Source organism: Parabacteroides massiliensis (assembly GCF_900155425.1).
Lineage (GTDB): Bacteria > Bacteroidota > Bacteroidia > Bacteroidales > Tannerellaceae > Parabacteroides > Parabacteroides massiliensis.
In genome coordinates this window covers 403701-461216 of the sequence record NZ_LT700192.1, presented here as the reverse complement: position 1 = coordinate 461216, position 57516 = coordinate 403701, and the positions used below count along the sequence as shown (strand labels likewise).

55 protein-coding genes and 5 pseudogenes (2 of these 60 running past the window's edge) are annotated in these 57516 nt (G+C 42.1%); 26 read left to right on the top strand and 34 right to left on the bottom strand.

Annotated elements, in window-relative coordinates:
* The 6 genes in view from BQ9893_RS20800 to BQ9893_RS22305 are tightly spaced (at most 42 nt apart) and all read left to right on the top strand, a layout consistent with a single transcriptional unit that may run on beyond the window.
* On the top strand, positions 1 to 545 hold the 3' portion of the coding sequence (locus BQ9893_RS20800) for a sulfatase family protein (RefSeq protein WP_075967795.1). It extends 979 nt beyond the left edge of the window; only the last 545 of its 1524 coding nucleotides appear in the window; its start codon lies off the left edge, out of view; its stop codon occupies positions 543 to 545.
* A gap of 4 nt (positions 546 to 549) precedes the next feature.
* Positions 550 to 2034 (top strand): sulfatase, encoded by a 1485-nt coding sequence (locus BQ9893_RS20795; protein ID WP_075967794.1) that lies wholly within the window; start codon positions 550 to 552, stop codon positions 2032 to 2034.
* A gap of 42 nt (positions 2035 to 2076) precedes the next feature.
* Positions 2077 to 3474, top strand: coding sequence for an alpha-L-fucosidase (locus tag BQ9893_RS20790; RefSeq protein ID WP_075967825.1), 1398 nt, complete (start codon positions 2077 to 2079; stop codon positions 3472 to 3474).
* A gap of 30 nt (positions 3475 to 3504) precedes the next feature.
* On the top strand, positions 3505 to 5091 hold the full coding sequence (locus BQ9893_RS20785; RefSeq protein WP_081415516.1) for a sulfatase: 1587 nt from the start codon (positions 3505 to 3507) through the stop codon (positions 5089 to 5091).
* A gap of 10 nt (positions 5092 to 5101) precedes the next feature.
* Entirely contained in the window at positions 5102 to 5383 is a 282-nt protein-coding gene (locus BQ9893_RS22310) for a hypothetical protein (protein ID WP_244155242.1), read from the top strand.
* Positions 5384 to 5410: 27 nt separating this feature from the next.
* Entirely contained in the window at positions 5411 to 5965 is a 555-nt protein-coding gene (locus tag BQ9893_RS22305; protein ID WP_244155241.1) for a sialate O-acetylesterase, read from the top strand.
* Between the two features lie 178 nt (positions 5966 to 6143).
* Here the strand turns inward: BQ9893_RS22305 and BQ9893_RS20775 are convergent, their stop codons facing one another.
* The 3 genes and pseudogenes from BQ9893_RS20775 to BQ9893_RS20765 form a co-directional block, all read right to left on the bottom strand.
* Positions 6144 to 6443 (bottom strand): hypothetical protein, encoded by a 300-nt coding sequence (locus tag BQ9893_RS20775; RefSeq protein WP_075967793.1) that lies wholly within the window; start codon positions 6441 to 6443, stop codon positions 6144 to 6146.
* 45 nt (positions 6444 to 6488) lie between these two features.
* Complete coding sequence (locus tag BQ9893_RS20770) at positions 6489 to 6632, bottom strand: transposase family protein (protein WP_394333257.1); 144 nt, start codon at positions 6630 to 6632, stop codon at positions 6489 to 6491.
* Between the two features lie 145 nt (positions 6633 to 6777).
* Positions 6778 to 7278: pseudogene (locus BQ9893_RS20765) on the bottom strand (IS982 family transposase); the annotation flags it as partial.
* A gap of 566 nt (positions 7279 to 7844) precedes the next feature.
* Between BQ9893_RS20765 and BQ9893_RS20755 the strand changes: the two are divergent.
* Positions 7845 to 9230 carry a sulfatase-like hydrolase/transferase gene (locus BQ9893_RS20755; RefSeq protein ID WP_075967791.1) on the top strand — a complete coding sequence of 462 codons (1386 nt, stop codon included), beginning with the start codon at positions 7845 to 7847 and terminating at the stop codon, positions 9228 to 9230.
* A 779-nt stretch (positions 9231 to 10009) separates the two neighbouring features.
* A pseudogene (locus BQ9893_RS20750) lies at positions 10010 to 11226 on the top strand (transposase).
* A gap of 49 nt (positions 11227 to 11275) precedes the next feature.
* On the opposite strand, the gene BQ9893_RS20745 reads toward BQ9893_RS20750, so the two are convergent.
* From BQ9893_RS20745 to BQ9893_RS20735, 4 genes are read right to left on the bottom strand one after another with little or no spacing between them, the layout of a single operon-like run.
* Entirely contained in the window at positions 11276 to 13186 is a 1911-nt protein-coding gene (locus BQ9893_RS20745; RefSeq protein WP_075967790.1) for a RagB/SusD family nutrient uptake outer membrane protein, read from the bottom strand.
* Positions 13187 to 13198: 12 nt separating this feature from the next.
* The gene (locus BQ9893_RS20740) at positions 13199 to 16732 is read right to left on the bottom strand and encodes a SusC/RagA family TonB-linked outer membrane protein (RefSeq protein WP_075967789.1); all 3534 of its coding nucleotides are present in this window, start codon (positions 16730 to 16732) and stop codon (positions 13199 to 13201) included.
* Between the two features lie 12 nt (positions 16733 to 16744).
* Positions 16745 to 17077 (bottom strand): transposase, encoded by a 333-nt coding sequence (locus tag BQ9893_RS22590; RefSeq protein WP_394333256.1) that lies wholly within the window; start codon positions 17075 to 17077, stop codon positions 16745 to 16747.
* Positions 17004 to 17624 (bottom strand): IS4 family transposase, encoded by a 621-nt coding sequence (locus BQ9893_RS20735; protein ID WP_139322634.1) that lies wholly within the window; start codon positions 17622 to 17624, stop codon positions 17004 to 17006. Before BQ9893_RS20735 ends, BQ9893_RS22590 begins: the two co-directional genes overlap by 74 nt.
* A gap of 167 nt (positions 17625 to 17791) precedes the next feature.
* Here BQ9893_RS20735 and BQ9893_RS21830 point away from each other — a divergent pair, with 167 nt between their 5' ends.
* The 5 genes from BQ9893_RS21830 to BQ9893_RS20710 all read left to right on the top strand — a co-directional run bounded on the left by BQ9893_RS21830 (position 17792) and on the right by BQ9893_RS20710 (position 22426).
* Complete coding sequence (locus BQ9893_RS21830; protein ID WP_167369903.1) at positions 17792 to 17956, top strand: hypothetical protein; 165 nt, start codon at positions 17792 to 17794, stop codon at positions 17954 to 17956.
* 33 nt (positions 17957 to 17989) lie between these two features.
* A complete protein-coding gene (locus tag BQ9893_RS20730) occupies positions 17990 to 18193 on the top strand; it encodes a helix-turn-helix domain-containing protein (protein ID WP_075967788.1) in 204 nt (67 codons plus the stop codon).
* Between the two features lie 121 nt (positions 18194 to 18314).
* A complete protein-coding gene (locus BQ9893_RS20725; RefSeq protein ID WP_075967787.1) occupies positions 18315 to 19595 on the top strand; it encodes an ATP-binding protein in 1281 nt (426 codons plus the stop codon).
* Between the two features lie 126 nt (positions 19596 to 19721).
* Entirely contained in the window at positions 19722 to 20930 is a 1209-nt protein-coding gene (locus BQ9893_RS20720) for a hypothetical protein (protein ID WP_075967823.1), read from the top strand.
* Between the two features lie 878 nt (positions 20931 to 21808).
* Positions 21809 to 22426: a JAB domain-containing protein gene (locus BQ9893_RS20710; protein WP_244155239.1), complete on the top strand. Its 618-nt coding sequence runs from the start codon at positions 21809 to 21811 to the stop codon at positions 22424 to 22426.
* Positions 22427 to 22653: 227 nt separating this feature from the next.
* On the opposite strand, the gene BQ9893_RS20700 is transcribed toward BQ9893_RS20710, so the two are convergent.
* The 5 genes from BQ9893_RS20700 to BQ9893_RS20680 are packed head-to-tail and all read right to left on the bottom strand — an operon-like array spanning position 22654 to position 26441.
* A complete protein-coding gene (locus BQ9893_RS20700) occupies positions 22654 to 23250 on the bottom strand; it encodes a recombinase family protein (RefSeq protein WP_075967783.1) in 597 nt (198 codons plus the stop codon).
* Between the two features lie 11 nt (positions 23251 to 23261).
* The gene (locus BQ9893_RS20695; protein ID WP_075967782.1) at positions 23262 to 23588 is read right to left on the bottom strand and encodes a hypothetical protein; all 327 of its coding nucleotides are present in this window, start codon (positions 23586 to 23588) and stop codon (positions 23262 to 23264) included.
* Positions 23589 to 23618: 30 nt separating this feature from the next.
* Positions 23619 to 24245, bottom strand: coding sequence for a retron system putative HNH endonuclease (locus tag BQ9893_RS20690; RefSeq protein ID WP_075967781.1), 627 nt, complete (start codon positions 24243 to 24245; stop codon positions 23619 to 23621).
* On the bottom strand, positions 24229 to 25470 hold the full coding sequence (locus BQ9893_RS20685; RefSeq protein WP_075967780.1) for an AAA family ATPase: 1242 nt from the start codon (positions 25468 to 25470) through the stop codon (positions 24229 to 24231). Before BQ9893_RS20685 ends, BQ9893_RS20690 begins: the two co-directional genes overlap by 17 nt.
* Positions 25471 to 25529: 59 nt before the next feature.
* The gene (locus BQ9893_RS20680; protein ID WP_075967822.1) at positions 25530 to 26441 is read right to left on the bottom strand and encodes a virulence RhuM family protein; all 912 of its coding nucleotides are present in this window, start codon (positions 26439 to 26441) and stop codon (positions 25530 to 25532) included.
* A gap of 192 nt (positions 26442 to 26633) precedes the next feature.
* Here BQ9893_RS20680 and BQ9893_RS21825 point away from each other — a divergent pair, with 192 nt between their 5' ends.
* Genes BQ9893_RS21825 through BQ9893_RS20670 form a run of 3 tightly spaced genes read left to right on the top strand, consistent with a single transcriptional unit; the run spans position 26634 to position 27442 of the window.
* Complete coding sequence (locus BQ9893_RS21825; RefSeq protein ID WP_167369890.1) at positions 26634 to 26831, top strand: hypothetical protein; 198 nt, start codon at positions 26634 to 26636, stop codon at positions 26829 to 26831.
* A gap of 48 nt (positions 26832 to 26879) precedes the next feature.
* Positions 26880 to 27128 (top strand): AbrB/MazE/SpoVT family DNA-binding domain-containing protein, encoded by a 249-nt coding sequence (locus BQ9893_RS20675; RefSeq protein ID WP_075967779.1) that lies wholly within the window; start codon positions 26880 to 26882, stop codon positions 27126 to 27128.
* Positions 27122 to 27442, top strand: a complete 321-nt coding sequence (locus BQ9893_RS20670) for a type II toxin-antitoxin system PemK/MazF family toxin (protein ID WP_075967778.1) — start codon at positions 27122 to 27124, stop codon at positions 27440 to 27442. Before BQ9893_RS20675 ends, BQ9893_RS20670 begins: the two co-directional genes overlap by 7 nt.
* Here the strand turns inward: BQ9893_RS20670 and BQ9893_RS22585 are convergent.
* Positions 27334 to 27564 carry a transposase family protein gene (locus BQ9893_RS22585; protein ID WP_081415515.1) on the bottom strand — a complete coding sequence of 77 codons (231 nt, stop codon included), beginning with the start codon at positions 27562 to 27564 and terminating at the stop codon, positions 27334 to 27336. The genes BQ9893_RS20670 and BQ9893_RS22585 overlap by 109 nt on opposite strands.
* Before the next feature lie 244 nt (positions 27565 to 27808).
* Positions 27809 to 28930, bottom strand: coding sequence for an ATP-binding protein (locus BQ9893_RS20660; protein ID WP_075967776.1), 1122 nt, complete (start codon positions 28928 to 28930; stop codon positions 27809 to 27811).
* A gap of 191 nt (positions 28931 to 29121) precedes the next feature.
* Between BQ9893_RS20660 and BQ9893_RS20655 the strand changes: the two genes are divergently transcribed.
* Positions 29122 to 29460, top strand: a complete 339-nt coding sequence (locus BQ9893_RS20655; protein ID WP_075967775.1) for a helix-turn-helix domain-containing protein — start codon at positions 29122 to 29124, stop codon at positions 29458 to 29460.
* Positions 29457 to 30830, top strand: a complete 1374-nt coding sequence (locus BQ9893_RS20650) for a type II toxin-antitoxin system HipA family toxin (protein WP_244155237.1) — start codon at positions 29457 to 29459, stop codon at positions 30828 to 30830. Before BQ9893_RS20655 ends, BQ9893_RS20650 begins: the two co-directional genes overlap by 4 nt.
* A gap of 126 nt (positions 30831 to 30956) precedes the next feature.
* Here the strand turns inward: BQ9893_RS20650 and BQ9893_RS20645 are convergent, their stop codons facing one another.
* The 3 genes and pseudogenes from BQ9893_RS20645 to BQ9893_RS20635 all read right to left on the bottom strand — a co-directional run bounded on the left by BQ9893_RS20645 (position 30957) and on the right by BQ9893_RS20635 (position 33716).
* Positions 30957 to 31643 (bottom strand): nucleotidyl transferase AbiEii/AbiGii toxin family protein, encoded by a 687-nt coding sequence (locus BQ9893_RS20645; RefSeq protein ID WP_075967774.1) that lies wholly within the window; start codon positions 31641 to 31643, stop codon positions 30957 to 30959.
* Positions 31640 to 32155 carry a helix-turn-helix transcriptional regulator gene (locus BQ9893_RS20640; protein ID WP_075967773.1) on the bottom strand — a complete coding sequence of 172 codons (516 nt, stop codon included), beginning with the start codon at positions 32153 to 32155 and terminating at the stop codon, positions 31640 to 31642. Before BQ9893_RS20640 ends, BQ9893_RS20645 begins: the two co-directional genes overlap by 4 nt.
* Before the next feature lie 399 nt (positions 32156 to 32554).
* Positions 32555 to 33716, bottom strand: a pseudogene (locus tag BQ9893_RS20635) (IS4 family transposase).
* Positions 33717 to 34026: 310 nt separating this feature from the next.
* Here BQ9893_RS20635 and BQ9893_RS20630 point away from each other — a divergent pair.
* The 3 genes from BQ9893_RS20630 to BQ9893_RS21495 all read left to right on the top strand — a co-directional run bounded on the left by BQ9893_RS20630 (position 34027) and on the right by BQ9893_RS21495 (position 38135).
* Complete coding sequence (locus BQ9893_RS20630) at positions 34027 to 36723, top strand: hypothetical protein (protein WP_075967772.1); 2697 nt, start codon at positions 34027 to 34029, stop codon at positions 36721 to 36723.
* Between the two features lie 37 nt (positions 36724 to 36760).
* Positions 36761 to 37432 (top strand): hypothetical protein, encoded by a 672-nt coding sequence (locus BQ9893_RS20625; protein WP_075967771.1) that lies wholly within the window; start codon positions 36761 to 36763, stop codon positions 37430 to 37432.
* Between the two features lie 508 nt (positions 37433 to 37940).
* Positions 37941 to 38135, top strand: a complete 195-nt coding sequence (locus tag BQ9893_RS21495; RefSeq protein ID WP_075967770.1) for a hypothetical protein — start codon at positions 37941 to 37943, stop codon at positions 38133 to 38135.
* 106 nt (positions 38136 to 38241) lie between these two features.
* Here the strand turns inward: BQ9893_RS21495 and BQ9893_RS21925 are convergent, their stop codons facing one another.
* Entirely contained in the window at positions 38242 to 38406 is a 165-nt protein-coding gene (locus BQ9893_RS21925; protein WP_208610834.1) for a hypothetical protein, read from the bottom strand.
* A gap of 20 nt (positions 38407 to 38426) precedes the next feature.
* Here BQ9893_RS21925 and tnpB point away from each other — a divergent pair, with 20 nt between their 5' ends.
* The gene (gene tnpB / locus BQ9893_RS20615) at positions 38427 to 38834 is read left to right on the top strand and encodes an IS66 family insertion sequence element accessory protein TnpB (RefSeq protein WP_244155236.1); all 408 of its coding nucleotides are present in this window, start codon (positions 38427 to 38429) and stop codon (positions 38832 to 38834) included.
* A gap of 77 nt (positions 38835 to 38911) precedes the next feature.
* Positions 38912 to 40477, top strand: coding sequence for an IS66 family transposase (gene tnpC, locus BQ9893_RS20610; protein WP_075967768.1), 1566 nt, complete (start codon positions 38912 to 38914; stop codon positions 40475 to 40477).
* A 268-nt stretch (positions 40478 to 40745) separates the two neighbouring features.
* Here the strand turns inward: tnpC and BQ9893_RS21820 are convergent, their stop codons facing one another.
* Together BQ9893_RS21820 and BQ9893_RS20605 are read right to left on the bottom strand one after the other, a co-directional pair.
* Positions 40746 to 40907 (bottom strand): hypothetical protein, encoded by a 162-nt coding sequence (locus BQ9893_RS21820; protein WP_167369902.1) that lies wholly within the window; start codon positions 40905 to 40907, stop codon positions 40746 to 40748.
* A 223-nt stretch (positions 40908 to 41130) separates the two neighbouring features.
* Positions 41131 to 41337 (bottom strand): hypothetical protein, encoded by a 207-nt coding sequence (locus BQ9893_RS20605; protein ID WP_244155235.1) that lies wholly within the window; start codon positions 41335 to 41337, stop codon positions 41131 to 41133.
* A gap of 316 nt (positions 41338 to 41653) precedes the next feature.
* On the opposite strand from BQ9893_RS20605, the gene BQ9893_RS20600 reads away from it, so the two are divergent.
* Positions 41654 to 42052, top strand: a complete 399-nt coding sequence (locus tag BQ9893_RS20600; RefSeq protein ID WP_075967767.1) for a single-stranded DNA-binding protein — start codon at positions 41654 to 41656, stop codon at positions 42050 to 42052.
* A gap of 54 nt (positions 42053 to 42106) precedes the next feature.
* Here the strand turns inward: BQ9893_RS20600 and BQ9893_RS21815 are convergent, their stop codons facing one another.
* A complete protein-coding gene (locus BQ9893_RS21815; protein WP_167369889.1) occupies positions 42107 to 42394 on the bottom strand; it encodes a hypothetical protein in 288 nt (95 codons plus the stop codon).
* Between the two features lie 594 nt (positions 42395 to 42988).
* On the opposite strand from BQ9893_RS21815, the gene BQ9893_RS20585 reads away from it, so the two are divergent.
* Positions 42989 to 43288 (top strand): Cas9 inhibitor AcrIIA9 family protein, encoded by a 300-nt coding sequence (locus BQ9893_RS20585; protein WP_075967765.1) that lies wholly within the window; start codon positions 42989 to 42991, stop codon positions 43286 to 43288.
* 11 nt (positions 43289 to 43299) lie between these two features.
* Here the strand turns inward: BQ9893_RS20585 and BQ9893_RS20580 are convergent, their stop codons facing one another.
* Positions 43300 to 44253 carry a transposase gene (locus BQ9893_RS20580; RefSeq protein ID WP_244155234.1) on the bottom strand — a complete coding sequence of 318 codons (954 nt, stop codon included), beginning with the start codon at positions 44251 to 44253 and terminating at the stop codon, positions 43300 to 43302.
* An 890-nt stretch (positions 44254 to 45143) separates the two neighbouring features.
* Here BQ9893_RS20580 and BQ9893_RS20575 point away from each other — a divergent pair.
* Positions 45144 to 46803 (top strand): annotated as a pseudogene (locus tag BQ9893_RS20575) (IS1182 family transposase).
* A 140-nt stretch (positions 46804 to 46943) separates the two neighbouring features.
* Here the strand turns inward: BQ9893_RS20575 and BQ9893_RS20570 are convergent.
* From BQ9893_RS20570 to traN, 12 genes and pseudogenes are all read right to left on the bottom strand, one after another.
* Entirely contained in the window at positions 46944 to 47402 is a 459-nt protein-coding gene (locus tag BQ9893_RS20570; RefSeq protein WP_139322633.1) for a hypothetical protein, read from the bottom strand.
* Between the two features lie 80 nt (positions 47403 to 47482).
* Positions 47483 to 48508: a toprim domain-containing protein gene (locus BQ9893_RS20565; RefSeq protein WP_075967763.1), complete on the bottom strand. Its 1026-nt coding sequence runs from the start codon at positions 48506 to 48508 to the stop codon at positions 47483 to 47485.
* A 123-nt stretch (positions 48509 to 48631) separates the two neighbouring features.
* On the bottom strand, positions 48632 to 49051 hold the full coding sequence (locus BQ9893_RS20560) for a hypothetical protein (RefSeq protein WP_075967762.1): 420 nt from the start codon (positions 49049 to 49051) through the stop codon (positions 48632 to 48634).
* Positions 49052 to 49073: 22 nt separating this feature from the next.
* The gene (locus BQ9893_RS20555; protein ID WP_075967761.1) at positions 49074 to 51020 is read right to left on the bottom strand and encodes a type IV secretory system conjugative DNA transfer family protein; all 1947 of its coding nucleotides are present in this window, start codon (positions 51018 to 51020) and stop codon (positions 49074 to 49076) included.
* Positions 51021 to 51031: 11 nt separating this feature from the next.
* On the bottom strand, positions 51032 to 51415 hold the full coding sequence (locus BQ9893_RS20550; RefSeq protein WP_075967760.1) for a single-stranded DNA-binding protein: 384 nt from the start codon (positions 51413 to 51415) through the stop codon (positions 51032 to 51034).
* A complete protein-coding gene (locus tag BQ9893_RS20545) occupies positions 51393 to 52436 on the bottom strand; it encodes a zincin-like metallopeptidase domain-containing protein (protein ID WP_244155232.1) in 1044 nt (347 codons plus the stop codon). Before BQ9893_RS20545 ends, BQ9893_RS20550 begins: the two co-directional genes overlap by 23 nt.
* Positions 52426 to 54237, bottom strand: a complete 1812-nt coding sequence (locus BQ9893_RS20540; protein WP_075967759.1) for a reverse transcriptase domain-containing protein — start codon at positions 54235 to 54237, stop codon at positions 52426 to 52428. The genes BQ9893_RS20545 and BQ9893_RS20540 overlap by 11 nt, the downstream gene beginning before the upstream one ends.
* A gap of 217 nt (positions 54238 to 54454) precedes the next feature.
* Positions 54455 to 54598 (bottom strand): hypothetical protein, encoded by a 144-nt coding sequence (locus BQ9893_RS21810; RefSeq protein WP_167369901.1) that lies wholly within the window; start codon positions 54596 to 54598, stop codon positions 54455 to 54457.
* A gap of 204 nt (positions 54599 to 54802) precedes the next feature.
* Positions 54803 to 55075 (bottom strand): annotated as a pseudogene (locus BQ9893_RS20530) (ArdC family protein); the annotation flags it as partial.
* Positions 55076 to 55078: 3 nt separating this feature from the next.
* The gene (locus BQ9893_RS20525) at positions 55079 to 55264 is read right to left on the bottom strand and encodes a hypothetical protein (RefSeq protein ID WP_075967757.1); all 186 of its coding nucleotides are present in this window, start codon (positions 55262 to 55264) and stop codon (positions 55079 to 55081) included.
* 18 nt (positions 55265 to 55282) lie between these two features.
* On the bottom strand, positions 55283 to 56755 hold the full coding sequence (locus BQ9893_RS20520) for a DUF3945 domain-containing protein (protein WP_075967756.1): 1473 nt from the start codon (positions 56753 to 56755) through the stop codon (positions 55283 to 55285).
* Positions 56752 to 57516 carry the 3' portion of a conjugative transposon protein TraN gene (gene traN / locus BQ9893_RS20515; RefSeq protein WP_075967755.1) on the bottom strand. The gene runs 348 nt beyond the window's last position, so only the last 765 of its 1113 coding nucleotides appear in the window; its start codon lies off the right edge, out of view — the gene reads right to left on this strand; it ends in the stop codon at positions 56752 to 56754. The genes BQ9893_RS20520 and traN overlap by 4 nt, the downstream gene beginning before the upstream one ends.

Genomic DNA, 57516 nt, shown 5'->3' with positions numbered 1-57516 from the left:
ATAAGGCAGATTTGTTTGATGGCGGTCATCGCGTACCGTGTATTCTTCGATGGCCGGGCGGTACCAAACCTCATCATGTAGATCAAACGGTTTGCCTCACTGATTTTTATGCGACTTTTGCTGCTCTGAACGGATATACTCTGATGGATTCCGAAGGAGAAGACAGTTATAATTTGATGCCGGCAATCGTTTCAGGTTCAGATGTGTCTCCCATCCGGGAAGCTACGATACATCATTCAATTGCGGGTCAGTTCACCATTCGCTGGGGAGACTGGAAGTTACTGCTATCTCCGAGTTCGGGAGGTTGGAGTGCACCGAAGCCGAATGATTCGACGGCATTGGCAACGTTGCCGCCAGTACAGTTATATAATATGAAGACTGATCCGTCCGAGCGGAAAAATCTTGAAGCGCAGTATCCGGACAAAGTGGCCGAACTGCGTTCCTTATTGGTGAAGTATGTGGAAGAAGGCCGAAGTACTCCCGGTAAACCACAGAAAAATGACGGAAAATATCCATGGAAACAGTTGGATTTCATAAATAAGTAAAGAAATGAAGAAAATCGGTATCGGCTTGCTAGCCTCCGCCATGGGAACACTCTCCCTGGCCGCCAAAGAAAAACCTAACATTATCTTCTTTCTGGTAGATGATATGGGATGGCAGGAAACCTCTGTCGCCTTCCACACGGAAAGAACTTGGTTGAACAACCATTACAATACGCCCAATATGGAGCGTCTGGAGTTGCAGGGAGTAAAGTTTACCCAAGCGTATGCTTGTCCTCTGTCTTCACCTAGCCGCATAAGTTTGATGACCGGGCAGAATGCTGCCCGGCATAAAGTGACGAACTGGACATTGTTTAAGGATAAATCTCCCGACCGGCATACAAAGAATGAAGAGGTGACCGTCTCGGAATGGAACGTAAACGGCATGTCTATGGAACCCGGCGTTCAACATACTTTATATGTGCGTGAAACACTGCCTTCCGTCTTAAAAAAGGCAGGTTATAAAACGATACATGTCGGGAAAGCCCATTGGGGGGCTATCGGGACACCGGGCGAAGAACCGTTGAACCTGGGATTCGATGTCAATATTGCAGGGCATGCAGCCGGAGGTCCGGGTAGTTATCATGGGACACGTAATTTCAGTGCCACTTTTCGAAAAGGAGGTGCCGAATGGGATGTTCCGGGGTTGGAAAAGTATCATGGCAAAGATATTAATCTCACCGAAGCACTGACATTGGAGGCTACCCGTGAAATGGAAAAGGCAGTAGATGAAAAAAAGCCGTTTTATCTTTATATGTCCCACTATGCTATCCATGCCCCGTGGGAAGAAGACAGCCGTTTTCTGGATAAATACAAGCAGATGGGACTGACGGATTTCGAAGCTATTTATGCCTCTATGTTGGAAAGCATGGATAAGTCTTTGGGCGACCTGATGCAACATGTCCGTCGTTTGGGGATTGAAGACAATACGATAATCATATTTATGTCGGACAACGGCCAGCCGCGTCAAGCCCAAAAATATCCCCCTCTCAGGGGACATAAGATAACGCCTTACGAAGGCGGTATCCGTGTGCCGATGTTAGTAAAGGTGCCGGGAATGACGAAGGCGGGGTCGGTTTGTGACGCTCCGGTTATCATAGAAGATATTTATCCCACTATTTTATCTTTGGCTTCGGCTACGGAATTTGCAAAAAATATGGAAACGGTAGACGGTCGTGATTTCTCTCCTTTATTAAGAGGGAAGAAGTCTATGGACAAGAACCGATCTTTCTTTTGGCATTATCCGCATATTTATGATATAAACGACCCGTACAGTGTCATCCGTAAAGGGGATTGGAAACTGATCTGGCATTATGCCGACCAACGAGCAGAGTTATTTAACCTGAAAGAGGATATAGGTGAAACGACCGATCTGATAGAAAAAGAACCGGCGAAAGCGGAGGTTTTGCGGAAAGAGTTGTGCGAATACTTGCAATCGGTGAATGCCTCTATCCCCTTATCGAAGTCAACAAATGAACCCTTAGGGTTGCCTTGATTTTTATTGGATTTGTGTTACTAAAATAGATTGATCAAAGAAATGAAAAAAATCGGATTATTATTCCTGCTGTTTGCCTTGTTAATACCGGTGGACGGGCAGGCAAAGAAAGAGAAAACAGTTCTCCCGTTGCCGACCCCGGCTCAGTTGGTATGGCAAGATGCAGAACTTGTGGCTGTTTTCCATTACGACTTGCATGTGTTCGACGGAGTCAAATATAACCAGGCTTATAACCGTATCACCCCGATGCCAGATATAAATATATTCAACCCGGAACAGTTGGATACGGATCAGTGGATTCGTTCGGTAAAAGCAATGGGGGCCGGAATAGCCATTCTTACGGCAACCCATGAAACCGGTTTTGCCCTTTACCAGTCGGATGTGAACCCGTATTGCATGAAAGCCTTGAAGTGGAAAGACGGCAAGGGGGATATTGTCCGTGATTTCGTCAATTCTTGCCGGAAATATGGCGTTCGGCCGGGTATCTATATCGGTATCCGTTGGAACTCTTTTCTGGGAGTATATGATTTCATGATGCCTAAAGACGGCACTAAATTTCAGGAAAACCGACAGGCCTTCTATAATAAAATGTGTGAAGGTATGACGGAAGAGTTGATGTCCCGTTATGGTGACTTGGCTATCGTTTGGTATGATGGTGGAGGTCATGGTCCGGAGTTGGGAGGAGCAGATATCCTTCCGATTGTAGAGAAATACCAAAAGAATATAATCTTCTATCACAATAGCCAACGTGCCGATATCCGCTGGGGAGGTTCCGAGTCGGGAATGGTTTCTTATCCTTGCTGGGGAACATTTCCATTTCCTTATTCCCATTCCAAAAGCCAGGATATAATCTTCAAGGATAATTTTAAGTTGTTGAAAACAGGTGATCCAGAGGGTAAATACTATATGCCTGCCATGTCGGATGCCCCGTTGAGGGGTTATAACGGCCGTCATGAGTGGTTCTGGGAGCCGGGAGACGATACGCATGTCTTTCCATTGGAACATCTGATGAAAATGTATCATGGTTCGGTGGGCCGTAATTCGACATTGATTTTAGGAGTAACGCCGGATGACAGAGGATTGCTTCCAGATGTGGATGTCGCTCGCCTGAAAGAGTTTGGTGAAGAAATACAACGTCGTTTTGGGAACCCGATAGCCACAACCCAAGGAGAAGGAAAGCGTTTACAGTTGAAATTGCCTGCGACGACAAAGATTAATGCCATTGTCATTGCAGAAGACATCCGCCAAGGCGAACGTGTCCGCAGCTATAAGGTGGAAGGGAAAGTGAACGGGAAATGGAAAACATTGGCTACGGGAAGTTGTATCGGACATAAACGGATCGAAGAGATAGAGCCCGTAGAGGTTTCTGCTCTCAGGTTACAAATCGGAGAGTCGTTGGCTCTTCCTGTCATTGCCGATTTTTCCATTTATTCATACTAACGTCTTATTTTGAAAAATATAATAAATGTCATGAAAAACAATTTATTCGTTTTATGTTGTACAGGTGCCGGGCTTCTGTCGGCATCTGTTATGCAAGCCAAAGAGAAACCTCGTAATGTCTTGTTTATTCTTGTAGACGATTACGGTTGGAATGATACCTCCTGTGGGGGCAGTCGGTTTTACGAAACCCCGAATATCGACCGGATTGCCCGACAGGGAGTGATGTTTACGCAGGGCTATGCCGCTTGCCAGGTATCCAGTCCATCGCGTGCCAGTATTATGACCGGTAAATCGCCTGCCCGCCACGGTATCACCAACTGGATCGGAGAAGCTTCGGGGGAGGCATGGCGTAAAATGGGGCGTCATTCCAAACTACTTCCGGCTGAGTATGCCTGGAAAATGTCCCAGGAAGAACAGACATTGCCGGAAACATTAAAACAACATGGTTATAAAACCTTTATGGCAGGCAAGTGGCATATCGGAGGGGAAGGATCTACTCCGGAAGATCATGGCTTTGAAATCAATATAGGTGGTTTTGAAGCCGGTAGTCCTGTCGGCGGTTACTTCTCTCCTTATAAGAATCCTAAATTGCCGGATGGTCCGAAAGGTGAAAATCTTTCCATGCGGTTGGCACAAGAAACATCTAAATTTATAGGAGAACAAACGAAGAAAAACAAAAAGCAGCCTTTCTTCGCTTATTTGTCTTTTTATGCCGTGCACGGTCCTATCCAGACCACGGAAGAAAACTGGAATTACTTTCGGAATAAAGCCGACTTGATGGGGATAGCTCCGGAAGGTTTTAAGGTAGACCGCACATTGCCGGTTCGGCAGAGGCAGGATAATCCAATCTATGCAGGTCTGATCAGACAGATGGACGATGCGGTCGGTGTGGTATTGGACAAACTGGAAGAATTGGGACTGATGGAAAATACATTGATTATTTTCACCGGTGATAATGGAGGCGTGTCTTCCGGCGATAATTATTCGACATCGTGTTTGCCGTTGCGTGGTGGAAAAGGCCGTCAATGGGAAGGGGGCTTGCGTGTTCCGTTTATTATCCAAGATCCGGACTGTCCGCTTCACGGAACGACGACCGATGTTCCTGCTATCGGTACAGACTTTTATCCGACTATCCTTGAGTATGCCGGAGTGCCGTTATTGCCGGAGCAACATGTCGATGGCCGGAGTCTGATACCAGTATTGGAAGGTTCAGAACTTCCGTCAAGGGCACTGTATTGGCATTATCCTCATTACGGGAACCAAGGTGGTGAGCCCTCTTCCGTAATTCGTGACGGTGATTGGAAACTGATTCATTATTATGAAGACGGGAGAAACGAATTGTATAATCTGAAGATAGATGAAACGGAATCGGAACCGTTGAATGCCCAATATCCGGATAAAGTGGAGTTTTTGAGTCAGAAGTTATCCGTATGGCTGACAGAAGCCGGAGCCAAATATCCGACACCTGACTCTCAATATGATCCGGTCAAAGAAGCCGCTTATAAAAAGAGAGTGCAGACCGATAACTTGTTGAGGTTGGAAAAAGAACGCAAGCAGCAACTTTCTCCGGGCTTTGAACCGAATAAGACGTGGTGGGATAGTAAAGTAATCGATTAAGACGAGAGTTATGAGAAGGTTCGTTTTATTCTTTTTGTCTGTTTGGGCAGTGGTCTTGTCTCTTTCCGCCCAAGAGGTAGATGTTTTTTTAATCGGAGGGCAATCGAATGCAACGGGGCAAGGATACGTCAGGAATATTCCGGCTACTTTTAAGGTGGATACAACGGTTCGGTTCTATTATTCCCGTTTTCTCAATCAGGGGGAAGGCGGTGGACAGTGGACGGCTTTGTGCCAGGCTTCCGAAACAAAAGACAAGTTCGGTGTGGAGCTGAGTCTGGATACAAAGTTGTAATCATTATATCCCGAACATCGTATCGCATTGATAAAACATGCTTTGTCCGGTTCTAATCTGTATAAACAATGGAATCCGGGTAACCGTCCGGGGGATATTCGAGGAGAAGAATATGTAAAGTTTGTCGAGACGGTAAAGAATGCACTTGTTGATCTGAAGAAGCAGGGATATCGTCCCATTATCAGGGCGATGGTCTGGCAACAGGGAGAAGCGGATGCCCGTGATATCGCCGGTATGGATCAATCCCGCCGGTATGGTCCGAATCTGAAGAATTTTATAGAACAAGTGCGGAAAGAGTTTGGCTGTGAGGATATGTTGTTTGTTTATGGGACGGTTATGCCTTTGGCTGCTCCGCGTTTTACCGGTCGTGAGTTAGTGAAAGAGGCCCAGGCTGCAATAGACGAAGGTCCCAGCTCTGAACTGTCGGTAAAGAATGCCTTGCTAATTCCTGCTGATGACTTACAAATGAGGTGTAACGATTATAAAACACCGATGCCCAAAGATGATGTATATTTAGGAACCTATGGTATTCTGATATTGGGTGAACGGTTTGCAGATGCTATTTATCAAAAGTTAAAATAAGAAGCAAAAAAATACAGGGGAGAATAGAATAATCTACCTTGTATTTTTTGCATTGGTTAATATTTGATTTTGTAATGCTTGAGAATTAAAGTATGCCTATTGGTGCGGAGCTAATGGTTGTCCAATAATTTTTATCCGATAATTCTTTTAAAAGTATCTCCATTGAATAGGAGTTTATTTAGAGAGTATCCTTTTTTATTGTATTATTTTCCACAGTTAATCCACCGGCTCCGTCATCGTGATAGACAGCACAGGTACTATAAGTGTCGGGGATATTGGTAAACAGGTTGTTTCGTATTATTGTTCCGCATTCGGAAGGATTGCGGCCATAATAAAAAGCACCTTGATCTTCTACTTCTAGACAAACATCGTGAATGTATTTATTTTCAATCAAATGGTTATTTTCATGCATCAGGATTGCCATACTCGGTGAATCACACATTTCACAATGTACGATTTGGTTTCCCGTTACCTTCATGTAAATACTCTTTGAACGGACTGATTCCGTTTCCGATAATTACACCTAAATCTGGCGCATACCCTCATAATCTGTGCCACCTGTCAAGTAAGTACACAGACCTATCATTAATATGTCTGACAACAGATGTAGATAACGACCGGTTACACGAGGGTCGGTAACTTCTGAAAAATAAACGGATGGATTCATAACGTAAAGAATTTATGGAATATGGTAAATTTGGTGCGGTTGCCCTGTAAAGTGAGGGGGACATTACCGTAATTCGTGCAAATGCTGTATATTTGCAACGAAAAAGGCTGTTTTCTCCTTACTCGTTAGGCCTATTGCTTAGAAAGAAATCCATGAATGCTTTGTATTCCAGAGGTTTCCTGTCGTCTACGTCTCCGGGTGTAATCATGAAATTCAGAAGTTCTCCTTTTTCATTGCAAATCAGGTGTAGCTTGAATCCAAAGAACCATCCCATAGAACATTTTCCTCTTTGAGCTATACCCTTGAATACTTTGTGAATATGTATGCGCTGATTTCGACACACTCTCAAAGGAGTACTGTCTACGAAACTTATTCCGGTACATTTACCCAACAGTACCTTCTTGATGAACAGGGCCAATGGAACGGCAACCTCTCTTTCAAGTTCCACGAAACGGTTGCAGGAGACAACATTGGGGAAAAGATGGCGGAGGTGTTTGCAAACTTTATCCAAATTGAAATGCTTTAAACAGCGATAGCCTGAATCATGAAAGAGTATCAATATCAGCATAATTTCCGCCTTTGACATGGTCGACTCACGGTGATAACGCCGTTTTTTGTCTGATTTTAATGTATATCTTTCCGTCATAGCATCAAAAAACTTGCAGAAATCATCTGCCATACAAAATGAGGTCGTAATTTGAACTGTGTCAGTTTCTAATCTATCAGATAAACCATAATTTTACTTTCGGATAAATATCTGAATATAAATTCGATATGAAATGATATTTTACTGGCCAAAAGAAAAAACAAAACAATGACACAGTTTAATTTCCCCCTACAAAATAATTCCGTAACTTTGTTTTTGGTGATCATAGCGATTATTGTTTGTAATACTTTGTAATTTAACACTATAAAGTTACAACATTTTTTGCTAATCACCAAATTTACAGATATTTATAATTCGTCAAACTCACGTTAAAATAGAAAAAGGCACGGCTCTTTCATTTAAAAATGCTTTGAAATTTCAATGTTTGTGGCTGATAGGCATTTAGGAGCATCCAAACGTCGCTATTGACACAACATAGACTAAATGCCATCTGTCTCTGTTGATGTAAAATCAACATAATCAGTGGTTGTCTGTTTGTTCCGAGTTTAAATGAAAGAGCCGTGTAGAAAAAGGTGTAATAAGTTTAATAATAGATGATGTCTAAAATGAAGATCGATTGTATGTTTGTTGCCTCTTTGGGGGCAATCACCGGATTGGTTTCTTGCTCGTCCGGCCAGAAGGAAGAGGCGCAAAGACCGAATATCCTGATCCTGCTTGCGGATGATGCCGGATATGCGGATTTCGGATTTATGGGGGCAACGGATATCCAGACCCCTAACATCGACCGCCTGGCTGCCGAAGGGTGTATCTTTACGGATGCTCATGTGGCGGCGACGGTGAGCAGCCCTTCGCGATCCATGATGCTGACGGGCCGCTACGGACAACGTTACGGATATGAATGTAATCTGGATAAGCCGGGAGATGGCCTTCCTGACGATGAAGAATTGCTTCCGGCCTTGTTGAAACGGTATGACTACCGTACGGGTTGCATCGGGAAATGGCATTTGGGTTCCGAACCTTCCCAGCGTCCGAATGCAAAAGGCTTCGATACGTTCTACGGGCTTTTGGCCGGCCATCGTTCTTATTTTTATAATCCTGAAACCAGTGACAAGGATGGCAGCCTGCAACAATACCAGCACAATGGGCGGAAGCTGTCTTTTGACGGTTACTTCACCGATGAACTGACTTCTAAGGCACAGCAATTTGTTACGGAAAGCGAACAGCCTTTTATGCTGTATATGTCTTTTACCGCTCCCCATTCTCCCAATGAAGCGACGGAAGAAGATTTGGCGCGTTTCGAAGGACAGCCCCGCCAGAAGTATGCGGCTATGATGTATGCGCTGGATCGTGGTGTCGGCAAGATTGTGGACGAACTGAAAGCGGCGGGCAAGTTCGACAATACGATTATATTCTTTTTGAGCGACAATGGCGGTTCCACGACCAACCAGTCCTCCAACCTTCCGCTGAAAGGCTTCAAAGGAAATAAGTTCGAAGGCGGACAACGGGTTCCGTTCTTTGTCGTTTGGGGCGATCGTTTCAAACGGGATCAGCGTTTCACCGGACTGGCCTCTTCGTTGGACATTTTTGCCACGGTGGTGGATGCGTTGGACATTCCGGAAGAAGGGTTGCATAAACCGATTGACGGTGTCTCCCTGCTGCCGTATCTTTCAGGGGACAAAAACGGTAATCCGCATGAAGCGTTGTTCTGGCGTAAGATGGATACGCGGGCCGTCCGTTCCGGTTCATACAAGTTGATCGTTACTCTCGGTGTTGATACCGTCCTGTATAATATGGACCAGGACGTGGAAGAGATGCACGACCTTTTATCTTCCGAGCCAGAAAAAGCACGGGAACTCATGAAGCAGTTGAACGAATGGGAGCAGACCTGTTGCAAAGATCCCCTTTGGATAAAAGAGGGCTGGGCCGGAATCACAAACGGCCTGCATGAACGTTTGATGAAAAACGAGATAAGGACGGCACAGGATCTTTGATAAAAAAGTTGTAAAGTCGCGGCTTTTTTTAGTTCGCCCAGCATGGTCATATTCTAACGGGTGCAAGTCCCTAATACGCCCTGACATAAGATGGAAAGCATATGTTCTTAACTGGGGATGTCTCATGGGCGAGACTAAAATCGTTAAGCAGTAACAACGAACCATGAGAAGTCAGCAGACGTCATAGTACCGAATCATGTATTGGTTTGGGAAGGACAGAATTGTGCAGTTAGATAGGAAATGAGGGTCATCCTTTAGAATCTTTAGTAGCCAGTTGCCGAAAAGAATTGTTTGTACGATAGTAGGACGGAATCGAGGGTAGTACAAGAATGGTGTTATTCAAGGGAACAACTTCCCCCGCATATCCTTGATCGGAGAATGGAAATTTGAGATAAAGTATCACAGAAACTTACATCCTGTCTCTTTTCATTTTGGGGATCGGTCTAAAATATAGTTTCAGAGATGCAATCATGTTGTATAACATATTTTTTCTTCGGTATGAAGAAAAAATTCTATTGTCTTTCTATATATAAATTATTAGTTACATTAAATCAATACTTCGGTAAATTTTTACCGAAAAATTAAATGTTAAACAATAGAACCGGCAAAAGCTGGTTCGAAAACACTAAAGAGGTCATTGAAATGTTGTCAAAAACGAATGTTTAAGCATGAAGAAATGTGCTAAAAAAAGAGAGCTAACCTGCTGATAATAAAGATGAAAAAGTATTGCATAATTCGTTGTTTTTTAGTAAATTAGAAGTCTCTGAACTCTTCTGATTATGACTAAAGAAACACTCCTTATGCAATACCAATCTGAGTGCCTGTCGGCTCTCAAATCAGTAGCGAATATACACAAACCTTTTGAAAAAGCGTTCATGGACACCATGAAATTATTCATGGCCATCCCAAATCGTATAAATTTCCTTCAATTGGGCAGATATGGCTGTTTCTCAGAACAGACTTATCGTAACCTTTTTAAGCATGAAACTTTCGACTGGTTTGCGTTCAACGGATCTATCATCAGCAAGCATCTCACAGGCAAAAGAAAAGCCATCGCCATTGATCCTTCCTATATCCCCAAATCAGGCAAGAAGACACCTTGGATAGGTTACTTCTGGTCTGGTTGTGCAGGAGAGTACAAGCGTGGATTGGAAATCATGGGCATCGGTGTCATTGACATCGACAACCATGAATGCATGACTTTAGGTTCCATTCAGACGCCGGATTGTAAAACCTTGGATAATATGGACAAGAACCTCGTTGACTGGTACAGCAGCTATCTTATCAGTAGAAAAGACAAGATACAGAACATATCAAGAACGGTGGTTGCAGACGCATTCTTTTCCAAGGAAACTTTCATAACGCCTATGTGTGAGAACGATTTCCATGTCATCAGCCGCTTTCGGAATGACGTAATCCTATACTATCCGACATTGGAGCAGAAAACAGGAAAACGTGGCCATCCAAAGTGGTTTGACGGAAGAATCGACTTTGCCAATCTGGATCTGACCCGGTGCAAGGAATACGAGGTCAACAAAGGAAAGCTATACGGATTGAGGGTATATGCAAAAGCTCTCAAAAGGTATGTTTCCTTAGCCATCTGGTATCCGATGGACGGGAGGACAGACAAGTGGCAGCTTTACTTCTCTACAGACGATTCGATGGATGGGCGGGAGGTTCTGGATTATTACAAAACCAGGTTCCAATTGGAATTTTGCTTTAGAGATGGCAAGCAGCATGCAGGAATCACCAACTGTCAGTCAACCGACTTCAGAAAGTTGGATTTTCACTTCAATGCATCGCTTGCTGCTGTCAACTTGACCAAAGCGGCATGTAAGAGGCTCGGAATAACCTATTCCATATCCTCCTGCAAGTCTTTCATACACAATGCTTATATGCTTGAACGATTTATTTGCGTGTTTGGGATTAGCCCAGACCCGCAAGTTATTGACAAACTTTTCAAAGAACTCTTTTATTTACTGCCAGAGCCGCTTAGGCGTGGCGAATTTTTAACGAACTATTGCATCTTATTTCATTTTCTTGCATTAATTCCAACCCGGATTTTGATTCAAATTGTCATTCAAAGATAAGTCATTTAACGGAATAGGAAACAAATAATACTGATCTTTCCAACCTTTTCCCAATTTGACCGGATTATCAAAACGCTGCAAATAGCCTTCATTTCCCTCTACCTCGTTTCCATCCCGATCTACCAATTTCAATTTTTGCCAAGCCGGAACAATCTCTCCCTTTGCATTCCGATAATTGGCCTTATTCACATAAACCCCCATTTGTGTACGGTTTATAAACCATGCTCCTCTTTTCCATCTACGAATATCTTGGAAACCAAAACCTTCTCCCATCAATTCAACCATACGTTCACGACGGATTTCCCACAAGACCGGATCAACTTCCGGATCCCGTTTCGGGTCGAAGCCGGCATCAATATCTGCAACCTTCATATCTGCTACTCCTGCCCGCTTACGCAACTTATTAATGGTTGCATCAGCTACGGACTGAGTAAACAGCCCTGCTTCAAACATTGCTTCAGCATAATTAAGCAACACTTCTTCGATGTAAAAAATTGGTTTGTCACAAACATTCACCGCAGCCATATTACTATTTGCATCCCACAAATTATAATGCCTCCACATATAATAGCCCGAACGAGAACCCAGCGGAGCCTGCCCCGGCCCATTCACATTAGGAGACATCCAGTTCATCGTACCCGACCAGTTGAAAACAGGCAAACGCTTGGAACCATTCGCCGGCAACAGTTCTTTCAGCAACTCCGCATATTCATTGACATCTTCATCTCCATCATACACAGTCGAGTTCTTTGCCCCATTAAGCGTAAAATCATGGCTAACACCATCTTTCATAAAATAAGGAGGAACAACCTGGAACAACAGACGACGGTCGCGGTTTCGAAATTCGTCATACATAGACTTATCACCTTCATACAAACCACTGTTGGAGATAGTCTTCCCATCTGTACAAAGGTACATTTCCACCGTTGCTTTGTGCATTTCATATTTACCGCTTGAAGTCCTTTCCGTATGTCCGACCGAATTCAACAGAATATCCTTAACATACTCCTTATATAAAATGATCCCCTCATATTTACTTAAATCTTCACTACACATCAAGGCATCATAGTTTTCATTCACCGCCGGAAAGTTCTTCATCAACTCTTCTGACACCCGTATAGCTTCCGAAAAATATTTTCCTTCATCTCCCAAACCATGATACTTTCTCCAAGTTCCTTCAAACAAACAAAAACGAGACATCAAAGTCCGTACGACATGGACATTAATCGTATTGGCTCCATCTCCATCTACTTTAATATGCTTTTCGGCATATTGAAGACGTTCAAGCATTTTATCCGTCACCTCCTTTCGGGAAGAACGCGGCCCATAGATCAAATCAACATCCGATTCACCTAAGACCTTGTCAATCCAGGGGACATCCCCAAAGCGGGAAACCAGTTCCAGATAATTGTAAGAATGGAAAAAATAACCGACTGAACGCCAATGTCCTTTATCAGCTTCCGACATTTCCGACTTGTCAACATTATCAATCATCAAATTTATCTTCCGCAAATACTGAAAATCCCAACCACCACCACTCGAAGGAGCAGTCGCCGTTTGGTTCCGGTACGGATTGTTCTCCGTCGTCGAATAAGTCGACAAATAACCAGCCATGAAGTCTCCCTCGTAACGCCCATAATTCGTAATTAAAGACTGTACAAAGTTATTTTTATTATCCACGCCGTTTATTTTCTCTGCATTGTCAAATATCGAATATAAAGACCAAGCATACGTTTTGAAATTGTCATACGTTATAAAAGCCGTAGCTTCGGTTTGAGATTCTATCGGATATTTTTCCAAGAAATCATCATTGCAAGCCCCTAACGACAAAGCTGCAATCAGTGTTGTTATATATATCTTTTTCATTATTTCTCCAAATTATAATGTTACATTAAGTCCAAACGAATAAGTTGCATAGAACGGGTATCCCCAACTCAGACGTTCCGGGTCATATCCTTTCGGAAGTTTGTCCCAAGTATAAATATTTTCAGCAGAAATGAAAAGTTTCACATTTGCCAAGCTTATCTTATTTATCCAATTTTTAGGCAGCGTATATCCCAACGTCACATTTTTCAGACGAACGTATGAGGCATTAGCCAAATATTTAGTCTGTATACGGTTGTTGGAACCTGCATTTTTGCCTTCATCATATAAACGCGGAAATTCCGCATTCGGGTTCACCGGATTCCAATTCCCATTTTCAGGATCCACAGGTTTCCAAAAATCGAGTTGGTGCGAATAAACCGTCCCAAAAGTTCCCTGTGAAAGCGGAAAGCGCAAATCACCCCCCAACCAAGCATCTCTTTTACCTGTACCTTGCAAAAAGATGGAAAGGTCAAATCCTTTATAATTGACACCGGCTGTTGCCCCAAACTGATAACGGGGAGTTTCATTTCCGATAATGGTACGATCGCCCGGATCGTTTATATTATTACGTCCGTTATCAATCTGGTTGATACTCTCGTTTTCCGGATCATCTCTCAAGTTTTTGAACATGATGTCGCCCGGTCGGATATTGTTGTTCCCTTTAATAGTCGTCACTCCCTCTTTCAATTTCCATATCCCGTTTTGCCATCCATCTTGAAAATCATCGATTGTATAATAACGTTCCGTAACATATCCCCAGATTTCACCTAAATCCATACCCTCGCGATAGCGCTTTGCATCTTGCGCACTGTTCCGGTCATAAAAAAGTCCAGCCGCATTTTCATATTTTGTAATGACGGAATGAGAATCATAAATATTAAAACCGACATTATAACCCCAGTCTCCAATATGGTCTCTCCAGTTGATTGCTATTTCCCAACCTTTCGTACGCAAATCGGCAGCATTCTGTTTCGGTGCATCTGTTCCGACTACGCTCGGAAATTCGGCTCCCGGCATAAGCATTCCTTTCGTGTCACGCTGATACCAGTCAAATGTACCAACCAAACGGTTATTCAAGGCTTTAAAATCCAATCCGACATCCAATGTTTCAACAACTTCCCAGGTAAAATCATTTCTGACCAATCCCGGAGAATTAAGCGTAATCGGGCGTTTCCCATCAACCACCCAAGATGCTTGTTTCGATGTCATCAAAGGCGTATAAGCATATTCTTCAATGGCCTGATTACCTACCTGTCCCCATGAACCACGTACTTTCAATTCGTTCAACCAGTCTTCGCTCCATTTCATCCATTTTTCCTGTCCCATCTGCCATCCTAATGAAAAAGAAGGGAAAAATCCAAAACGAGAATTTTTCGGAAATTTTGACGACCCGTCATAACGACCATTTACTTCTACCAAGTAACGCCCCAAATAGTCATAATTCACCCGGAAAAAACCACTCCGGATTGCATATTGTTTAAACTGGTCTTTCGTTTGAATTTCACCGGTTGCACCACTCAACGATGGCATATTCGGATTAATCATCTCATCTCTTTGCACCCAGACCAATTCATAATTACGGGATTCCTGAGAATAACCGGCCATTACCTTGAAATTATGTTGCTCTTTCAAATCAAACGAATAAGTTGCATACGTGTTGATCGCATTATAATCGATGGACGTCTTATCCTGACGATAACGTCCCCCAGACGGAGTATTGGACCACAAGACCCCCATCTGGTCATTGGTCATCTGGAAAGGACTGCTATAATTTTTCTTATCCTTGCTCGCCTTGTCAAACGTATATTCAAAAACTCCTTCGAATCCTTTGAGCGGCCTCAGCAACGTACGTGAAAACACACGAGGATTTTCATTTCTATATTTCACCGGGTCTTTTAGCAAGACATAATTTTCCGGCGTATTGACCGGATAAGCCGGACCATCCGGATCATTACTTCTTACCATTTCTCCACGTGGATAGAAACGAGGCAAGTTGGTTTTATAGACACCGGCATCGGCTTCTACATAAGAACGATGGCTGTTGGCATAACGGACATCCAAAGACTGGTTCAACCAAGATGTAATATCCGCACTGACGTATGACGACATATTGATTCTGTCATAACTATCCTTGTCCGTAATCAGTGGACCTTGGTTGTCTGTATATCCTAAAGAAATACGATAGGTAATTTTTTCACCACCCCCGCTAGCCGAGACATTATGCGTCTGCTGAAAACCGAATTTGTCCAAAACAGCTCCTTGCGGATCATTATCCTTCAAATAATAATAGATATTCTCTCCTTCCGGAACATAAATTCCATTAGCAGGAAAAGCAGATGGGTTAGCATTATACTCCTTCACATAACCAATCCAGCTTGCCAAATCTTGTCCTTCCGAGAAATACTTCCCATCATTGTCATACGCTTTATGCGTTTCCAAAATATCGATAATAGAAGCCTGTTCCGGACGATTGATACTTTTAATGAAACCAAAATTATTGTTATAGTTCAATTGTAAACGACTGTTTTTCTTTGCTTTTTTCGTCGTAATCAAAATAACGCCAAAGGCACCTCTTGCCCCATAAATAGCAGCCGAAGCCGCATCTTTCAACACAGAAACAGATTCGATATCTTCCGGATTGACAAGATCTATATCCGCAGGAACATTATCTACCAATACCAACGGACCACCCCCATTAATAGAGGTCGTACCTCTGATATTAAATGTTTTGGATTGTCCAGGGACAGCACCTCCCGAAATGACCAATCCCGGAATCGTTCCTTGCAAAGCCGTCCCGACATTCGTAACCGGTCTATCTCCGAGAGCATCCTCCATTTTGACAGAAGAGACGGCTCCCGTCAGGTTCTCCTTCTTCTGGACACCATATCCAACCACGACGACTTCACTTAAGGTCTGCGTGTCTTCTTTCAACCGGATATCCAACACGGCCGATGTAACTTTGATACTTTGCTTGACATAACCAATATAAGAGATTTCCAATATTTTTTGTGTACCTTTTAATTCGATGCTGAACTTCCCGTCAATATCTGTAATTCCTCCATTTGTCGTCCCTTTCTCCACGACACTGGCACCGATAACCGGATCACCGGTCACAGCATCGATCACCGTACCGCTGACGTGGCTCACCTGCTGGCTTTCCCTCACGCCTACCTCTTTGGAAGCCTTTCCATGATTAGGCTTAGAACCGATATTGTAAATAATGATCCGCTTATTATTTACAATAAAATCAGCTTGCTGATTCCGCAATACACTTTTTAAAATCTCTTCCACTGATTTCCGTTCAAAATCGACCACCACACGCTCTTCCAAATTGATATCATTACTGCGTATCAAAAATGAATAGTTAAACCGCTGCTCGATTAAACCGAACAATTCCCTAAGAGTTGTGCTTTGCACTTGTACGGAAGACAAATAACAATTCTGCAAGTCCGATGCAAATACCGTTCCGGCAGAAAATGAAGCCGCTACCATTGCACAAGCAACAGCCATCCATCTTCCTGTTTTCCTCAGCTTTACCGCTTTCATGTAATTTTAGATTTAATTATTACAGCGATTCTTGTAAAGTTCGGCAACTTGAAGAGGGGAAATGTGTGTTGCATTCGTTAAGAAAACAAACTCACGGTTCTGTTCTTCATCCCAATATCTGACCAAACGAAGCGGCTCAGGATAGTATTGCTTCGGATAAAATCCAGTCACCCCGATAGCCATATCCGATAGTACATTTTTGGGCATCCTTCGCTTCCACTTGATAGGCTTGTATTGAAGATTCTTCTTGGCTCTGACAACAAATAGGCACCTATCTGATAATTCTATACAACATCTTGAAGTTGTTGTAAGCACGGTCAAAGATATAGTAGGAACCAGACTCATAGGGAATTTCATTCATAACCTTTGAATCATGTACGGAAGCTTCGGTGATATGGAAGAATGCCGGTATCTGCGTTTCCACATCGTACAATGTATGTACTTTGATGCCACCTTTCTTCTTACGAAACTTTGCCCACCAAAACACGGAAAGGCATAAATCAATTGTTGTTGAATCAAAGGCATAAACGTTTCCTCCGAGTTTGAATATATCGGTAACACGCTTCTGCCTTGCTTCATTTACCAAGTAGTAGGCATATTCCTCAAAAATGTGATAGTCCCTGTCTTGATTGGCTCTCGCCAAGGATGATCTTGAGACATTCCGACCCATCCCTAAATGATAGCATTTCGAATGGTGAGCATCAAGAGCGACAATCAAGTCTCGCAGACTCTCACGATTGGAGAGCTGGCCAAACATCAAAGAAAGCAGTTGATTCCAGCAAGTGAAATGCTTCACATACTTGTCTCCATCATGCTTACGAACGATGTAGTTGAACTTATTTCTATTTAAGAAGACTATCAGTTGAGAGAAGACGAATTTATCCTTATGCATATGCCAGCCTATTTTAGGCCGCAAAGATGAGAATTGAAATCCGTTTAATCGAAAAATCTCCGTAACTAACTATATTTCAAATATTTCAAAGAGCAATTTTAGATTTTAATGGGACAGCAATGATATCCAGCAATGTATTTTGTAATTTATCATCAAACAGATTATTTATGAAGAAAAGATATATTTTTCATTTAAGTATGGTAGTCTTGCTTGTTGCTACTTTAAGTATTTTAGGATGCAACAAGATTAAAAATAAAAACGGATGGTATTATGTTGCTGACAATCAGACAAAGGAATGGGGGTGTGTCAAAATTCCCCCTTTAATGTTTTAAATTGGCATTTTTGCCGAAAAATCACAATGTACTGTGAATACGAAAGAGATAGGAAAGATTATTAAAGAGCGCAGGAAGAGTTTGAAGGTCAATCTGCTGGAACTCTCCGAACTGGCAGGCGTGGGCATCAATACGCTGGTGGCTATCGAGCGTGGAGAAGGCAATCCTAAATTGGCAACATTGCTTTCCATTCTTGACACGCTTGGGCTTCAAATAACTATCGGATTAAAGAGTTAAAATGCGGAAAAATGTATAAGATTGCTTCTGTTATCTGCTTATTTTTGTATATTTGTGCTTTAAATAAGTGCAGATAAATGTATTGTACGCTGTTTTTATATGTATAAAATGCTGTTTGTAGATGAAAAGATTTGTTTTGCAACAACTTATAGAATGGAAAAACCGTGAGGATAGAAAACCTCTGATTTTAAATGGTGCCCGACAAGTTGGGAAAACATGGCTGCTCCATGAGTTTGCCAAACTTGAATACAAAAAAGAGGCTTATGTGGTATGCCGTAAGAATAACCTTGCACACCAGCTTTTTTCTCAAGATTTCAATGTTGACAGAATTTTACGAGGTCTGCGTGCGATGACTTCCGTTGACATTACTCCGGGTGATACGCTTATTGTCCTTGATGAGATACAAGATATCCCGGAAGCACTGGAATCTTTGAAGTATTTTAAAGAGGAGGTTCCGAAGTATCATATAGCTGTGGCGGGTTCACTTTTGGGGATATCCCTTCATCAGGATGTGTCTTATCCCGTAGGGAAGGTAAATGTCATCAATATATTCCCTATGACTTTTGAAGAGTTTCTTGTCGCCAAGGGAGAAGAAGAAGCTTGTAAATTGCTTATGAGTGGGGATTTTGAAACGATAAGCCTCCTGCATGACAAATATACGGATCTCCTTCGGCAATATTATTATGTAGGTGGTATGCCGGAAGTTGTACTCAAATATGTAGAAACGGATTCCTTGCTGGAAGTCAGAAGGATCCAGTCGGAGATTTTGCAAGGCTATGATCTTGACTTCTCAAAACATGCGCCCAAAGAACAGGTCCCGCGTATCCGAATGGTATGGAACAGCATTCCTTCCCAATTATTTAAAGAAAACAAGAAATTCATTTACGGAGTTTTGCGAAAAGGTGCCAGAGCCAATGATTTTGAGATGGCAATTCAATGGCTTCTAAATGCCGGGTTGTTGTATAAAGTGCCTCGATGCACCAAACCGGAGCTTCCGCTTGATATTTATGAAGACCTGTCGGCTTTCAAACTCTATATGGTTGATTTGGGGCTTATGGGTGCTATGGTCAAGACAGATCCGGCACAAGTCCTGATTAAAAACGACATATTTAAGGAATACAAGGGAGGAATGACTGAACAGTATGTATTGCAGCAGATGAAAAGTAAGGGCGTATCGCCGATTTATTACCATAACACAGACAATTCGCGTCTTGAGTTGGATTTTGTTATTCAACGTAATGCCCAAATGGTGCCGATAGAAGTGAAGGCAGAAGGAAATGTCCGGGCCAATTCGTTGACAGCATTACTGGGCAAAAGACCTGAATTGCATGCGGAGAGATTTTCTATGTTGCCTTATAAAGTACAGGGTAATCTTACAAATTTTCCGCTATATGCGATATAGGTGTATCCTTTCCCCATGCCGGTCATACCGTTAAAACTGATTGATAAGTATGATGCGTATGTTGGCCGGTATGCCTATCTTTGTGGCAATGAAAACAGTGAGAGGATTGATTTTGTAAGTATTATCATGGCAAAAGAACTGATCCGTGTCCCCAGGGTGCTTGGGGAAAGCTATAATTCCGTGCTGATTGAACGGTTGTATAAGGCAGGTGGAAACGTCATGCTCGATCTGATCATATACCTGGGCAGCTATCACCTCAAAGACTTGTTCGGGACTTCCTGGTTCTCCGTAGAAGATTTTTGCCGTAAGATGGGGTATGACCGTACCAACTTGCAGCGCAAGCTGGATAACCGGCAACTTGCGGCAATGTTCGGAAAGAATATGCAGCCGGAATATATATGTACCGACATGGCAGGACAGAGAATCAGCCATCCTATCGAGACGGTTTTTGAGGCGGCTCTCTATAAACTGGGATTGGAGAACCTCTGTTATCCGACCATTGGCGAGGATGGCCGTACATCCTATAATTTCGTGCAGATCCTGAAACGTTTCGACATAATGACCGATTTCAAGACGAAGAAGTCAACGAAAAGGCTGTATTCGGCAGTGGTAAGCCCGGAGATAAAAAATTTCATGTTCTCGCTCTATAACCTTTTGGAACTTCAGGATTACCGTAGCCTGCCCAGCCGTTACCGCTATTTCTATCTGGAGCTTTCCAAGATGATTTACTTGATCAAGTATAAGACCGCCAAGAATGAGGCTCCTTTTTATGTGCTGACAGTCGATCAACTGGCTAAAAAGCTCGGCATAGAGATTGCCGAACCCAAAGACCGGAAAAAGAAGGTTGCCTCGATACTGAAAAAGATGAATACTTACCTGAAATATACCAATTTCAATTTCTCTTTTGTGAAAGGCGATCATGAGAGATGGGCATATACCGTGTTGTTCTCGTTTCCCAGGCATACGCTGCACTATTTTGATGAAGGACAATATGCTGTCGTGGTGAAGAAATTCTATAAGAACCTGCTTGGGCTGTATGTCGAGATTGCCTACCCAGACACGGATATGGATGTCAGGAGGAAGAAGGCAAAAGAGGTGGAGGAAGATGCCGGACTGTATAAAGAGTTCCTTTTATGGGCAAACTCTCCGGAAAGCGTAGAAAAGAAAAAACAGATATATATCAGTGATTTCGTGGCTGTATTCGGCAGGTTTCCGGAAGGATGGGCACAGGAAGAGTTAGAGAGTGCCAATAGAACGGAAGTTACTCCTACTCCAGAAGAGTTCATATCCCCGGAAACGGACGGGGCGGTGAACATGGATGTCCCAGCTGTGTAGAACCGTCCCCATTTCACGATTTTTTACAGAATTAGTTGTGCACAAGTGTCCCTATTGGGACTATTAGATGTGTGGAGCCGTCCGCTTTGCCTGTTTTAGTTGTGTACAAGTGTCCCGTCTGTTGCTTATAGTTGTGTAGAACCGTCCACAACTTTTGCTTTAGTTGTGTATAAATGTCCGGTTCCATTTGTCAGCTGTGTAAAACTGTCTACCCGTTGATGAAGGGAATAGGTAATCCCTGTTCTTTTATATGTCAATATATCAGTAAAATAAAAGAAAGAAGTCTTTTAAATAAAAGGCATTGGCTGTGTAAAATCATCCACCAAAATACATAATAAAAACCTAAACTCCTAACCCCTTTAAATATCCCCAAAGCAGTAACACAGAAATGACCGGGAAAATTTATTTTCCCTTCACATACCCTATACATACTTTCGGAAAAAGATTTTTCAGAAGTATGTGTGGATTTTCACGTTTTTTTATATAGTTGGAAGGCGGTTCTGTTTTTCTGTACCCGAATTGGTTTCTTTGGGCGTTCCCTTCTGGCCGGGCTATTCGTTGCAAGTCCTCGTTACCCTCCGGGCTTTTCCCTACTATCCCTAACGCTCTACGCTCCGGCTATGCCGGAAGAGAGGTATGATGATTTTTTCCTGAACTGATAGGAACATTGCGAAGGTAGGCGTGGCCGGAACGCCCGATATTGAAAAGCCAAATCTCCATCCTCCCATTCCGGGAGGTAGTATTTACCAGTTCAATCCCGTTCTGATCCGTCTTTCCCGCTTTCTCTTCAATGCACTGTTCCCAATCAGTTGAGGAAAAATTTATGGTTGAGGCGACAAGCGATGTTTGCGAGTATTAATCTTTTAATTTTTGGCAGTATGAAAACGAAAAGAACCGTATTTGAAGTGAATGACATTTATCGGGTGATGGAAAACAGCGAGTTGATTTATACCTTGACGAACAGTGAGAAACTGAAACGTGAAGAATATAAGTATGAACAGATGGAAATGGACGGGTTGTGTTTGTCTGATGTACTGGAAACACTGACACCCAGCCGTAAAAAAGTCGCTTATGCGGCGATTGAGTTATATAAACGGCTGAAAGAAGGACAAGTTGAAAGTCCTGCGCTTTTATCCAGCAATAATGTTTATAAAATGATGCATCCTGTTTTGTGCGATATTGCTACTGAAGAGATGTGGGTGCTGTTGCTGAACAGTTCGTCCAAACTCATCCGCAAAGTTCGTATCTCATGCGGTGGGATAAATACCGCCCCTGTGGATATACGGGTTATCATGAAGCAGGCATTGTATTATAATGCCGTATCTTTTATCATGGTGCATAACCATCCGTCAGGGTCACGCAAGCCCAGCTGTGTGGATAACAGTTTGACGAAAGTGGTTAAAAAAGTCGCTGAAACATTAGACATCCGTCTGTTAGACCATGTGATTGTAGCAGGCGATAGCTATTATAGTTATGCGGACGAGGGAAATTTATAAGAAATGTAGAGGGGACGGGAGAAATCCCGTCTGCCCGGGATTTCGGCTTCGGGGTTCTTTTTTGGCAGACACCCCAAAAAAGAACCAAAAAAATGCTTCCCTGACTATCGGATACGACATCGTAAAATACGCAAAGACATGGCTTTTCAGAGACTTTTCTATAATCTTGCTAAGAGGTGAAATTGCAGACGATCTTTGAGAATCATCTTTGAAGGATAGGAAGAGGTTTATTCGTTATTTTTGTTCTCGGATTTCAGCGCAATTCCATTCCTTCTCAATAGACGATATACTGTTCCGCTACTGCCTATGTTTAATATCTTCTGTATCTCCCTTACCGGCGTTCCGGATTCATAGAGCTGGATGCAGCTTTTCTGCTTGGCGATGTTGTTTTTGTTGATAAGTGTCTTTCTGCCGAATTTGACACCTTTTTCCTTGGCGATTCTTCTGCCTTCTTGGGTTCTCTCATAGATAAGGTCACGCTCAAATTGGGCGAAAGCACCGAGAATGTTGTTCATCAGTTGGCCGATTGCGCCTTCCGTACTGATGTTGTCTTGCAGTGAGGTGAATTGGATGCCCCTATTCTTGAAATCTTCCAATAGCGTAAGGATATTCTTCAGAGAACGGCCAAGCCGGTCCAGCTTATATACGACAAGCGTGTCGCCTTCCCGGAGAAAGTTCAGGCAGGCATCCAGCTCCGGGCGGTTTTGTTGACGTCCGGTCATTTTCTCAGAGAAGATCTTCTCGCATCCGGCAGCCTTCAACGCTTCCAGTTGCATATCCAAATGTTGTTCCTTAGTGGAAACACGTGCATATCCAATTTTCATTTTGTATCGTTTTAGTTGGTTGATGAAGGTTTTAATTCTTCATATTCCTCACGGCTGTATTGGTGGAACCCCTTTTGCTTCATAGCCAAAAGAAGCCTTTCCAATTCTCCGATAGTCACTACCTGTTTGCCGATAACGGTAAATTGTTCCCATTCTCCCTTTTCGTTGAGCAGGTATTCCCGGTGTGCAAAACAGTAAAGAGAAACGTCAATGTCATTCCGTTTCTGCCATTGACGCAGGTGCTTCAAACTGGTGAAATCACGGGTGACAGTACGTGGAATGGGAACCAATACGTCAATTTCCATCTTGAATTTTATATTCTCTTCCGCTTCTCGCATGGCAAGGTTTACTTTAGGGGTATTTCAGAATTAGTGAATTTGTTGATTTCTGGAAATTTCATAAGCAATAGCACTCGGAAATTCTTCTCCTTGTAAATATCCAATTACTGCTTCCTTATCCATTTGTTCCAATAATCTTCTTGTATTTTCCATTGCCTGTTTTCGTCTGCTGTTCAGGGAATCCTCCTGTAAATTAAAGACACGGATGGTTTCTGCTGCAGCTGTATCATTTCTATTTGCAGGTTCGATAACGCCATTTGTTGAAAAAATAAAACGACCTTCTATATTGTCTGTCACTGGATTAAGAATGTGGTTGTATTTTTTCAACTGTTTGTTATAATCGTTCTTTTTGACAGTCTTATCCTTAAAATCGGCTCCAAATTTGGAATCGTGGACTGCTGCAATCATATTTTGCCAATCAAATGTTTGGCGTGGGGAAATATCTCTTTTTATGAAGTGATCAATGTGGTAGTTGGCCTCAAGTTTTATCTCTGTATAGCCACATAAGTAATTTGGGTCATCCATGCATTGAAGCAGGCAATCTTCATATATAGACAGATTTTGTTCTGTATGAATGTCCTCCCATTTATTGGAAGAATTTTTACGCCTGAATTTAGTTAAGGAGGAAGGCTCCTCTGATTTATTTATTTTTTTCATCGTTCTCTTTTCTTACAGATTCCAATTTTAGATTAACCATATCCGGATCTAATTTACCTAATTGCTTGGATAATTCTTCGAAGATTTTTTGAAAAGTAGTGGAATCGTTTTCTTTTAATGCCTTATATGCATCATTTATTCGTTCTTTTACTTTCAAGTTTCTTGCCATTGAAATGGAAAAGTAATTGGTTAATACTAGTTTTCCATAGGGATTGAATGATGTATGATTCAGATTGCCATTATCCAATAAAAAAATCTGGTGGGAAGTAAGATCAGAAAGTACATGAGGTGAATGGCTTGACAAGAAGAATTGACAATTAGGAAAAATCGTACGCAATTTATCAACAATTTCCATTTGCCATTTAGGGTGTAAATGCAAATCAACTTCATCGATGAACACAATACCTTCTCCTTGTAGTGGGTAGTCACTGTTTGGATTGGCCATAGCGAACCTTCGTGCAAGATCACATACTAAAGCCAAGTAACATTTTTCTCCTTGTGATAATTGGTTGAATTCAATGATTTCAGAATCTTTTTGAATAACATATCTTTGAGGATTACGACGAACACGAAAATCACTGAAATCAGGGAAGAATCTTTTTATGGCTTCTCTGATTGTAGAAAGTTTTTTATCCTGATAATTTCTGTTGTCACATATGTGTTCATTCTCGTTATCTTCTTGTTTTCTATACCATTCAAAAAAAGAACGGAATTCAGTATTTCCTTTTAGTGCATTTTCATAGGTGTCCCAAATTTCAGGTTCTTTTCCTCCTCTTTTCAGATGAGCCGGTGCATTGTTGATGGCCTGGTTTACCGGATAATACATAATTACTGGTATATTTCCTCCCTGAGTTGCGCTATGATGTATCTCATTGATATATTCCATCATATCCTGGAGTTCAGTTTTTCCGTTATCTGCTTTATTTTTAGCATAAGATTTAGAACGGTATAAAATCCATTCACCGGAATTTTTTACTTTGATAGAGATTGAACATACACTTTTCGAATAGTTTTTTATATCCGATTCAGCGATGGGTGTACCGGATGATCTCGGATTTCTGATTCTGGCCAAAAGCCAAGAAAGCACAAGTGAAAAGGAGTCCAATACGCTTGTTTTACCAGCTCCGTTGACACCGACGAAAAGATTTATATGTTCGTCCAGTGCAGGTATTTCTAAATATTCTATACCCCTGAAATTTTCTATTTTTATTGATTCTATTATCATAAGCGATTCTTTATTTCTTTAACAAATATAGTGAAAAACAACAGAATAACAGATGTATATCAAAAGAAATTTCTTCTGTTTCTTGTATGGATATTAATGTTTACAGTACGATTTATGATCGTATGAGCAGGAAGATCCAACTTAGAGAAAGCAAACATTTTCTTGCCCAAATCCTTTAGCGATGCCCCAATATGATATACTTCCGTATTATCAATGATTAAGAAGCGGTCATGACTGCTTTTGTAGGTTCTAGCTTCAATGGGAGGATATTGGTCGTTGTGTTTATTTAAATCAAGTTGGAGCTGTGCGTTTATTTTGTGTGTATAAATAGTAACTGATACTCCACTGTTTCGTTTGCTCAACATGAGTAACACGGATTCATCTACATAATTGTCGATAAGTATAAGTGAGCATTTGGCTGACTTTATTAAATCTGTGGCAAACTTATACGCATCGAATATCTGGCCGTCAAAGAAGATACCTTCTACCGGAGGCAATGAGGTGCGCACGAAAAAGTCGATTTTCTTGTCATGTTCCGCAATGGTTTTCTCTATCCGGAAAAACTTGTTATCCATTTTCTGCTCAATCTCATTCAACCGTTGATTAATAGAATATCCTTTTAATAGATAATCTTTTAAAATCTTATTCGCCCACTGGCGAAACTGTATTCCTCTTTGACTTTTAACTTTGTAACCAACAGAAAGAATCATATCAAGGTTGTAGAACTCAACCTGTCTAGTGACGAATCGTTCACCCTCTTTTTGAACTGTCGCAAATTTTGCGACAGTTGGAATATCTATTAATTCCTCTTTTAAAGCATTGCTTATGTGTTTGCCTATTGTTTTTATATCTCTGTCGAATAACTCTGATAACTGTTGGCGGTTTAGCCAAACTGTTTCGTCCTCTAAGCGTACTTCCAGTTTTACGACTTCATCTGGTTGGTATAGTATGATTTCTCCTTGCTTCTCCATCTGATGTTTCCTTTTTATTGTCTTTTGGCAAAGATAGATAAAAGAAACATCTAAAAGCATTTTTTTCGAAAGTATTCTTCTAATTTTCTCGTTTCTCTTTTATTTTAATAAAACAGAAACATTCTGCTGTCTCAAAGAAAACAGTTGTCTGTTTGTTGTTCATAGTTGGGGTATCAAATAACTAAAATTCAAATGGAAACACTACTCTATATTTTAATGCATGTTTGTTTGTTAGAAGCCGGAGAAAAGGACACAAGGCATGATAAGAATCATATGTCGGGGAGCGCCGCACGGCAAGGGGATACACCAGCACTCCCGACGAGTGCAGCCGTTGGCCGGATTATCGGTGAAAATGGGAAAAAGTTAGTTTTTCTTTTGGCGCTGTTATAACTTTATCTATATTTGTATCGTGATAATCAATTTTAAAGTTATAACATTATGGTAACGAATATTATTCAGATTGGAAACAGCAAGGGGATAATACTTCCTTCCGAAATATTGAAACAGTTGCGTTTGTCCTTGAAATCGGCTGTGAGCGTTTCTTTGGACGGGAACAATATTGTGATAAAGGCACAACCACGGCAGGGATGGGCGGAAGCTGCCAAACGTGCCCATGAGAATAGGGATGATGAGTTGCTTATCCCTGATGTGTTTGAGGATGAAAAGTTTGAGGATTGGACATGGTAGAACAGTATGGAGTATATTGGGTAGAGTTAGACCCTACCCGTGGGGGGGAAATGGCAAAGACACGGCCATGTGTTGTTGTTACTCCTTCAGATTTGAATATGTACCTTACAACAGTAGTCATTGTTCCGATAACCTCTACGATAAGGAACTATCCTTACCGGGTTCTGTGTTCTATAGCTGGGCGTGAAGGAGAGATAGCCACTGATCAAATTCGCACGGTGGATAAAAGCCGTATAAAACGAAAAATTGGAGAACTTAACAACAGGGAAATAGAGGAACTGAAAGAAGTGTTCCGACAAATGTTTTGTGAATGATGGATTATCAACTTCTTGCCACCAATAGGAAGACCTATAAAGGTGCGGATGCGAAAACCATTTTTCACCAAATGACTATGGCCGCATTGGGGGCATACTTTCTGTCGCTCTTTTGATTCCACATGTTAGATAATTGTGTTACCTTTGTATTCCTCACGAGTACATTTGTGGTTATACAGACCCCACGCATGATATAGAAAACTGCTGTTCATTATTGTACATTTGTTTGTGGTTATTCAAATATACAATTTGTTCAGCGGTTTCCCTTTTTAGGACACGATCACGCGAAATGTCGGATGAACCAGAAAGAACCTATTCCACAAACAAAAAAAGCCGCCGGGATTTCCCAACGGCTGGTTATTCTTCCTATCTCAAGAACGCCCAATAATTTTCCGGTGTAATGACTTCATAAGTCGAACTTGGGTAAGAACTGGCAAATACTTTCGGCTGGCTGCTCCTTGCCTTTCCGTTCCATTTGAACTCGAATGTATGCAACATACCGTCCTGTTCCTCAATCAAGTCGATTTCCTGCTGCTCATGGGTACGCCAAAAGAACAGTTGCGCATAGTTGCCGGAATAGGCGTTTCGTTTCACACGTTCGCTCACCATGAGGTTCTCCCATAACGCACCAACATCATTCCTTAGCTCCAACGGAGCGAAATTGGAAAGGACGGCATTTCTCACCCCATTATCATAGAAATAGACCTTCTTGCCCTTCTTTATCTCATTCCTAAGATTCCGGCTGAAAGAATCCAAACGGAAAACAACGAAGCACTTCTCCAACAGATTTATATACGTTTCAACCGTACCCCGATCAACCCCCAACAGGTTGCTTAGCTCATTATAAGAAACTTCGCTGCTCAACTGTAAAGCCAATGCCCTTACCAGCTTTTGGATCAGTTCCGGTTTCTTTATACCCTTGTAAGCAAACAAATCTTTGTAAAGGTAATTATTGGTAAGTGTCATCAACGTGCGTTTCGCATCACCCGGCTCCGTTACGACCTCCGGATAAAGCCCATAAATCATCCGGTTTTCCAACAATCTGTTTTCCTCCCTTTCCGAACTATACAAAGCGAGTTCCGGCAGCGAGAACGGGAATAGGTTGTACTCGATAAGTCGCCCAGTCGCTGGCTCGTTTATCTCGTCTGCCATATCGAGCGATGAAGAACCTGTAACAACCACTTGTGTTTCCAACTTCAAATCCCCAATCATTTTCAATGTCAGCCCGACATTCTTCACCCGTTGCGCTTCATCTATGAAAACCAACTCATAAGACGATAAAAGCTGCTTTAGCTCGGTGGTAGTCTTTCCCTCCAAAGCCAACACATCATCCACATTGTCACAATTCAATGAAAGCACCCTGTCTTTCCCCTTGCAAAGTTCAGAAAGAAGCGTAGTCTTACCTACCTGCCTCGCACCAAGTAAAACGATTACCTTTCTACGTTTGTAATCGCTTAAAATAGAATCCTTTATTATACGGTTTATCATACCTGTTTTCTTGCAAAGATACGAAAAAAGGATTTGTAACCGCAAAATTCAGCCGAAATTATAGAATACAACCGCAAAATTCAGCCGAAATTATAGAATACAACCGCAAAAAAATATTATCTTTGATTCCACATGTAAGATAATTGTGTTACCTTTATATCAAAAATGATACCTAAATATGTTTTTTCTCTATGAAAAGGTTATATGATACATATACAATATACGAATTTTCAGATGAATGTATTGTTAAGGAAATCTGCAAGAGAGTTAAGGCTATAAGACTTAGTTGTTGTTTTTCTCAGCAAGAATTTGCGGATAAGGCAGGAGTATCTATCGTTACTATTAAGAGAATAGAATCTTGCAAAGTAAGTGATATTGCCCTAAGTACATTGCTTAAGATTTTGCGTATAAGTGGAACTCTTGAAGGCGTTGTCGATTTGGTACCGGAACTTCCAGACTCCCCTTTCCTTATCAATGAAGAAACAGGTAAGAAAATACAAAGAATTAACAGTAAACGTAAGATGGTATGAAGAAAGAGCCAATTATAGTGAATGTATATCTGTGGGGAACTTGTATTGGCAAATTGAATTGGGACTTTGAAAAGCATTGTTCTGTATTCCAATTTACGGATGAGTATAGGAAACAAGATTATGATATATGTCCTTCCACACATCCTAAGAGAATCCCTTTGTTTGCGTCTTTCTATGGGAATAAAGATAAATTATATCAAGGGCTTCCGGAATTTCTTGCAGATGCGCTTCCTGACAAATGGGGGGCTTCCCTATTTGACCAATGGCTCACGGATAACAATATAAAGGTTACGGAATCATTGCCTCTATTGAAGCTCTCTTATATTGGCAAGAGGGCTATGGGAGCATTGGAATTTGAACCGGAATTTAATGATGATGCCATCCATGAGTCAGTAAACATGTCATCATTGGCAACTTTGGCTTCTAAAATATATAATGATCGAGATGCTGCTGTCATATCACCGGAGGATAGCCTCACGATGAAGAAGTTAATATATCTCGGAACTTCTGCCGGTGGCATGCGCCCGAAGGCGGTGATTGCCTATAACCTCGAAACGGAAGAGTTCCGTTCCGGCCAGGTGGATTTGCCTGAAAATTTTAAGCAGTATATCATAAAATTTAAAGAAGCAGATGACTCTCCTACCACAGAGATAGAAATGGTATATAGCGAAATGGCAAAGGTGGCAGGAATCAACATGATGCCATGCTTTCTGAAAGAGATTGATGGAAGAAATCATTTCGTAACGGAAAGATTTGATAGCAAGGATGGAGACAAGATTCTTAGCCAGACCCTTGCGGCCATTATGCCAGGTGCAGATGATTATATGAAGCTATGTTGGCTGGCAGAGACTCTGAAACTTCCCCAGGAAGACAAAGACCAGATATTTATCAGAATGGTATTTAATTATGTCGCAGGTATATCTGATGACCATAATAAGAACATATCGTTTATCATGGATAAGACAGGGAGGTGGCGTTTATCACCTGCATATGATGTAATGTTCACGGCAAATACATGGGAAAATTCTTCTGCACATATTCATTCTATGGGTGTGATGGGCAAGAGATCGGCCTTGGCCACAAGTGATTTTGTCAATTTCGCCGAGGATTTTGTGGAAAATCCTAAAAAGAAGATATTACAGGTGTTCGATGCTGTAAGCAAATTTCAATCATTGTGCGTCACGTATGGCATAGATAAAGCCATATCTGATAAAATCCAACATGTATTGGATGGATTGGCACTGAGGGGGAGTAAATTAAACTGTGTCATTGTTTTGTTTTTTCTTTTGGCCAGTAAAATATCATTTCATATCGAATTTATATTCAGATATTTATCCGAAAGTAAAATTATGGTTTATCTGATAGATTAGAAACTGACACAGTTCAAATTACGACCTCGTCACTGATGATTTGAACTTGTTGCAATTAAGTTAAAGCTGGTGAATTATGCCTCTTCTCCCTCCTTTTTCCTATTTATTTTGTTGCCGTGGTTGTTGTCATTCTGGATTGGATGATTCTTTTTCCTGATTAAAATATTCCTCTGCGGCTGTTTTTAGATCCATGCTGATAAGTTCCCACGCATATCCTCTATAACAATCTATCCCTTCAGGGCACTCTTTGACATCGAAAATTCTTTCAAATCCGGTTTCTATGTCTTTTTTCGTAAAGCTCCATTCATCACGCATCATTGCCCATTCTGTCATTTCTTTCAGGCTGTACATGTTGCAAAGTTCGTAAATGTCCCAAAAGTCTTTTTGTCTGGGTTCGTCTTGAGTAATTGCTTTAATTTTCATCGCTGCAATCTCTCTTATATCCGCAAGCCTGATGCCGTCTGTATATTTGATGGGGAAGATAAAGTTTTCCGTGTAGAAGAGGTCTACCTTTATGCAATCAGCTGGAGATTCACCGATACGGACAGAATATCCCAAAGCTGGTTGGTCTAAACTGTTCAAATTTTCTGAATATGGGAAATTTTCTTGTAAGAAAACTTTTATAGCGGTGGTATCCATACTTCCATAGTCTATTGCTGTAAATAAGTCTATATCTATGGAACGTCTGTGTCCTATTTGAAGGCTTAGGCATGTTCCACCAACCAAGTTGAAATCCTTGAAAACATCAGATTGCAGAATTGTTTTCAAGCAGTGGACTAACTGGGGAGATACAGTTTCATAATGAAGTTTCATTGTACAAATTTTTTAAAGTTTCTTTCTCTTGCCTCTTCCTTCCATTTACTGCTTATTCTCTGCAATACAGCCTGTATAGTTTCTTTGCCGTAAAACCGGATGGCTTCCTCTATTTCCTGATTATTGCCGTATTCAAATATGCGCTGAATGACCCATTCCTTATTTTTCGTCCAGTTAATCCTTTCAATTCTCGTGTCCCAAAATAATGCCTTGCTGAATTTCGACAAGTCAGGGTGTTTTTCCTGTTCTCTTTTTGTCAGATAAGCATAAACTTCATAATTGGCTTGTATCTTATAGAAATAGCCTTCAATACCTATTTTCAATGCTTTTTCTATGGAAATGGACTGCTGAACCGTGAAATCCCTTGTACCTTTGATTAGTTCACTGATTCTTTGTGGATATATGCCTGCCTCAATGGACAGTTGCTTTCTGGTCATTTTGGCTTTTCTCAAAATATGCTCCAAAACTTTTCCGGCAGGTGTCCTTTCTGATTTGATATATTCCTCGTACATACTGCTTTATCGTTTAGATTTTCAAGTGCAAATATACATTCTTTTGCGATAATAACCAAATTTGGTTATTTATTTTCGGATTGATTTAGATAGACTTTTTTATCCATTCTGGTAATATCTTCCGAAAAAATTATCTTTTGAAAAATATTAAACTGATTTTGTGCCCCATTGAAATATTTTTGCGCAACATACACTACAGGTTAATTTTTTTTTATAATTGCACTTGTTTGTTGATTCTACAAACGATTACATATTGATTGCTTCGAGATATGAGCAGGGATTTGTGAAAAAGTGTTTGTATGAGTTTGGGGAACATTCGTTTGATTTTTTAATAAGTTTCAGAAATTGTACATATGAAATATATAAAATCACTAGTGTCCCATTAAAATTGGGACGTTATTAAAAATCAAATAAACTTGGTCCATCAGGTCCAAATCGTTCTTTGTCATTTTGAAATTTAGTTTTGTCAAAGAGGTCTCGAAGAGGCGTTTTATCGGTCAGCGAGATGCTCAATATCTGAAGAACTTCATATGTACTTCTATCCAATTGCATGTCGTGTTGAACGATTGCCACCAGACAGTAGGTACATATAGCAGCATAGATTTGTATTCGAACGGCATTTTCGGTAGTTCCCCAGAACTTTTTAATTTTGAGGTGCTGCTTTAGCCATTTGAAAAACAGCTCCACTTGCCAGCGATTCTTGTAAAGTTCGGCAACTTGAAGAGGGGAAATGTGTGTTGCATTCGTTAAGAAAACAAACTCACGGTTCTGTTCTTCATCCCAATATCTGACCAAACGAAGCGGCTCAGGATAGTATTGCTTCGGATAAAATCCAGTCACCCCGATAGCCATATCCGATAGTACATTTTTGGGCATCCTTCGCTTCCACTTGATAGGCTTGTATTGAAGATTCTTCTTGGCTCTGACAACAAATAGGCACCTATCTGATAATTCTATACAACATCTTGAAGTTGTTGTAAGCACGGTCAAAGATATAGTAGGAACCAGACTCATAGGGAATTTCATTCATAACCTTTGAATCATGTACGGAAGCTTCGGTGATATGGAAGAATGCCGGTATCTGCGTTTCCACATCGTACAATGTATGTACTTTGATGCCACCTTTCTTCTTACGAAACTTTGCCCACCAAAACACGGAAAGGCATAAATCAATTGTTGTTGAATCAAAGGCATAAACGTTTCCTCCGAGTTTGAATATATCGGTAACACGCTTCTGCCTTGCTTCATTTACCAAGTAGTAGGCATATTCCTCAAAAATGTGATAGTCCCTGTCTTGATTGGCTCTCGCCAAGGATGATCTTGAGACATTCCGACCCATCCCTAAATGATAGCATTTCGAATGGTGAGCATCAAGAGCGACAATCAAGTCTCGCAGACTCTCACGATTGGAGAGCTGGCCAAACATCAAAGAAAGCAGTTGATTCCAGCAAGTGAAATGCTTCACATACTTGTCTCCATCATGCTTACGAACGATGTAGTTGAACTTATTTCTATTTAAGAAGACTATCAGTTGAGAGAAGACGAATTTATCCTTATGCATATGCCAGCCTATTTTAGGCCGCAAAGATGAGAATTGAAATCCGTTTAATCGAAAAATCTCCGTAACTAACTATATTTCAAATATTTCAAAGAGCAATTTTAGATTTTAATGGGACAGCAATGATATAAAATATAAAATAGGTCAGGAATATGATGTCGTTCGTGAGGATTCTAGATTTGAAGATTCTATATTCTCCGATCAATATGAGCAAGCATTATCGTTGGTTGATAGGTATTGGGGCGATAAAGAAAATCGAACATTGAAATGTGTTTGGTTTTGTGGGGAAAGAGGGGAAGGAAAAACTTCTTGTATGCAAACGGTTTTGGATATATTGAAAAATAGGTGTTCTGATACATGTTCACAATATTTAGAGAATATCGGAGTCAACAGTCTGAAAAAGAGAAAAATTGAAATCTTAGATATCATAGATCCTTCATTCTTTGATAAATGTCACAATGTGTTGGAACTGGTTATAGGCAAGTTATATCTGAAATACATTCAAGCGAAGAAGGATAGCGGAAGTTTAGATAGGGATTTGAATCGAAAATTGATAGAACAATTTCAAAAAGTTAGACAATGTTTGGGTATATTGCTACGCGAAAGGGAAAAGGGTATAGACAATCTGGAGAGTTTGGATGTATTGGCCGCTGGGCTGGAGCTTAGGAAACACATAGAAGAGGCTGTAAATTTATATTTGCGATTCAGTGAAAAAGAGGTGGTTATTATTCCAATAGACGATGTAGACTTGAATATGGAACATGCTTATGAGATGTGCGAACAAATAAGGAAGTTCTTAACCATACCTAACTGCATTGTATTTGTTTCGGTAAAGGTGTCGCAATTGAGAGATGCGGTGGCATTGGCAAAAAAAAGCGGTCTTTCTCATGTGGATGGAAAGGTTGTAGAAGGATTGGTGGATGATAATGAGATATATGAAATGGCTAAGAAATATATATCCAAACTGATGCCGGTAGCCAGTCGTGTAAATATGCCTAAAACTTATTCCATTGCAGAGGGACCTCTTTTCATAGAAGGGAATGATAATCAAGAAGAATGGCTAAGTGTAGTGGAGGCTGGTACGTATATCCCGCTTAAACAGCGTGTCATGGAACTGATATTTTCACGCACCCGCTATTTGTTCTATAATAGTCGTGGACTTGTGTCTCCTATTATTCCCAATAATCTGAGGGAGTTGATGAACCTAATAGGGTTGCTGGTTTCGATGAAGCCAATCAAAGATTCCACTAATCCGGAAGAGGAAAAAGATTTACGTAATAACAAACAATGGTTCAAGACCTATTTCCATACGATATGGAATGCCCGATTCTCTAAAGAAATACAGGAAAAACTATCAAGGATAGTTTTCAATGAAAATGGAACTTATTTAAATAAGGAAATAGTGGAGGTTTTGGGACAAAAAATCCTTAAGGGATTGAATGATAGGGATTATGAGCAAATAGATTTCGATGAAATAGAAGGGGAAGGAAAGAGTAATTCGGAAAGTAAAACTGATACGGACACACAGTTTTTGGTGAAAAGTATTATTAGTTCATTGAATTTTGGTTATAATCTTTCTTGTGGTGATGTGCTTTATATCATTTCTCTGTTAGAGAAAGAATACCTATCGGAAGAGGACTCTGCTTTATTGTTCTATTTGGAGAGTTTGCTTTCAATGAGGCTTTATGAGGCTTATGAATCTATCACTGAAACACCAGGAAATATTTTTCCGAAAAATAGAGAAGACGAGAAAGAAATCAGTAGAATTGATAGCCGTTTTATACATACCAATGCGTTGCAAAGATTGGTGGGAGGAAGCTATTTTACGTATATTCCTGGAGAATTGTTGCCAAAGAGTAATAAGCAGACTTTTGATCTTCGAGTGATTGATGGCAAGTCGCTTATAGCGCAAATGAGAAAATTGAAGGAGGAATGGGATGAAATCAGTTCTTTAGAAGATAATGACAAAGAAAAGAAAAAAGAGAAGGGGGATAAAGAAAAGGAATTTGCGAAAGATTTTAATCTTATTGAATTTTTTATTTGGACGATACGTTATCCGGTACGTTCAAAGGAGAAGATGGATATATTAAAAGCTGGAGACTTAGTACGAAAAAATGTGGTTCCTGCTTATTTGTCACAATTTACCGACAAGACAGGCTTTTTCCTATTTGATATACTTGCACCGTTTTATAATGTAGTAAATCCTGAGTTTGCATACAAAAGGTTTAATGGTATTTTTGATGGTGTTTATGAGGTCGCTCAAAAATTGTCAGAATCCATGTTGAACCGAATGCTAAAAGAGTGTAATAATAGGTCGGATTATAAGTTTTTGGAAAAAAGAGAACAAAATTTCCACAAATTTCTTTCTGATGGAGTACTTCGGAATGTGGAAATCATCTCTTCGCTTTTTGAGAATGCAAGAAGTTATAGGAATGTAAGCAAGCAGAAGGTCTCTTATGAAGTAATGGGCAAATTCTACAAGACTATTCAAAACAGTGGGAAGGCAATTTATGGAATAGATGATGAAAACGAACGTTACAAGATAAAGTTTAATTTCATTAAACCATTGGAGACATTTTTAGAGAAGGTTGAGAATTCAAGACAGAAAGATGTGTTTGAGGCTGTGTTTACTATAGATAAAAAGGAGCCTACTAATGAAAACCGAATTCCAGAATGGAATGAATTGTCAAAGTTGTTGAGTAAAGTAAAAAAAAGAGATAAAATAAGAGAAAACCTACGAGAGCATCCTTATTTTGCTTCATGGGCAGATAAAGATTTGAAAGGTATTTACCCAGACGGGGAAAATATAAAAACTATGAAAGAAAAGGAAACTTTGTATAATCAGTGGAAAGAAAGACATATGGCAAAATCGCAACATGCGGAGCAGTCACAGCAGCCACAGGAAGAACAACAGGAAAATGAACCAGTAGTAGCGGTTGATGCGATGCCGGAGGGAGAGGTTGTGAATAATCCTGAACCTGCCGAAAATAGAGTTGAAAATCAAGAATAAGTAATATGTTTGATTGGTAAATTGTATCTAAACAATCATGGATTTATTAAGAGCGACGATAAAGAGTATATTCTATGATTTTCCACTGAACCTTGTGGCCGAAAAGATTAGTAATCCGGAAAGCGAGGGCGAATTATTGGATTATGTGGTGGAGATTGTAAAACGCGAGGAACAGGCATTTTCGCATACTGAAATCTGTCTATTGAAAAATGTGCTTAAAGATGTTTGGCTTCACGATGGAGGAAAAGATAAACCTCAGATTTTTCCTTTCTTAAATCGTTGTCTGTTGATATTGAACCATTTTTCCAAGGATATGCTAACAATGAAAGGTGTGTCTCCATTGGTTCAATTCAAGTATTTGCTTCGGTGGCGTGAATTGTCTCTCTATATAGGGGAAGATAATTTGATAATTCCCTATTTGGCTGAGCAGGATTTAAATCGAGGGTATGTACGTTCTTCTTTTATATGGCCAACGATTATAGACCATGATAATTTTCGGATTAATGCGATATTGGACCAAGAACTTTCGGATACACATACGCATATCAATGCGGCATTGGATGTTTTTGAGTTCAATTGGTTGGGATTAATGAATTATCCGGAACTGGTGAACTTACCCAAAGGAAATGAATTTCTTTCTACTGGGTTCAAACAAGAGTATGATTCGATTAGTCTGTTTTCCGAGATAAACCTGTCTTTGAACGAGTAGGTGAAAATAGCAGCATTCATTCGTGTCTGCTTGTATGATTTGTGTTATGATTCGGAGGAAGGGATTGATAGTCGAATCTGTTCTTTAGGAAAGCTGTTTTATGAGAAGGAATTTTTGGAAGAACAGTTCAATGAAACAAAACATCGAATCAATATACTTCGTGTGGATGCAGCTCCTTCTGTGAATGGATACAAGCCGGATTATGCGATTAGAAATAAGGATTTGGAGATTATGGGAATGCCGAATGAGGAAATGCAGAGTCCGTATGCTATACATCAAGGAGAACGAAAAATATTATATCACTTTTACCGGAGATTCTTAGATGAAGGAGATGAACGAGTTTATGCTCCGTATGTATTCTTGTATTTGCTGATAAAGAGTAAAATTAGACGTGAATTTGCACAAACTAATTCATTGATAGGTTTTGAGAACTTTCGTAAGCATTCGGTAAACCACGTATTTTTGTCTCAAACTTCCGTCATAAACTTTACGTCCAAAAAGCAAAGTTATGATGACACGAGAAGAAGTAGTAGAGATAATGAACTACTGCAAAGAGCACAAAGTGACTTATAAGTCAAGATTAGAGGAACTCAATATCCCTGTATGGCGGTTTTATGACAGCAAATCCCGTTATGCCGCCGAGCAATCATCGGGTAAATCGGTCCAAGGTGGAGGTCGTAATTTGAACTGTGTCAGTTTCTAATCTATCAGATAAACCATAATTTTACTTTCGGATAAATATCTGAATATAAATTCGATATGAAATGATATTTTACTGGCCAAAAGAAAAAACAAAACAATGACACAGTTTAATTTACTCCCCCCCAAGGTGAGTTTATCGAGCTTCCCCACAGGGGATCTTTTGTTCCGGTTCCTTCATTTGCCGGAACAAGCGGACGGAAACAGAAAAGTACACCGGGCACGCCAAGCGGATTGAAAGAGATAGAAATACGTACACCGGCCGGTGGTGCCATACGCATTTGCGGTGAGCTAAATGAAAAGGAACTGTTTTCAATCATCCGGGCCTGCAGCCATGTTCAGCCTTAATGACAGTATGCGCTATCTGTTGTATAATCGCCCGACTGATATGCGCAAAAGCTTTCATACTCTCAGCGGTATCATCACCGACGCCATGGGTCAGGATCCCTGCAACGGCAATGTGTATATCTTCATAAACCGTGCCCGTGATCGCATAAAGCTCCTGCATTGGGAGCCGGGCGGCATGGTGTTGTATTCCAAACTTCTGGAAGCCGGTACCTTAGGTAAACCTCATTCTGCCAACGAGAATGAGGTCTGTACAAATATAGAATGGCGGGAACTTGTCATGATTGTGGAGGGTATCATGGAAGCCCGCGACTCCCGTCGCACGAGACTTGAAAACCTGCAGAAACTTCGAAAATAGTGCCGTTTTCTTACTCTGTTTGATTTTGTATGTCATTGGATTTTAGTATATTTACATTGTGAAACAATGAGATATAGATGCTTACGGAAGAACAGGAAAAAGCCTTATTGGAAGAGATTGAAATGCTTCGCCAGGATAAAGCGATGCTTATCAGCAGGGTTGCTTCGCTGGAGCAGTCGCTGTACTGGCTCCGGAAAAAAGTCTTCGGACGGATGAGCGAAAAAAATCTTCCGCTTGATCCCAACCAGCTTCTTCTGTTCTCAAAAGAAGAAATGTCCTCCATGGAAATATCCCGGATGGAGGAGGAAGTCCGCAAGAGCGATGAAGAAATCACTAGAACCATAAAAGTCAAGGAGAAGCCGGCCCGCAAGCCATTGGATACATCTTCTCTTGCGGTAGAAGTTGTTGATCTTTACCCCGAAGGGACAACGGACGAGGAAGGCAGGCTTAAGGATGATTTCATTGAAATCGGAAAGGAAGAGAGTTCACGCCTGGAACGTGTCCCGGCAAAATTATATATCCTGAAGACCGTCCGTCACAAAGTGATAAGTAAATCCGATATGGAGAAATACCCCGAGGAAAGGCAGATTCTGATTCACCCTCTACCTCTTGTTCCGGTCAGCAAATGTATGGCAGGCTCCTCGGTCCTGACAGACATTATCATCGGCAAGTTCATGTATCATCTCCCGTTCTACCGGCTGATACAGCAGTATCGCGAATCAGGAATCAGCATAAGCGAATCTACCATGTGCGGATGGTATGAAATGGCGGTGGAGAAACTCAAGCTGCTATACAACCTGCTCAAACAGAAGATACTCTCCAGTGAGTATATACAAGTGGACGAGAGTGTCATTCCTGTTATGGACAATGAGAAACATAAAGCGAAAAAGGGGTATGAGTGGTGCGTACGCGACGGCATCACGGGGGACGTCATGTTCCATTATGACCGTGGCAGCCGTTCAGGCATGGTAGCCCGTGAACTGCTGGGATGCTACCGTGGCATTGTGCAATGTGACGGCTACGCAGCTTACGAACAGTTTGAGCAGATGAAAGGAATCACTCTGGTCGGCTGCTGGGCACATGTCAGAAGAAAATACGTGGATGCCCTGGAAGAGAACAGGACCCTGGCCACACAGGCAATACACTACATCGGAAAGTTGTACAAGATAGAATCTGATGCCAATCATGCAGGACTCATTACTGAAGAGCGTAAGGAAAAACGTATCCATGAGTCCTATCCGCTGATACTTGAATTTGAAAAATGGCTACAGGACACCTATCTTAGAGTGCTTCCTAAAAGCCGTATGGGTAAAGCCATCGAATATACGTACACGCTCCTTCCAAGACTTTCCAGATACGTAAACGACGGAAGAATAGAAATTGATGACAACCGCATAGAAAATGCCATAAGATCTTTGGCTTTGGGAAGAAAGAACTATCTGTTCTGTGGCAACGATGCATCCGCATACAGGGCTGCCATCGTGTACTCACTGATTGCCACCTGCAAATCAGCAGAAGTAGACCCTAGAATTTGGATGGAAGATGTCCTGAGCAAAATCCCATATTATGAGAGGGATAAGAAGAATATGGAAGAACTTCTACCACGTAATTGGACAAAATCCCATCAAACTTGTTCCGAATAGATACTATTAGTTCCGAAACGACTACGAATAGCACCGATTCGGAACTAATTCACAAAATTTGCAACGTGGTTTACCGAATGCTTACGAACTTTCAAAGGTATGAAAAGAACAAATTTATGTTCTGTCCTAATTTCTCAGAAAATAAAAAATATGAAACGGATCTCTTCTCTTTAGAAATCTACCCCTATTCGTTATCGTGGAGGAAGTCATAGGTTTCCCACCCACCCTTTCAGTGGAATGACTGTCCCCATTTCAAGATTTCTCATAGTCACTCGTACGCTCTGTGATTGTGTGAAATCCAGGAATGGGGAAGGCAAATGAGAGAGGCATATCCGGTCTGCTTTCGGATCTTCGGCCACGCCGAAACAACCTCTTTCCGGCAGCTATGCCACTCTCCTTTTATTTGCCCGGCAGTCTGTTTCTTACCCATATATCCCAGCCTTTTAGGGTCGTAGATAGGTAGTCGGATATTTCGCCGCCAAATCGGCAGTCCGCTTCAATCGTTTGCTTGCTTTTCTCCGAGTGGATGCCTTTCTGTTTTTCCGGTTGTATAATCTTCTTTTTCCGGAAACAGTTGTAGTGGCTGTGTGCCTGTATGGTTATGTTCTCCCCGCAGAATCCGCAAGTCTGTTCTTCCGTTGCAGCCTTTCATTTTATCGTGCAGTCACTTTTTCGATACGTGGAATATTGTATGCTTCATTCTTCGGCTTCATTTTTTTAAAGGAATTGCAGATGTTTCTTCCGGTATGTTGATAGGCGGCTGACCATATTCTCAGAATGTGCCATGCTTGCTGTCTGACCGGTTGTTTTTTGCATCCTTTCCAAACCTGTTGCTGATTTTCAAGTTTTGTCTTTTTCATATCATTTTTTAGTGAAGTCAAATCATTTTCCGTTGCAAATATAGATTGTTGCTAACCCCTTTTACGGGGATAAGGGGACGATTCACAAACACCACGTTGTTATTCGTCTGAAATCTTCCTTTTTTTGCCTTGCATAAAAAGCGTATTTAACCCGAATTATTTGCTGCCATCTTCACCAATAAAAAAGTTACAAATTTTCCTTTTTTCGGCAAGCATAAAAAGAGTATTTATATCTTTTTTCATGGTGTACCCCAAAGCCAACAATCAGTTATTGCACTGTAAAATTGATTAATTAACTTCTAAAAAAATCAGAGATATGAAAAAGATTGAAAATTCATTCGCAGTAACAGGTTTTATCGGTAAGGATGCAGAAATCCGTAGTTTTGAAACAGCAAGCGTAGCACGCTTTTCTATCGCAGTCAGCCGTGCAGACAAGACAGGTGAAGAAACCTCTTATGTTTCCGCTTTCATGGGGATTGAAGCCTGGAGAAAGAATGAAGCGCTGGATTCCTTTGATGTATTGAAAAAAGGTGAGCTGATTATCGTTGAAGGCTACTTTAAGCCGGAAGAATGGACGGATTCTAAAAGTGGGGAGAAGCGTAACCGCATCGTTATGGTAGCCACCAAGTTTTATCCGGCTCCGGAAAAAGAAGAAGAAAAACCGGATCAGCCTAAACAGAAGGCTGTCTCTAAAAAGAAAAAAGCAAGCAAATGATTGAAGCGGCCTGGTGCCGCTTTTTTTACTACATATCCGAGAGTGTCTTTGCGTTCACGCAGTCTTCTTCCCTACCCTCCCCTTCAGCGGAATGACTGTTCTCATTCCAAGTTTACCCTCAGTCAGTTGCTTTGCGGTTGATTTCGGATAAAGCTGAAAAGAGAAGTTCCAAACGTGGGCGGGATTGCAACCGTCATCATGTGGAGCTTCGGCATTGCCGAAACGACCTCCTTCTTCCGTATTGTAGCCCCTTCCTTTTACCGTTTGTCCCGGCAGTCCGTTGCTAACCTGTTCCCCCCTGCCACAAGTGGCACGGAGATAGGAATACGGCTTTGCAGGCAAAACCGTATGGTTTGTTTTACTTTCCGTACTGCCCTTTTCCTTGTTTTCTGCCTCCCTAATGTGCGCTTTTCATAGCTCCATCTGAGACCCTTTGTTTTTGAACGGCAAATTTATTTCGGTGGATGGATACGAAAGAGTTCCGGTCTTCGCCCTTTGTCCCGAAAAAAATAACGCCGGACGGCTTCGCTGTCTCCGACATTTTTTGTCGTCCAAAACTTTTCTTAATCCCTCCTTCCTTATTGATGCGTGCCGTAAAAAAAAGGCTCATAAACTCAGATGGGGCATGAAAGCTTAAAAAAAAAGTCGGCAGAAAGAAAAGGTCATCCCGGAAAGGGTTTAAAAAAAGGTCTTTAAATCTAGCTGAAGCATAAAATTAGAAGTTTAATAAACTAATTAACAGAAGTATATGCAAATCATTCAATTTGTTTTTTCGGTCATCATCGCTCTTTGTGCAGTGGCTATGTTTGTCGGAGCGGTAATAACGCCAAGCCCGATAAAGGTTGTGTCAGTTACGTTATTGGCTCTCATCTGCCTATTCTCCTTGTTCCTCGTGAAATTGGCTTATTGTGAAATGAAATCTAAAAATGATATACTATGAAAGTGTCAGAACAATTTAAAAGTACCATCAAGGCATACCTTGATAATATGGCAGAGGTGGATAGTCTGTTTGCTCCAGTCTATCAAAAAACTGCAAAGAATATAGATAATTGCATTACCTACATGTATAGTATAGTGAATAGGGGGGTGAATTCTAAGTCCTCTCCAAACAATATCTATAAAATCTTACCCAAGTTTACGAACATTAACGTATCCTTGGGTAAGTTTGTATATAGACATAACTACTCTTCAGAAGTGTATAGCTACTTCCTAAACCTAAGATATTTTCGAAGTTAAGGACCTTTTTATTATACGGCTAATGTTACAAATGGAGTCTGCCTTCGTATCACAGCAAAAGACCTTGCTATGATTTTGGCTCTTACAGCATTGATTACAGATGCTTTATGTTTCCCCTCTGCTATTTTCCTTTTATAGTATGCTTTCATCTGCGGATCCCAAGAGATGGCAGTAATAGCTGCCCGGGTAAGGTATACTTTTACTTCTTTGTTAGCCAATGAAGAAGTCTGCGTTTTTCCCCGTATGGAAATACCTGAAGTATGTTCAAATGGGGCGACCCCACAATAGCAGGCAAATTTCCTCGGGTTGTCAAATCTTTGAAAATTGTCAGTAACACACAGTAATACAATGGCATTGATAATTCCTATTCCTTTTATACTTCTTAATAGCAAGTAGTTTGTGTAAAGCGATGTACTGGCGGCTATTAGTTGCTCCATATCCTCTTCCACCTCCAGGATTCTTTCTTTTATCGACTTGAGCTGCTCTTCCAAAAAAGAAATGGATTCTGTCACATCAGCCAACTTAGCCATCCAGGAGAATGTTTCCAATAACTTTATGATTGATACTTTTTGCTTGACCAAATTGTCACGTATAATAATCCATCCCCGCAGTCTCACCAAGTCTTTGTCAGGCAATTTGTATAACTCCAGTTTTCGATAGTGTAATACCGCATAGTTCGCTATTCTTTTGGCGTCAATGCGGTCATTTTTGCCTCGTTGCAAGCCTATGGACTTCTTGATGGTCAACGGGCAAACCAAAGCCAGGGAAAATCCCATGGAGACACTGGAAACAGATAACTCTGTGACATAACTTCCCATGTTTTCAGCACAGAACAAGAGTTTGGATAAAGAGAGATGATAACCAGCTATCCAATCCAATAAAGATTGGATCCCAGTTGGAGTGTTATCAAAAGACTTGTGAGACAACTCTTTTTCGTCTGCGGACATTAATGATGCATCGAACACGGCTCTTTCATTTAAACTCGGAACAAACAGACAACCACTGATTATGTTGATTTTACATCAACAGAGACAGATGGCATTTAGTCTATGTTGTGTCAATAGCGACGTTTGGATGCTCCTAAATGCCTATCAGCCACAAACATTGAAATTTCAAAGCATTTTTAAATGAAAGAGCCGTGTGCATCGAAAGTTTTTTTCCCTACATCAAGACCTACAAAATGAGAATAATTCATAACTTTGTATTTACAGTATTAAACATGAAGGAGAAACAGCTAATACATTTATTAGGTCGTGAGCCTACAATTCTAACTGGCTAGGTTCTCCTATTAAGAGAGTTGCAGTCTGATTCAGCCTATAGTCATTTAAGACTAGTGTCAAAGTTAGTTCACTGCAACTCTACTTTTCAAATATACACTTATATTTTGTTGTGATATTTAATACTGCAAATGTAAATGTGTCAAAATTCCCCCTTTCTTTTTTATGTTGGCCAACATATAAAGTAAAGTCTAAAAAAATTGTTTTGTATAAAATAAAATTGTTCCTTTGCAAAGTCACTCGTTTTAAGAGATATTATAAGTAGAGAGTAACCAAGCAAAAGAAGCCTTGACTATACGGGATGTGTAGCTTGACAACTTATCGTGTCAGGCTTTTTTTGTAATATGGGATTGACAAGGATAAATAATAATATAATAATGACAGCCAAAACTTTAATTATGACGAGGAGCGTGTCCCATATTTTGGGCGCGCTCCTTTTGTAAAAGCCGGTATTCACACAGCAGTCTTATTCTTTTTATAAGATATGAAAATCAAGATAAATAACTTGATTTTCTATTGCAAGAACTTGCCCAAGTTCTGATATTTTTGTAATTTAGTGACAAATAAACGCTTACAAGATGCCAGAAAATTTACACTTCAGAAGTTATGATCCCGATCAAACGCTACTTTTTCCCCAGAGGATCGACCGGGATATCCCTAAGGATGATCCTGTACGTATCCTCAAGTCGGTTATCGAGAGCCTGGACCTGTCAGGTTTCAAGAAACTATACCATGAGCGTGGCCGCAGCCCTTATCATCCCAAAATGATGCTCATGGTAATCCTTTATAGTTACATGAATAACGTATACTCATGCCGAAAAATAGAGAAACTCCTATACCGGGACATCTATTATATCTGGCTGTCGGGATACCAGAAGCCTGACTTCGCTACCATCAACCGTTTCCGCAACCGTGTCAAGAATGAGATCGGACATATATTCACCCTCTTAGTGTTGATATTGGTAGAGAAAGGTTTTGTCACGCTTGAGGTCGAGTACCTTGACGGGACGAAGATAGAATCCAAGGCGAACAAGTATACCTTCGTATGGCGCAAGAGCGTGGAAAGGAACCGTGAGAAGCTGTTGGAGAAAATCCGTGTGTTACTCCAGCAGATCAACGAGCAGATGGCACAAGACAAGGCGGCCGATGTTGACACCTTGGAGCTTACCCCCCAGACATTGTGCGAGATCTCCAAGGAATTCAAGGAGGCACTCGGTTCGGCACCTGAGGCAAAGACAAAGGAAGAGAAGGCCGCGCAAAGAGGAAAGAACAAGATGTTCAAAGAATTGGAGAGGCATGGCGAGAAGCTAGCGGAATATAACAGCCGCCTGGAACAGATGGAAGGCCGCAATTCCATCTCCAAGACCGATCCCTCGGCCACCTTCATGCGCATGAAGGAAGACGCCATGTGTAATGGACAAACCAAGCCCGGCTACAATTTGCAGATATCCTCCGAGAACCAATTCATCACAGACTTCGCCCTCTTTCCGAACCCGACCGACACGCTGACCTTCATACCATTCCTTGGCTCTTTCCCGGGCCGTTACGGTCGTTTCCCAAAAAGGGTTGTCGCCGACTCCGGATACGGCTCGGAAGAGAACTACCGTTTCATGGACGAAGCCGGCATTGAGGGGTTCGTCAAATACAATCGTTTCCATTTGGAACACCGTCCCCGCTATAAACCTGACACCTTTCATCCCGACAGCCTCTATTATAATGAGGAAGAAGATTATTACATATGACCGATGGGGCAGCGCATGTCCCGGAGCGGTACGGTACAAACCCGGACGGAGGGCGGTTATATCTCCGAGAGCGCCTGTTATCGCGCCATACGATGCAAGGGGTGTCCCTTGCGCTGCCTCTGTTACAAGGCCAAGGCCAACCAGAGGACGATCAGGGTCAATCACCGGCTTAATGCCTATAAACGAAAGGCCTGTGAATTATTGACTTCAGAAGAAGGGATCAAGGAAAGGGGGAGGCGGTGCATTGAACCGGAGGCAGTCTTCGGACAGATGAAGTCCAATATGGCTTACCGCCGTTTCAGGCATATGGGAAAAGACAAGGTCCTGATGGATTTTACCTTCTTTGCCATAGCCTTCAATATAAAGAAACTATGTTCAATGATGAGAAAAATAGACAAAAAGGGAAGAAAAACGTCTTCTTATGGAAAATTCGTGATTATTTTTATTTGTTACATGCATAAACTGGAGATATGCCAGGATAAGTTTGAAAAAATGACGGCATAATCAAATTTATGGCTGTATAGACACAAAAAGAGGCTGCACATAATCAGGAATTATGACACCCCCAGTTCTTTTTTGGAACACGCCCAAAAAAGAACCCAAAAAACGTTATCGCTACACACCGTTACGCTCGGATTATTTGCTTGCAGGTTTTAGTTTTCCGATACATTTCCCCATGTCGGGGGACAATAGGAAAGAACCCGTTTTTTTCTGCTGCACCCCTGAATGTGGCTGGACGATGGCATACCTGCATTTCAATATCTTGCCGATAACTTCCGCACTGTCACGGTTCAGGTACATGGCTTTCATGGCCTCCGTTTCTTTCATGCTTTTCTTAGCTTCCATATAGGCGGAAAAGGAGGGTTTGAATAAGGCACGGGGACTTTCCGCTTTTTGTATGACAGCGGATAATTGTGCGCTTTTGTTGTTCAAGTGGCGCAGGCTGTCCGATACGGTGACATCTTCTGTTTCCAACACTTCCAGTAGTTCAAACTTTAAATCCGTCCAGGTGCCGTGGGAATCTGTCTGAACCCATTCTGCAATGGCTTTCTCATAGCCGGGTTTGCTGCATGAGGAAAAGGCAATGAGCAGCATATAAAAAATAAGTGCTTGATATTCATATTGACCTGATTTTATTGGTTGTCGTATTTATGTGATTGAGCAAATCTATGAGGTTACTGGTCGCCATCCGTGGAGGTATAGATACCACACGAGACTTTCAAATCATCGTTCCAATCCTTGTTTTCCGAGAGTTCGACGTTCTTCAGTTCCTGTACCTTGTTGCGGAGTTCATCGTTGCTCAGGCTTTCGACATCAGTCGTATCGCCATGAAAGTAACGATGCAGCCATAGGGTGTATTTGTGTCCTTGCTTGTCGTTGTCAAAGATGCTCCGAAGATCCTTTACCTGGTTCTTGTCAAGAATCAGGCGTAATAGCCTCATTTGTCCTTCCGTGAATGTCCCTTCCGTAGATACATATACGAGATTGAGGTCGCTTCCGGAATGGCATAGCTGATAGTGGGAGATACAGTCGATAAATGACTCCCCGATGTATAGAATGTCTATCGGGCGGCTTTTGTCATGGTTGCTGGTCGCCAGACAGTCGAACTTGCCACCGAGAATACCCTTGAACGCCTCATTCCGCTGTGAAATGGCTTGTACACCGTTTTCATTGTACATCTTGATACACACGTTTCGGTAAACACTCCCTTTGTTCTTTACTTCACGGATAAAGAAAGTGTCTTTGAAGAACCGGCTTTCGATGCTTTCTTTCAAGATACCTCTTTTTGAGAGATAGTTTCCTTTGTAGGTTTGCAGTTGGCGTAGGTAGAAATGTAGTTCGTCCGTTCCCATGCTTGTGTTACCGACTTCATACCGGCTTTTTTCGGGTGTCGTGATGCGGTTGGTGTTGATGTAGTTCTGAAGGATCTCTCCCACCTCGCGCAAGGTCGGCATTTTTCCGGTTGTTTCAAATAGATGTTCCTGCATCAGATCCATGATGCTTCGGCCACGCACGCTGTCGCTATGCACGTCCCAATAAGTATATTGGTTCTGCGAGTTCCGCTTGATGACGATGGTATGCGTTCCGTTGCTCATTTTGGGACAGGAGTTGGAAGAGCCTTCCACGATTTTCCATCCCAGCTCCAGCAGGAAATCGGGTAGAGAAATGGTTGTTTTTATCTGATTGAAATCGACTTTCATACGATTGACTGGATTAGTTGAATCTCATTTTATCTGAGTTTAGATTATAAATGAGAACGATTATCTTTCATAAAGATAATAAATATCATCTAAATACGAAAGAGAAAGTATATGTTTTTTATTTTATTTCACGGTACTGTAAACCAAATCTACCGTGTTGTCTATACCGGGAACAGCCTCTAACTGTTTACTCTGGTTGAATACGCTTTCACCGTCTTTCTTTACTTGCAGGGTGATGGTTGCGTTCTCTTTGGAATAGAGGATGCCTTGCACGGTAATTTGGCTGACCGGCTTTTCCGTACTGTATTCCACTTTATCGGTGAAGGTCTTATCTACGGAAAATGCGGAGGTGCCGGTGCGTTCGTTCCTGAATTTCACGCCGTCAAGATTATATATATGTACACTGCCTTTGGGTGAGGTGCCGGTTACGGCTACGGTGATGTGATACATACCGGCTTTGTCTGTTTCCGGTTGGATTTCCTCTCTGTTGCATGAAGCGGCCAATAAGCAGGCTGCCACTAATAATGAATGGATTTTTCTCATGGTAGGATTCTTTTGTTGAATGTTATCGGATGATTTTTTGTTCTGTCTTATGTGTCCCGGCTGCCGGAACTGCTGACTTTTCTTTTAATTTGTCCTCTATCTTTTTAAGGATAGCGTTGACATCTTCAATGATTTTAATGTAGTTCTGCTGGATAATCTCTTCCAGGATTTCCAGTTCCATCTCTTCTTTGCCGTTGCCCAGTTTGACCGGCAAGGAGAAACGGGGTATCTCCTTCTCTTCAAAACGGCACATATCCATCTGCACGTTGAAGAATGGCGGCTTGCCTCCGGCAATCTTACCGATGAAGTGCCCGGCTGCTTGCCCGGCAATGTCCCTTGCCTTTAAGACTTTTTCTTTTTGTAGGCTTTCCGTTACGCTGCCGCTTCCACTTGTCTGGTGGGAATAGGATTCCTGTGCCTCTTTCTTCTCGCCAAGCAGGTTCTCGATGTCCTTGGCCGTCTTCTCGTTTCCGGTCATGCCGTAGGCTTGTGTTCCGCAAGAGGCTTTCAGGATGTTGGCACTCTTCTCTCCATAGTCCCTGACCGCTTGGTTGAAGTCCTGGACGGCAAGGATGGTGGCGACATTGTGTTTCCGGGCTGTACCGATGAAGGTGTCGATGCCTTGTAACAGGATGGTTGGAAATTCATCTACCATGAATACGCTGGTTGCTTTGCCGGGATTGTTCATCTGCGACATCAGTACGCTGCCGATGCAGGAAATGGCGGGAGATATGGCTTCCTTGATGGTGGGCACATTGCCTACGCATAACAGCGTTGGGTGTTCCTTGTTGGTTATATCCAAAGAGAACTCTTCTTCGGGAAGTGGCGACAACACCCAGAAGATGTATTTGTTGTTCAAGAGTACCAGCGGAGTCTGTGCGGATGATACGGCTCCAGCTGTCTGCTGTTGTGCGCCCAACTTCCAGGCGGTCAGCATCGAGGACATGTTCAATGCGATTTCAGGGTCTTCCGACAGCCAATGGAATACCAGGTTGCTGTCCGAAAGGGCAAGGGCTATCACATGGGGCAACGTACAGATGCCAAGCTCCCTCTCCTTGAAACATTTGTAGGCGATTGAATAGACGTAGTTAATGGCATTGTTGGCCCAAAAGTCGGTCTTTTCCTTCCAGCTTGCTTCCAGATTCTTCATCAGCGTGATGATGATGTTACGGATGAACAGCGATTCGTTGCCCTTTGACATATATTTCGGAGATAGTACGTTTACCCTGACCGTGCGTGACATATCCACGAAATTGATATAGGCGAAACGGGGTGTCTCCACTCCTTTAGCCCGGAAGTATTCAATGCTTCCGTAGGCTATACGTGAGAGGATGGGTGACTTGTCCTTGGTGGGATCACCCTCCCAGTCGTACACGAATCCGGCATAGTTGCGCTCGGCGCATTGGTAGATGATTCCCTTGATCCAGCTTTCCGATTTACCGCTTCCCGGACCGCCGTCAATATAGACATTCTGCTGCGGCTTATGGATGACCAACGACCCGGAGGCGGTCTCAAAGCGGAAGTAGAAAGCTGATTCTTCCCGGCTTAACCCGAAAATGCTGTCATCGGATTGGGCATGGCGCCGGATGAAATAAGGCAGAGCCTTGATGACAAGCAGCGTGTACGCCACAAACACAGTAGGAAACACAAATAGGTTATACCACGCTGATAACCGGCTGAATCCGATAACCAGCATGGATGCCGAAACCAATGTCATACTGGTGTAAACCCATTTCTTGTTTTCGTCTTTCACTTTGCCAACCGGAAAGAGAAAAGCGAGGCCTCCGATCAGGATAACGTAGAGAAACCGGAATAGGGCATCCTTTTCCATCAGCCTTTCCCACATGGCCGGATTACGTAGTGGGGTGTATAATCCCGTAACGATAGCCCACTGGAATAGTACGGCTGTCCCGATGAGCGTAGATAGCAGGATCAGGATGAATGACAGGTCTTTCTTTTCTCTTTCCATACCCGTTGCTGTTATTGGGGTTGTCCGGATACCGTTCCGTCACCGTTCTCTTTTTTCTCTGCCTTTCCCAGTAACTCAATGCGTGAGACGGTCAGGCTGACGGATGGGATGTGGCTACCGTCATCTTTCTGGAATACATCGGCATACACATCTCCGCAGACATATACCTGTGTCCCTTTTTTCAGATACTCAAAGACCTTACTCTCGTAATTCACGAAGCAGCATACCCATAGGGTCTGTTCCTCGTTGTTCACGTTCTTGTACTTGGTGGATACATGGAAGTTGAATCCTTTTCCATTTTTGTTCTGCCGGGCATCCGCACCGACATAACCGATAATTTGTCCTGTAAACATAATGATAGTTTTTAAAAGTTTATAATCCGAGCTGTGGCTCATTCATATTTTTCATGGCTGGCTCCGCTTCCATGGAAGGCAGCGAAATGCCGAAAGTGCTGTGTAGCGTTTCAAGGTTGTCGGCTGTAGGATGGTTTGCCGCAACACTTTCCAATAACCGGGCTGAAGGAGTAAAACCTTCGTCTTTCATCTGCTCCAATACCGGACGGTAGTCTTGCAGGACGGCCTGCGTGAATCGTTCCTCCGGTGTGAGGTACTGTTCCATCCGTGCGGTATGTTCCTGAATCATATTGCTGGCTTTTCCTACATCGGCAAGGATGTTGTAGATGAATTTGGGATCTTCTTTCAAGGCTCCCAGCCAGTTTTTTAGATACATGGCATTCTCTTCCCGGATATGGGTGGATATTCCCAGGCTTTGCCCGACAGTAGCGGAGGTGAGTTCGGCAACCAGTTCCTCTTTGGCATATTGCTTGTCTCCGAAAATCACGCCTTTTTCCCGGTTCAGATGCTCAAGCTCTCCAGTCGAGTGCGCCATCTCATGCAGTAGTGTGGAGTAGAAATTCTCTCCGTCCTTAAACTGTCCCTTCAGGGGTACGACGATATGGTTTTCTTCTCCCCTTGCATGGTAAGCACTATTTCCTTCCTTGGAATAAATGGGGCAGATCCATTTCTGCTCCCGTACCATCGCATCGATCAGGGGCACGGTGAGCATCCCTTGCTCATCCTTGATGGCCGGTATCTTGAATTGCTCCTTCAATGCTTCCCATTTCTCCGGTTTCGTTTCTTGAAGATTGGTCTGCTGTACGTTGAATACATTGTATGTCTTCAAAAATGGCGTGACCTTATATTCCTGCTGCTCGTTTTTGTCCAGGTTCTTATATACGTCGAAAGGTATTTTCTTTCCATTCTTGTCTCTTACTGAAAAGTTCCAGTAAATGAGTAGGCTCGGTTTGCGGCGCCTTACTGCCTTTCGGCAGCAGGTTTCCGCAGACCTGCCTCCGAACCGTACGTACATGTTCCCATGTATACGGCTCTCCATTAATAACATTAATCTATTTGCCATAGCTGTGAATCATTTGATAGCAATTTTCACATACTGCAAGCGTTTTGCGGTTCTTCTCAATCATCAGTTTATGCCAATTCGTGTCTGGCTTCAATAGCTTGAGATTTCTAACTTGGTACATGACCAAATCTGAGCTAGAGCCACATAATTCGCATTTACCCAGTTTCAGTCTGTCAACCATAGTTGGGAGGGGCGTGTATATGCGGTGATTGAGTTCATCAACATTCGCAAATCTGTTCGCCACTGCTTTACGCTTGTAGCCGCCATTGTACAGGACAATACACTTTTCATTACCCTTCTTATCCTTATACTTGACTACAAAGTCGCTACCTTTGCGATAGCGTTTGTTTATCTTTCGTATGGAACTGCGGTGTTTCGCTGCAAGGGTTTTGAAGAAACTGAATGTCATGACATAGCCGAACGAGCCTATTACTTGTGACACGTTGTGTGCAAACGCATAGTAGTTGTAGAGACCTCTTATCTCGGAGTTGACTTGGGCAATGATTTCTTCTTCGGGTTTTCCGATCAGATTGTTCCTTCGTATCGGCCACCAGACTTCTCTGCCATTTACAGTCTCGAATTCGACTGCCTTGTAGGCTTTTAGTTTGGATTTTATAGCCTCTACGGGGACTTTCAATACAACGGCTCCCGTATGGATTCTTGCTTTGTCTCCGTTTCCGTTTCGTTTGAGTAAGTCTGATTTCTGTACATGGATATCGTATCCGAGAAAGTGCGCGTTCTCTTCGGAGTGTGTGATTAGTGTCTTTTCTTGGGACATTTCCAAATGAAGGATTTCCCTCATGAATTTGGTTATGTCCTCTTTGATGTTGACACACTCGGCTTTGGTGCCGATTACTCCGATAAGAAAATCGTCTGCATATCTCACATATTTCAATCTTCTGTATTTTTCATCCATGCTCATTCCGAATGGGATGGTCACCATGATTGCACGTGTGGCTTTGAGCTTACGAAGAAGCGATTGCCTCTCCGTATCACTCTGTGCGACTTTAAGTTTGCGTTGGATTGCGGTCATCCGATTTCGGTATACATTGTATTCTGGGTTAGTCCGCCTTTTAACACCCTTGTCAAATTCTTGGGCATATTGTTTCATATACTTGTCGAATTTGTCAAGATAGATGTTTGCCAGAATTGGGCTTATAATACCTCCTTGAGGAGTTCCAGAGAAGGTTTTATTATATGTCCAATCCTCCATATATCCAGCCTTAAGGAATTTTCTTATCAGTCTTAGGAATCGTTCGTCTGATATGCGTTCCCTTAGGATTGCAATCAAAATCTCGTGGTCTATATTATCGAAGAAGCCTTTGATGTCTCCTTCGATGAACCACTTCGCTCCTTTGAAGTTTATTTGAATATCCTTAAGTGCAGTGTGGCAACTCTTATGGGGTCTGAAGCCATGAGATGTGCTTTGGAATGCACCTTCATATATGGCTTCAAGAATCATTCTGATTACCTCTTGCACCAGCTTGTCTTCTACCGATGGAATACCCAGAGGTCTTTTGCCTCCGTTCTTCTTGGGTATGTAGACACGTCGTGCCGGATTTGGTTTGTAAGCCTCACTTTTGAGACTCATTATTAGGCTTTCAATTCTTTGAAGACTCATGCCGTCAATGGTTTTGCCATCAGTTCCAGCTGTCATGTTGCCTTGTTTCGCATAAATGCGTTGATAGGCGACAAAGAACATCTCTTCATTGAATAGTAGACGGTACAGCCTTTCGTAATTGTAGTCCGAAAGTTTGCTATGTGCCGCTAGATTATTTAATACTAGCTCGGGATTTCTCATAATGTCTCTCACATTTTCCTTTGTTTGTACTAAAGTTATTAACTGCCTCCCTTCCCCATGTACAAGTCGTTATCTTGCTCAGAGTACTACGGAGGCTCCGTTGCCATATTAGATTTTCAGAGTCTGAAACTCATAGCCTTTTAAGGGCTTTCTAACTTAGGCAATCCCCATTTAGATGCATATTAACTATTTGGCTCGATAGATTGTCGGATATGACTTACGTCCTTTTGCTCGCATACTGCGATTGTGCCGAGATATGTTCCTGCTCTTCCTCTCCCAGTGTAAGGTCGAGTATCTCGGAGTGACGTTTGTAACTGCTTTCCGTCACCACCGAATCGTGGGTCACTGAACTATCATTCAACCAATCAGGCTTTATCCTCATGACTATCCTTCTTCCTTGCAGACCTAATACAACATAGCAGTTAGTTGCTTATCTACGTTACCGACATGCTACACTCCCCATACGAGTTTCCTCTCAAGGTAAGTCGGTTGGAAGTAGACCATTGGAACCTAGTCTAATCTCTTGCCAAAGAGATATTTAACATGCAGCCATTATGGGCGCACCCGGGAATGACTTTTCTCCTTTCAGTATGTTAAGGCCGCTGTCCTTGGCTTGCATGAATGTCATATAGACCGGTAGGCTGTACTGTTCTTTTTCCGAAAGTAGAAACAGCATGAAGGAATTTACTCCATTGTAGGTTCTTCCCTCGATATTTTGCGGAAGTCCCCCACCCTTTATCCCGAACCAAGGCTTCTGCCAGTTGTCTTCCACCTGCTTTATCTTCTCGATCATCAGTTCGGCGAAACGCTGTAATGCTTTGTCACTTGCTGTATCCATGATTTATTGGTATAGATTTCTGTTTTCGTAATCAAGCAGCCATTGTCTGGCCGTTTGGTTGTTTGTCTCTTGATGCTTGGCAGCCATCTCTTCTTGATAGGCTTGTGCAAGCTCTTCCTGTGCAAGTAGAAACTCTAAGTCACTGATTTCTCCTGCAATGTTTTTCTGTACTAATTCATCGTAATCCATACTTCCTGAATTTTTAGGTTATAAGTCATTGAAAGCCCGGTTGATGGTGCTGGCTATCGGACGGGCCATTTCCTTGCTGTTGTCGGGTTTGGGTGTGCTGGCCAGTTTGACATCTCCCAGTGTCTTTGTGTTGCCTTCCATCCCGAAAATCTTTTGTACGGCTATCAGCGTGTTGGTTTGCACACCCGTTTCACGCATCCGGGTAAGGTCTTGTTGGGTGAGCCGGTACCCTTCTTTCTGTATCTCTTGGATGACATGAAAGTTGTCGGTCTGTGCGGCGTCCAACAGACGTGCCGCCTGCCTTTCATGTTCGCCCTGTTCTTCCGGTTTGGTGCCGAACAGTTGAATGACTTCATGGGTTTGCCTTTCATCCAGACCGTGTTCCTTACCGATTCCTTTGATAAACTCTTCACTGGGTTTATATCCTTCCTTTTTGAGCTTCCCGATTTTTTCAAAGTCATGTTTGCCCACCGCTTCCTTAAACTCGGCTTCCATATTGCGCCCCTCTTCGTGTTTTTGCTCTTTTGCAGCCTCTATGTTGGCCGCATGGGCTTCCAGTTTGGGGGTCATGGCCTTGATCAGCTCTTGTGCCTTGCCGGGAGTGATACTCTGTATGTTCTGTATCATGACTCCTTTCCTGTCATCCGTCAGTTGGATGTCGGCAATGAAGTAGCCTTCCGGACTGTGCAGCAGCTTATTCTCCAGTGCATGGCCGTTGGCGAGCAGGTATTTGTCGGCTTTGGTTAACTTGTAGCCGCCATATTCGCTGGTCTGCCCGATGATGTCGGGAATCTTGATTTCCTGGTTGGTGCGCAGGATGACGGAGTTCAGATCCCGGTCAACTTGCAGCAGGATGTCCTTTTTATTTACGGTGATGGGTACGATGTCACCGGCAAGCAGCTGTTCTTTCTCTTTCTTGCCCAACTTCTTTCCCAGCACCTTGTCCGGGATAACCAACGCCTCTTTGCGGTAGAATACGGAGATTCCGTCATCGTTGAAACGGAGCTTCCCCGGTTTGCCGTGTATCTCCATCAAATCAGACATGACACCCTTTTCCAGCTTGGTGCCTTTCCCGTCGAGGATGTTCCCTTGCTTGTAGGCGTATTCATAGAGCGACTGTCCGGTGTAGCATACCTTCAGGCGATGGTCGATGACGGTAAAGCCGTCCCTGTCATGTCCCTTCAGGTTCTCCCACCGCTTGATGCTGATGCCCTCCTTCTCCAGCTCGGCAACATATTTAGGATCATTGGCACGTTCCTTGTCAAAAAGGGCGGATACACGTTCTTTTGATTGGTCACGAAGGCTTTCATCGTACTTTGCTCCGGCTTTTTCCCTGATTTCGCTTACGCTCATGCTCAGCTCTTCCCCGTCTTTGCGGAACCGGAAATATCCGTCCCGGTATTCGGTCTGATAGCCCAGTGATTCGGCGATGCCACCGAACTGTCCCACGTTGTCGAACATATAGGTGTCTAATACTTCTCTCAGTTTCATGGCTGTGGCTTGTATAAGGGTTCTGCGGAAAGGATGTATTCGTTCAACACGGCCAGTTTGATGTGCCGCCCGCCGTTTCGCTCGTAAATCTCGATCTCGAATACCTTATCATCGGGTATCGTGAATTTGTCGAAACCAAGTATCAGCCGGTTCCGGCTCTTGCCCTTGATTTTCGTGTCAAAATCTTTCTGATAGATAGGTTCGATGGTCGTTTCTTGCTGGATGGCATTCTTGCTCTTCTTCTGGTCACGCTGGAAACATTTGACAAACTCGATGTCGTAGTCGATGTATGATTTGTTTTTCAGGTCAAAGATGAAAAACATGAAACCCTCATGCACATACAGATTGGCCATTGATAACTCAAACTTGTTCTCGATGACCCCCAGACTGTAGATGTTGCGTTTCTTGGTGCGCAGCTCCTGGATGCATCTTTCCATTTTCTTGCTGTTCACATCCACATGGGCGGTATATTTGCGCTGGTCATCGAAATTGTAGGTGAATACGGAGGTGTTGCCCCGTTTGATGGTGATGTGGTAAGTGTTCATGACCTTATCCACCACAAACAGGTTGGAATATGCCACGGCATCTTTGGCGGTTGATACTTTCAACTGGTTGTTGTAGGCGGTCAGAGTGAAGGACACCTCGTTGCCGGGCGTTCCGTAAGCGATGTCCTCCGGAAAGAAGAACTCGGCCAGATGGAGGTCGCTGACTTCTGCCTGATAGTCATGGTGCTGCCATTTCCCGTTGTCCTCGTAAATGTT

What these genes read in the sequence shown, in the direction of transcription:
- BQ9893_RS20795 (WP_075967794.1), top strand. Translation starts at nt 550, where the DNA reads ATGAAGAAAATCGGTATCGGCTTGCTAGCCTCCGCCATGGGAACACTC.
- BQ9893_RS20790 (WP_075967825.1), top strand. Translation starts at nt 2,077, where the DNA reads ATGAAAAAAATCGGATTATTATTCCTGCTGTTTGCCTTGTTAATACCG.
- BQ9893_RS20785 (WP_081415516.1), top strand. Translation starts at nt 3,505, where the DNA reads ATGAAAAACAATTTATTCGTTTTATGTTGTACAGGTGCCGGGCTTCTG.
- BQ9893_RS22310 (WP_244155242.1), top strand. Translation starts at nt 5,102, where the DNA reads ATGAGAAGGTTCGTTTTATTCTTTTTGTCTGTTTGGGCAGTGGTCTTG.
- BQ9893_RS20775 (WP_075967793.1), bottom strand. Translation starts at nt 6,443, where the DNA reads ATGAAGGTAACGGGAAACCAAATCGTACATTGTGAAATGTGTGATTCA.
- BQ9893_RS20770 (WP_394333257.1), bottom strand. Translation starts at nt 6,632, where the DNA reads ATGAATCCATCCGTTTATTTTTCAGAAGTTACCGACCCTCGTGTAACC.
- BQ9893_RS20755 (WP_075967791.1), top strand. Translation starts at nt 7,845, where the DNA reads ATGAAGATCGATTGTATGTTTGTTGCCTCTTTGGGGGCAATCACCGGA.
- BQ9893_RS20745 (WP_075967790.1), bottom strand. Translation starts at nt 13,186, where the DNA reads ATGAAAAAGATATATATAACAACACTGATTGCAGCTTTGTCGTTAGGG.
- BQ9893_RS20740 (WP_075967789.1), bottom strand. Translation starts at nt 16,732, where the DNA reads ATGAAAGCGGTAAAGCTGAGGAAAACAGGAAGATGGATGGCTGTTGCT.
- BQ9893_RS22590 (WP_394333256.1), bottom strand. Translation starts at nt 17,077, where the DNA reads ATGAGTCTGGTTCCTACTATATCTTTGACCGTGCTTACAACAACTTCA.
- BQ9893_RS20735 (WP_139322634.1), bottom strand. Translation starts at nt 17,624, where the DNA reads ATGCATAAGGATAAATTCGTCTTCTCTCAACTGATAGTCTTCTTAAAT.
- BQ9893_RS21830 (WP_167369903.1), top strand. Translation starts at nt 17,792, where the DNA reads ATGAAGAAAAGATATATTTTTCATTTAAGTATGGTAGTCTTGCTTGTT.
- BQ9893_RS20725 (WP_075967787.1), top strand. Translation starts at nt 18,315, where the DNA reads ATGAAAAGATTTGTTTTGCAACAACTTATAGAATGGAAAAACCGTGAG.
- BQ9893_RS20720 (WP_075967823.1), top strand. Translation starts at nt 19,722, where the DNA reads ATGGCAAAAGAACTGATCCGTGTCCCCAGGGTGCTTGGGGAAAGCTAT.
- BQ9893_RS20710 (WP_244155239.1), top strand. Translation starts at nt 21,809, where the DNA reads ATGAAAACGAAAAGAACCGTATTTGAAGTGAATGACATTTATCGGGTG.
- BQ9893_RS20700 (WP_075967783.1), bottom strand. Translation starts at nt 23,250, where the DNA reads ATGAAAATTGGATATGCACGTGTTTCCACTAAGGAACAACATTTGGAT.
- BQ9893_RS20695 (WP_075967782.1), bottom strand. Translation starts at nt 23,588, where the DNA reads ATGCGAGAAGCGGAAGAGAATATAAAATTCAAGATGGAAATTGACGTA.
- BQ9893_RS20690 (WP_075967781.1), bottom strand. Translation starts at nt 24,245, where the DNA reads ATGAAAAAAATAAATAAATCAGAGGAGCCTTCCTCCTTAACTAAATTC.
- BQ9893_RS20685 (WP_075967780.1), bottom strand. Translation starts at nt 25,470, where the DNA reads ATGATAATAGAATCAATAAAAATAGAAAATTTCAGGGGTATAGAATAT.
- BQ9893_RS20680 (WP_075967822.1), bottom strand. Translation starts at nt 26,441, where the DNA reads ATGGAGAAGCAAGGAGAAATCATACTATACCAACCAGATGAAGTCGTA.
- BQ9893_RS21825 (WP_167369890.1), top strand. Translation starts at nt 26,634, where the DNA reads ATGGAAACACTACTCTATATTTTAATGCATGTTTGTTTGTTAGAAGCC.
- BQ9893_RS20675 (WP_075967779.1), top strand. Translation starts at nt 26,880, where the DNA reads ATGGTAACGAATATTATTCAGATTGGAAACAGCAAGGGGATAATACTT.
- BQ9893_RS20670 (WP_075967778.1), top strand. Translation starts at nt 27,122, where the DNA reads ATGGTAGAACAGTATGGAGTATATTGGGTAGAGTTAGACCCTACCCGT.
- BQ9893_RS20660 (WP_075967776.1), bottom strand. Translation starts at nt 28,930, where the DNA reads ATGATAAACCGTATAATAAAGGATTCTATTTTAAGCGATTACAAACGT.
- BQ9893_RS20655 (WP_075967775.1), top strand. Translation starts at nt 29,122, where the DNA reads ATGAAAAGGTTATATGATACATATACAATATACGAATTTTCAGATGAA.
- BQ9893_RS20650 (WP_244155237.1), top strand. Translation starts at nt 29,457, where the DNA reads ATGAAGAAAGAGCCAATTATAGTGAATGTATATCTGTGGGGAACTTGT.
- BQ9893_RS20645 (WP_075967774.1), bottom strand. Translation starts at nt 31,643, where the DNA reads ATGAAACTTCATTATGAAACTGTATCTCCCCAGTTAGTCCACTGCTTG.
- BQ9893_RS20640 (WP_075967773.1), bottom strand. Translation starts at nt 32,155, where the DNA reads ATGTACGAGGAATATATCAAATCAGAAAGGACACCTGCCGGAAAAGTT.
- BQ9893_RS20630 (WP_075967772.1), top strand. Translation starts at nt 34,027, where the DNA reads ATGCAAACGGTTTTGGATATATTGAAAAATAGGTGTTCTGATACATGT.
- BQ9893_RS20625 (WP_075967771.1), top strand. Translation starts at nt 36,761, where the DNA reads ATGGATTTATTAAGAGCGACGATAAAGAGTATATTCTATGATTTTCCA.
- BQ9893_RS21495 (WP_075967770.1), top strand. Translation starts at nt 37,941, where the DNA reads ATGATGACACGAGAAGAAGTAGTAGAGATAATGAACTACTGCAAAGAG.
- BQ9893_RS21925 (WP_208610834.1), bottom strand. Translation starts at nt 38,406, where the DNA reads ATGGCACCACCGGCCGGTGTACGTATTTCTATCTCTTTCAATCCGCTT.
- tnpB (WP_244155236.1), top strand. Translation starts at nt 38,427, where the DNA reads ATGAAAAGGAACTGTTTTCAATCATCCGGGCCTGCAGCCATGTTCAGC.
- tnpC (WP_075967768.1), top strand. Translation starts at nt 38,912, where the DNA reads ATGCTTACGGAAGAACAGGAAAAAGCCTTATTGGAAGAGATTGAAATG.
- BQ9893_RS21820 (WP_167369902.1), bottom strand. Translation starts at nt 40,907, where the DNA reads ATGGGTAAGAAACAGACTGCCGGGCAAATAAAAGGAGAGTGGCATAGC.
- BQ9893_RS20605 (WP_244155235.1), bottom strand. Translation starts at nt 41,337, where the DNA reads ATGAAAAAGACAAAACTTGAAAATCAGCAACAGGTTTGGAAAGGATGC.
- BQ9893_RS20600 (WP_075967767.1), top strand. Translation starts at nt 41,654, where the DNA reads ATGAAAAAGATTGAAAATTCATTCGCAGTAACAGGTTTTATCGGTAAG.
- BQ9893_RS20585 (WP_075967765.1), top strand. Translation starts at nt 42,989, where the DNA reads ATGAAAGTGTCAGAACAATTTAAAAGTACCATCAAGGCATACCTTGAT.
- BQ9893_RS20570 (WP_139322633.1), bottom strand. Translation starts at nt 47,402, where the DNA reads ATGCTGCTCATTGCCTTTTCCTCATGCAGCAAACCCGGCTATGAGAAA.
- BQ9893_RS20565 (WP_075967763.1), bottom strand. Translation starts at nt 48,508, where the DNA reads ATGAAAGTCGATTTCAATCAGATAAAAACAACCATTTCTCTACCCGAT.
- BQ9893_RS20560 (WP_075967762.1), bottom strand. Translation starts at nt 49,051, where the DNA reads ATGAGAAAAATCCATTCATTATTAGTGGCAGCCTGCTTATTGGCCGCT.
- BQ9893_RS20555 (WP_075967761.1), bottom strand. Translation starts at nt 51,020, where the DNA reads ATGGAAAGAGAAAAGAAAGACCTGTCATTCATCCTGATCCTGCTATCT.
- BQ9893_RS20550 (WP_075967760.1), bottom strand. Translation starts at nt 51,415, where the DNA reads ATGAGCCACAGCTCGGATTATAAACTTTTAAAAACTATCATTATGTTT.
- BQ9893_RS20545 (WP_244155232.1), bottom strand. Translation starts at nt 52,436, where the DNA reads ATGGCAAATAGATTAATGTTATTAATGGAGAGCCGTATACATGGGAAC.
- BQ9893_RS20540 (WP_075967759.1), bottom strand. Translation starts at nt 54,237, where the DNA reads ATGAGAAATCCCGAGCTAGTATTAAATAATCTAGCGGCACATAGCAAA.
- BQ9893_RS20525 (WP_075967757.1), bottom strand. Translation starts at nt 55,264, where the DNA reads ATGGATTACGATGAATTAGTACAGAAAAACATTGCAGGAGAAATCAGT.
- BQ9893_RS20520 (WP_075967756.1), bottom strand. Translation starts at nt 56,755, where the DNA reads ATGAAACTGAGAGAAGTATTAGACACCTATATGTTCGACAACGTGGGA.